Below are 56,450 nucleotides of genomic sequence, written 5' to 3'. Positions count from 1 at the left end.
TGAGCTGCCGATCGACGACTTCAGGAAACGGCATAGGCAAATACAATTCAATGCGCACTTGGGCGTCATCGATGTATTGTTCCAACTGTTCTGGCTCCGCTTCCTGAATGGGCGTTACACGGCTGCGGGTTTTAAGAAGTTGGGGCGTTAGCATAAGGATCATCCTTTTGCAATTGGGCTGCCAAAGCTTCAATCAAATCGGGTTTGTTCATCGTCGAATAACCTTTGATGCCTGCCGCCTTGGCTTGCTCCTTCAGTTCCTGAAGGGAAGGACCATCATCTTTCCCATTATCGTCAGCTACCGGTGCGGGTTCCGAATGAATTTCTTCAACCGTGAAATCCTTCTCCTGTGACAATTTTTCCGCAACCTCCGAAGAAACAAGCAAAGTTTTGCCCGGTTCGAAGCGATGGCCGTATTTGGTCACTGACGTGTTTTTGCCATTAAAGGTCACTTTCTGCATCAGAACGTCACCCCTTCCGCGATCGACACAGCGCCCGGCTCTTCGAAAATAGAATCATAGTCGGAATGAATAGCGTAGAAGCGTTTGTCCTCATAGATGGCTTCTTTACCCTCCGTCGTCTTGCGGATCTGCATGTCATAGGTGTTCACCAAAACAAAATTGTCGTGATACGTGAAAATCACGACACCTTCAGGCATGTGCGCCACTTCTTCAACGTCATAGGAGTTGATCTTTTTCACGCCGCCCAAAATTTGCAGCTGGATCGATGCGCTCGTATCCTTCTCAGCCAGTTTTTGCAGGCGTTCGGAGAAGGTGTTGGGATGCATGAAGAATTTGAACGTACCAGCAGCACGCAACCGCGTAGGAACAGCACGTTCCAGTTCGAAGAAGATCCCGACTTTTTTCTCAGCAGGCAATGTGTCCCAATCAATGAGGTTGCCCTCTGTCTTGGCTTTTTTCAACCATCCGTTGTTGATTTTCAAGAAGTCGTAATCCGGATCGGTGCTCGGTGTTGCTGTATCCCCGTTAAAACCGAGATCCTGCATGTTATCCGCGTAGTTCTTGGTCATAGCTGCCATGATGATATCCTCGGCATTTTGGCTACGAACACGTTGCGTTTGACGGATGAATTCTTCCGTAATTTCAAATGCCAGAACAACAGGAGCGACAGCATACGGTACTTGCGGAAATGTTGGCCTTGTGATTTTGCTTACCGCGTTGTTTTCCACTTTGCCGCGAAGGTTCCGGCCTGTGACCCCGATTTTATCAATCGTGCCTTTGGAACTTGTACGGGTTACTGTACGGATACCTCTCAAGAAAGAGGTGGATTCATACGCCATGGTTAAAAAGGCATCCACTTGCTGATAGTTGAGGGCTGTTTGGTCCATGGTTGTAACAGTGGTCGATTTAATGACTTGTCCGTTTGTTTTCATGTGATTAATAGTCTCCCTTCAAATTTGAACTACAGCAGACCGCCGAAGCTTACGCTACCATCCGACTTATGGATTCCCTCGTTCTGGGCACCGCCTTGCTGAGAACCGCCACGACTGTTTTTGACGATTTGCACGTCAGCTGCCAATGTATTCATTTGCTCAGTCAACGGGGCAAGCGCCTTAGCAATGGCGTCAGTCACGGCATCCGCTTGAGGATCTGCACCTTTGCCCGTATCCTGTGTTCCACCGTCAGGATCAGTGCCGCCGCCGCCTTCCTGCTTCTTCAGTTCCGTAATCTCGTTGGTAAGATCCGTCACTTGCTTGGCAATAGGCGCAACAGCTGCCTGTACGGCTTTTGCAATATCTTCTGGTTTCAAATCGTCTTCCTCCTCAGGCTCTTCTTCAGGAGCCGTCTTATTTTTAAGTTCGGTCAGCGTAGCAATGGCATCATCAATGTGCTTCATGTTCCCACTGGAAATTTTCTTGCCAGCCTTGGCAATAGCTTCAGGGGGCTGCCCCAACTCTTTTGCTATATCCTTCACGGCCAAAACTTCCTGAGCAATCGTCACAAAGTCCTGAAGGGCTTCACGGATCTTCTCAGGATCACTTTCCATATCTTCGTTGTACCAGCTGTCCCAGTTGAAGATGACACTATTGAGTGCATCCTGTGCCGCCCAAAATTCACGACGACGACGGTCGCGTTCGTATTTGTCTGCAACCGCACCTTTGGCGATTTTAGCGCCACCAGTAAAGTAAGCTTTCATGGTACGAAAAAAGCCCATGGCTTCGTCATCCGACTTGGCCGCAGGCTGCTGGTCTTGCTTTTCAATTGCTTCCGCCGTCCCTGCCATCGAGTATCCGGTGATGTCACCCTTCTGGATGCTTTTCCAGATTTCGTCGCTTGCTTTGGTAACGAGTACCCACGATCCCTTACGGATCGTCTCGCCCTCCATTTCAAAATCTACTGGGGCAATGTAGCATTCCACCACATCCCCCACGCCGGGATCGAAATCATGCTGCGTATCCATGACTGCACCTTTCGCAATCGCGAGGTTGGCCATAAATCCGTGAACAGCCTTTTCGATCTCTTCCGCAGTCATCATGTCACCATGTGAATCTTCGGCGTCCGGTTCATACACCACACCATACACCAACTTTTTGGCATCGTCCGTCTTGGCAATCAGCCGCACCTGTTTCTGAAAATCCGGCTTTTTGTCGCTTTTGGTGAGGAAAAACCTTTTTTGGTTTGCTCCCTTATCGACATAGCTGATATGCGTGATATCGACATTTGTTAATTCTCTTGGCATTTCTTTCTTCACCTCCTCTCAGGAATAATTGAATGGCAAACAGGCATGACCACAACAGCACCATACCAACGCTTCTCATATTCGATTCACCTCGCTTAATCAAGTACCAACTGCATCGTGCAGCGGCAATTTATGATTTCTTCAGGATCGCCTGCAGGATCACCGGGGTACATTAACTTGCTTTTGCCGACCTTAAATGGCTTATCCAAGTCAACCACCTGACCGTTGGCCTTACGGTGTGACTTTCGGGTCCTCGTGCCGGCAGCTGACCGCCATTTCTTGCCCTTGGCGATTTCGGATTGCTTCCAGCCTTCCAGTTTGCCGCCGTTGGCCGCTGCCGTACTCATGGTCCGTGAAATCCGCTGTGCCCGTTGCATGCTGAACGGCCCCTCTTCTCCCCCGGCTGCCTGTTCGCTGATTTCCTGTACCAGTAAAGCACGTTCTGAGGGGGTTTTTCCCTCGTCGATCGCTTTTTCAAAGCTACGGAGCAGCGTATCCGTTGAAGATTGATTCATATCGGGTACCAGGTCGCGGATCTCTTTGACAAACTCTTTGGCCGCCTTGTTCTTAGTGCTCCATACCTTTTCGGCGTCAAGTTCGATCAGTTCGGATTCTCCAGCCAATTGAAACAACGGTTCAAAGGCTTCCTGTACCGCTTGTTCAAACAGGTCGGAAAACACGTCGACTGTATGGAGGGCAATAAGAACCTTACCCAATTCACCGATATCCCCCAAGGACTCTTCGCTCAATTCAGCTATTGCCTCCTGAAGAGCTTCCCCTTGTAGCTCCAAGATCTCCATGATCCGGTCCTCACCCTGCTTGTATAACTCTTCAAGCAGCTGACGCTCCACGTATGTTAGCTCAAGGCTATCAAGGAATTCATCATCATCCGCTTTGGCGATCAGTTCCCAACAAGCTTCACACATGGACGCCCACCTCTGCTGAGCCTTTCCGAAGCAGGCGCTTCGCAATGGTTGTAACACGCTCCTGCAGGTCGTCAGCATCGTTCTCGCCTTCAGGATCAAGAACAGCAGGCTGACTGCTTGCCAATTGTGCGATCGGCGTATCAAGGTATTCCGGACTGAACTTGCCCTCATCGATCGTTGTACCAAGTACATCTTCGGCGATCGGAATCAGGTCACGGACCAGCATAATACCGCGGTCAGCAATAAAGTCCAGCATTGCCTTGCGATCTGCCGGATCAATAATGTTCGGCCCCCGAAGCACGGCACGCACACGAAAAATGCCCATGGCCGGGAATAGGCGCTTGTTGAAAATCTCGTTCATAATCCACTTGCGATAAGGTTCAAATACTTGCTCCTCTGCGAATGCCAGGGCTGCCTGAGCTGTCGCACGATTGTAGTCAGAACTTTGCCCAACCAGAATCGGCGGCAGTCGGAAAGCAGACAGGATATCCGCCTTCTTTTCCTTCCCGTACTCCAAGAAAAGGGCGTCCTGTTGAAGCAAGTCGTTCAGCTTATCCATTTGGATAGATACCTTTTCGACCTTTTCGTCCAACGGCCCGCCTGTTTCCTGCCCTTTAGCCTCAAGGTAAAGGATACCGCCTTGGGATTGAGAACCTTTAACTTTGCTCAGTAACTCCATTGATTGTTGCGTCAAGCGGCCATTTGTGACCGTTAAGATCATGGAGAGCATACGGCCATTTGAGAAATAAGATACGTTCAGTTCCTCAGCTTCCCGGGAACCCACAACACCAGGTGTATTCCCGAACCATCGAGGCTCCCCATATGCTCCATCGTTACCGATGCGTAAAGGAATGATTTGGTTACCTTCACCTTCAGTACCGAACAGCCGGAACCACACAACCGAAGTCCCCCGCTTCATTGCATACCGACGCGTATAGATCTCCTGTGAAAATTCTTCGACTTGTTTGGTTGAACTGATACGTCGTTTTCGTTTAATAGTTGCCTGTTTGCTCTCCTTGGTATAACGAACATACTTTGGGTTCATTCGGAAGATTGTCGGGAACTCGCTGCCTGTTGGCCAGGCCACCTCTATGTTGGCCATCCCGGTACTCTCCAAGTCCTCAATTAGTTGGCTCACAATCTCGTCTGGTGAATCCTCCAGATTGCACGTCTCCAAAAAACGTTCAGCACGGTTCCATTCGTCCTTGGCCGTATCGTCACTCTCACCCGGCAAATACTCCAGCGCAATGCCATGGCCAGCGATATTCCGTTTGTAAGCCTCAATGCACTGTGGGATGATGTTGCTGTTTTTAACAAGTTGTCTACATGAAGCAGGGTCATTGCCTGACTCGAAAGGCAACAGGCCATGCTGATCGTATAAGCTGTCGAATACATCGGGCAGCTGGGCACTGGACGGAATGTGCCTTCCTTCTTCCTTCGCAAACGGAACCCATGCCGCATTGCCTTCACTCAACCAAACCACCCCGCTCCCCCATTGTTATCTTCATGCTCAGAATCCTCCTGTTGCTGTTTTTTCTTGAACCACTCGAACCACTTATCAGCTACCTGGCGCACCTGCAGGGCAATGGAATAAGCCATAATCCGGTCATCGTGGCAACCGCTGTCGGCCTCGGCCTTGCCGTTCTTATCGATGAACGTCATACACTCACCGTACAGCTCAGGACAATAAATGTCGTAAAGCTGATCGCGAATGGCCTCTTTGAAATCACTAATCATTACAGGGCGGGTAGCCTTATTGGTTTCCCAACCAAGGCGGCCCTTCTTGTGAAGGAACAACAACGGGTAATGGCATGTGTTGTACAACGTATTGAGCACGGATTCCCCAGTGTTGTTGTTCTCGACGGCAAGCAATGCCGTGTTATAAAACAACCCGAGCCTGTTCAGCTTCTTCCCGTACAAATCGGTGTCCCACTTGCCATGAAGTGCTGCGCACATTTCACCCGTCCGGGCATCGATCACATAAGCAGCATCATAGTCTCCATCTTCTGTGCCTTTGGCCGTATCTGCGGCCAAGATGTACCGTTTCCCCTGATCAGGCTGCCGGTAGATGATCAGTTCTCCGGTCGATGAAGGAAAAACCCTGCCCTTAACAAAGTCAATCTCATGCCGAATGCCTTTAAGCTGGATCGCATCCCGCAATCGCTTGATGAACTTGTTATCGAAGATCCCTTCGCCAGACAACAAGAACGCGTCGTCAGGTTCTGACGGATACTCCTGATCGAATTGCCGCGGGTCTCCACCGCAATCATTTCGGATGGTATAGCGTCGCCACTGAAGCTGTTCATCATCTAAACCGTATTTGGCCTTCAGCTCCTGTTCCTCTTCGGTCAACTCGAAGCCAGGCGGTAACGGTTTGCGATAGTCCGGCATTTCAAACCACGCAAAAAAGAGCGGAAAAAAATCATTCTCGCCCTTAACGGCTGCATCCCATATTTGTTTGAACTCTTCCATGCCATTCGCTGTGGATTCGATAATCCCAATGCTTCCCGCTTCCTTGGACAATGCAGCCAAGAGAGACAGCAGATGCCGTTTCTTCTTCTTGGCTGGCCAGAATGCCACTTCGGATGCATGCAGGTAATGGATCGTATCCGAACGGGCCAGAACCCGGCTTTCTGCCGTCTGTACAGTGATCTTTGATTTCAACCCCGGATTCCTGCGGCGGTCTGCCGTCCGGATCGCCGGGTTCTCAAAGGTCAGCTTCTTGGCGTTGTTCTTCCGACTCATCGGCTGGATGATGGCCGGCACCCGCTCGTAATAAAGCTGGAACATATCAAACAGGTTACTGGAAGCATCGGAGGATTGAGCGACAATGAATGCATTCTTGGCTTCCTGCAGCGACGTGAAATAATAGATCAGGGCTTCCGTCACCGTAGAGAACCCCATCTGCCTAGCTTTCAGGATAATAATCCGGACGGGCTTTCCTGCCGCAATGTCTTCAAACACCTTCGCAGCATAACGCCGCTGGGCATCATTGAGGATCAACCGAACCATGGCCCCGGATTTGTCCTTGATCTTGAGCATAGAGAAACAAAACCGTTCGAAGTCAGAAAGGATCTCCTTCAGCTCCGCCAACTTTTCAGGCCGCTGTTGCAGCTTGCGCTTAATCCGGCGGCGGTGTTCCTTAGCAAGTGCAATTACCAATCTAGATCATCTCCATCGTCGTCTTCATCGCCTTCACCCTCTCCCTCAGTACCGCCGTGGCCTAAAGCCTTAAATTTGTCCAACTCCAAACGTTCACGAGCGATTTTCAGTTTCTCTTCCTCTTGTTGCAAGCTGGCAATCAGGTTAATCACGCGGATTTTCTTATCACGCGTCCGGATCAACCATTCCTCTTGCTTCAAGATTTTGTCCAACTTCGAGGAAATAACGGTCGTGATCTCCGTGACCTTCATGCCCTCTGTAAGGACCGGAACCTGAATCTGCTTCCCGCTCTTAGGGCTGGTGTATGGCACCATATCCTTGCGCTGAGTGAGTTCTTCCTTGATCTTGCGTTCCTCATCACTCAGCCCGGCTTCCAACATCTTGACCCGTTTCATGTGCCGGATCTCCTGCAGGGTCAACAGCCGAAGTTGTTCCTCAAGCTGGGCCATTGGCGATGTATCGATCTGATCCAGCAATTCCAATTCCTCAGCCTCGAGGGTATCCGCAAAGATGGTTTCATACCCTCCATGCTTAAGGGCCTTCTTGTTGCGGTATGGACCGCCATTGCCGCCGCTATTCCCCAAGGCGTTTTTGTTGCCAGGAGGCGCACCGCCTTTGTTGCCGACGGCGTTCTTATTCCCTTTCGGCGCTCCCCTTGATTTTGGAACGCTCCCATTCGTTCCATTTGGAGCGTTCCCTTTGGAAGTACCATCAGCGCTCCCATTCAATTCATCTTCCCACTTATCTATGGACTTCCATTTTCGGACCCGAGATTCAGGAATGAAAAGAGCGGCGGCGATGTCTTTTAGCTTCATCGTCCCGCCGCTCTGCAACCACATCTTTTTTGCCTTGTCCCGCTCGGGACTACGTTCTCTGGCCATGCTACACCATCACCACCCCCAACAAGAAAAGACGAGTCCTAAATAGACCCGTCTGTCCCTTTTATGTTCAATCCCCTTTGACTAGAACCTATACTCGATTACGGGGGACTTCGAAGCAATACAGCTCCTTCCCCTTCGCCTGCTGCTTCTGCGTAATCTCAGCCAATGCATTCGAGTGGTTAGAAGAAAGGCCTTCAAGCCGTTCCTTCAACATATGTCCTTTGTGACATCCAACTAGTTCCTGTAGGCTCTGGCTCGTGATGCCTGCTTGTGTGAAATTCGCGATAATGTTGCTTTTCATATAAATCATCCGTTCTTAGTTTAGTCCGCCCTTACTGGGGCGGCTACAAGCAATATAAGGTATGACCTCGCCTATTTAACACAATTACGTACATCACAGATCATCATCCTTCTGTAACTTGATATCCAACTCGATAAGTCGTTCCAAATCGTCGACCGTCTTCATCATTATATGTCCGGCCTGCAGGTCTTTAACCCACTGGGCGATTGCTGCTTTGACGATTTTGCGGTATTGCTCTTTAGATTCGAGGATACCCTCTGCGACTTCGAGCTCGTGTTGCAACAAAATTTCATCTTGTGTTCTCATGTAGTCCCCTCGGCTTTCCGTTATACTGGAATGCGAGATAGCGGATGTCTGCATAAATGCCGCGCGCGGCGGGCCGCTATCTCAGCCGGGGGATACCCTGGGTGATCAGGGGGACGTTCGAGCGTCTCCCTTTTTATTACCGCAAAAATCCGGTAACAGTAACGAGTCTAGGACGAACATTGAACTTCTTGGCTATTGCCGTGGCCTTGACATTCACCGCATCAATATACGGCTGGATGTTAACCATGGCCTCGTCACGGCTGACCTTCTTGGTTTTGTATAACAGCTTGTACGATTCGGCCCGTGCTTTTAGGGCGGCTATCTCTGGATTCATAGTCTTTCACTCCTCTATCTATCGTTGTTATCGAGATGATAACCGATGTGGCTACGACAATCGAGAGAGATTAAGAGATTTCTCCAAAAGCTGTCATGTCAATTTCAAGTGGGCCCAGCTCCTTCTTAATATGTTGCGGATTGCCCTTGTAAAACACTAGTACGTTCTGATGACATTTGCCTAATTTCCTTCGGCTGCTGAACTGCCTCCCTACCCGTAGAGCCACACTGCCCACGACATTAATCAAAATGGCCTCATTGTAATAGACAAAGCCCGCATCCTGAAAAGCCTGTATGGTGTCAGATACAAAGTTACGATACACGCCGCGTTGATCGCGTACATCCCCCACAACAAAACAAGCAAAGCGGTTTTCTTTCAATCTATCGGCTGCTGTCGCGATAATCTCTCGGTAAGCTGCCAGAAAGTCTATATAATCCATATTGGATATATCAGCAGGATCATCACTATAAACCTCCAAGTCGGCATAAGGCGGGCAGCTAAACAGAAAATCAGCTTCAACGTGTGCTGCCAAATGAGCTATATTACGCGAATCACCTTGTATCCATTCCGGGGAACGATCAATAGCCCCTTTTTCATAAAGGAGTTGCGCTTGCTTTCGATTCTCAGTAACCTGCTCCTGTCGTAAGTCTACGCCAGTATACGAGTAACCCAAGTATTCGGCCACTATGCCACGCACGGAACCGCCAGAAAACGGGTCTATCACCTGACCGTCCTTTGGACAGAACCAACGATACATTATCTCGCACAATACCGGGTCAAATACGCTTGTGCTACTGCCGACAGCTTCCATCGCTGCACGCATAAATTCCGATTGAGTTTCCATATCAAATAGGAGCGAATCCTTCCGCCCCTTATCGCTCTCTATTCCCATTTGTAGCCACTGCCGCTTGCGGTCTTGCCAATAGCCTTGCCGGGTATCCAGCACGCTAAATGGTGGGATGACAAATCGGTCAATCAACGGAATGGGCTCAGGCTCATCAGGTATATCCAAATCGTCTGTGTTAATTTCAAGATTCAGATTTTCAAGCTCATCATCATTGAAACCAGACAAGGAAATGTCTGCCCCGTCGGCCTGCAGCTCAACCAACAATTGTGTGAGGGCGTCCTCATCCCAATCACCCGAAACCTTGTTCAAAGCGATATTGAGAAGCCGTTCCTGCTGATCATCGAGATCCACGACCGACACTTGCAATTCAGTGTGGCCAAGCTCATTGACCATGATCTTATACCGTTGATGGCCGCCGACCATGTTGCCGGTGCGTTCATTCCAAACGACGGGTTCCACATAACCGAATTCCTCAATGCTTCGTCGAAGCTTCTCATACTCCGGATCTCCCGGCTGAAGGTCAACCCGAGGGTTGTAAGCTGCTGCATTGATCTGATCGATCGGCACGATTCTGATGTTCATGTTTATACCTCCATAAGAAATGCCATCCTTTAGTAGGATGGCATTGTTAATTCTTCAATTAGTTTTTGGTATCGTGGATAGAAACCATGTGCTTCAAGCATTATCATTCTTGGTTGACTTTGTTTAACTGCAATAAGTATTAGTTTAAGTTCGATATCTGACGTATTTATACTCACCAAATCATTTAGCATTTCTTTCTGTTCATCCTGTAAATCATACATTTGAATAAAGTTTAGTATGAAAAAAAATGTATCGAGGTAAGATTTTAAGTGTGGTGCATCTTCTTTAATTAAACCAATATCATGCTGACGTAAATTAACCATATCAGAAAAAGTTAGAACATTGTTATAACCGGATATTGTGTATTCTTCTACAGCCCTCCTACTTTGGGTTTCGATTAAATCATTAACAACACTCATCGCCATTTGAAGATTTAATAAATTTTTCTGGCCCTCCAATTGATCGGCTGAACGAGCTGTTTCTTCTCTCTGCATTTTCAGTTCTTCAGTCTGCATTTTAATAGCTTCACGTTGTAGAGATAATTCTTGTCTTTGTACTGCTATTGTATAAATGAGTCCTGCAAATGCAAAACCTGAGAACAACGCATTTACGGCCCCGAACATATCTCCAGTTATTCCACGGAAATCTTTATCAACAAATATGTATATTGCTACTCCAGAACCAGCCCACACCACAAAAATCACTAAAGCAATTAATGCAATATACTTCCTCTTCATCTGACCACTCCCAATCTATTACTGACACAACATCTTCCAGTATCAGACAATAGACGACGGTGGTCAAGAGTAATATTTGTGTTGAGTTGGTTTCACCTGTGGGCATAGCTCAAATTCGTGCGTACGCTCACTCAGCGCCTGCTCTCCGCTCTTTTCAAGGTTCACCCCTGCAAACGGACGTTCTCACTTAAACGGGCTTAAAACGTCTCACATTTGTTCGTATGAGAGCAAAAGAAAAAGCACCACGATGGGTGCCCTTCTTAACTATCCTTCATACCAGATAACTGCCACATGACTATTTGATTCTCTGTGGTATTGAATAGACTTGATGTCAGCCATAACATGTTCATGAAGCCAGTTGTTAACCAACTTCTCAAGTGAATCAATGTTTGAATGGTGAAGAATTCTGACGCTATTTTTCATGCCCTTTCACCTCCTCTAACACTATGAAAACGTGCTAGGGATATTTTACCTCCTTTGCACATTCAGGTCTACTACAGAACTGTTTTACTCCATCCCATCTACCCCATACACAACCTTTGCACTTCTCAGGCTGCTTTCTAGAGCTGGCCCGTTTCTTCTTCCGCTTTCGATTCATTGATATTCCTCCAATGCAAAAAAGCCGCTCCCGATTAAGGAACGACTTTTGCTGATATATGTACGATTATTGCTTCGGAAATTACGTTTTTCGTATAAAAAATAACAGCTTCTGCTGCTATTGTAACGCTATTTAAAGAATGGCGTCCGTACCGTCCGCAGCAAATACGCTGCGCTCTTTGCTTTAAAAGCGTACGTACTTAGTTACAAGAGAGGAAGAACAAGACCATTTTACATATGACGCAAAATTCGGGTCAAGGAACAGAAAACGGGTGAGCCCTGATCATGCAGAACAAACCCACTGTTTCCTACTGAATCCTTGCTATTCCGCATTTAGTCCAAAATGTTCTCGGCAACTACGATGAAAACAGAAAAGGAGCGAAGAGGAACGCCCCGGTCATATGCTGCATTGTGCAGTCGTGCGTTTCATTCGCGCCTTTTTCTATGCTCCTAATGTATCACGGAAAAATAGTCATGTGGGGTTCAACATGGTCTCAAGATGAGCGCAAATAAGGTTCACGTTGAGGTCAAATTTCCTGCTAAGACATCCTATATATTATAATGATAGTGGTACACCAAGAAACTAAAAAATATAGGGAGGATATAATGAAAATACTAAACGTTCATATTAAGAGTTACAAAAGCATAAAAGATACAGGCCCGATTAACTTACATAATAAAATCAATGCTTTGGCAGGGAGAAATAATACAGGTAAATCCGCCTTCATCGAAGCCATATATAAAGTTCTAGAGGGCAATCTAGATACTGGTGTAGCAAATACTTCCGAATCACTAGAAGTCATCATGGAAGTAAGCTTATCAATCGAAGAATTAAATGAATTAAATAAGAAGGTTGAGTCCCAATATATGGTGAACACTTTCCAGAAATTTAGATTTTCTTTCAAATATAGTGAGAATGCTATTGCTACAACTTTTGGTGCGCTAGAAGTCTACCATGAGAATTCATACAAACCTGTCTACATAAATGAAAATTATTCTAGTAATAATTCTCCCAGTTATGTGTTCCATTATGTAGATCGTTCAGGTAGCGTCTCCTTTTCAAACACACCTACTTTCTTAAACAATTTAATGATTTTTCTCAAGAATAAAATAGTATATATAGCTGGTTCCAGACACGTCCCTTCGACTGAAGATTCAAGTTTAAACCATTCTTTAAACATCGATGGAACTAACCTCAACGGGTTGCTCTACACTCTGCATAACAATGAGGAAGAAACCTTTGATAAAATTGTTGAAACTTTCATTCAAATTTTCCCTGATGTTACCTCTATTAGAACTCCTATTAACGGAGCGAAACAAACTTTTATTAGTGTATCCTTTGAGGGCATGGATACTCCGATTCCCTTATCACAGTGTGGAAGTGGTTATACTCACGTTCTATTACTACTATGTGTACTCTATACAAAAGAAAACAGTATAGTTCTGTTTGATGAGCCACAAGTATTCTTACATCCTTCTGCAGAGAAAGCTATATATGATTTAGTCAGTGAGAGCAGTGAACACCAATTTATATTCACTACCCACTCACCTATCTTGATTAATTATCCTGCGGAAAAACATTTAATCCATGTCAATAAGTTTAATGCAATAAGTTCTTTCACTCAACTAGATCACATTCAAGAGTTACTACAAGATATAGGTGTAAGTAACAGTGACTATGCTTTGTCTGATAAAGTAATATTTGTAGAAGGACAAACTGAGGAACATGTAATTCCGATGATCCTCTCTCATTTCGGCTTAAAACAGATCGGTTATAACTACAGAATTTTAAATATGAAGGGAACTGGTAATTATTTCAGTAGGAATTCTGCTATGCGGGAGTATAAAAGCAAACTTGACCTAGTTCTAAGTGGCATATCAGAGAGCCCAATACCTTATAAAATAATTATTGATGCAGATAATAAAACCGATGAAAAACTTCTCGCATTAAAAGAAAGTTATGGAGATAATATAATTATTTTAGAGCTCCGAGAATATGAGAATTACTTTTTAGACTGCTATGAAGAATTGTCTGAAGTTATAAATCAGGAAATTTCAGAAGCTACAAATCCAGACGAAATTAAAGCAAAAATTGAACTTATGCTAGCCGATATTACAGATATAAAGCTATTTCCTAGAGGAGCTTCAAACATAACAAAAGATGTTGTTGGAAGCGAAGTTTTAGAGCGCTTATTTAAAAATTATTCTCTTAATTACAATAAAATTGTTCATGGGATGGAACTGACTAAATTAGTATTAAACAACACTCCAGAAAAACTGGAATTCTTTAAAAACGAACTGCAAGATTTCATTAAAGGATAACAATGCAAAAAAAAGAGAAGCTGACGAGTAATCGTCAGCTTTTTTTAGAATTCAGCATCATCTTGCTCAAAAAAGCCGATAAGCTTTAACGTATTGCCGACACTCTCAATACCCTCATCAATCTTGCGTTTGATGGTGCTGTCGCTGAGTGATCGCCGGAAGAATAAGATCGTTTCTTTACGTGAATACCCTTGAATGTATCTGTAATCCACCGCCTTGCGAGCATCTTCGTCTTTAATCAGTCGTTGGGCTCGCTCGAGTTGACGTGTATAAAAATTGTAACGTTTGTAAACCCAACGTTGTTTCTCAATCAGAATTGTGGCGTTTGCCGTCTTGTCAGCATGCAGATCTGTTTGATCGATGCGGCGAGCTGCTTCACCATCGATGCCTACCTGCTGCATTTCCTGCTCGTATTCTTCGAAATCTCTCATCAAAGCAAGCATTTCTGTATATTTTTCAAGCAGGAATTTCGTACGCTGGATCTCCTGTTCATTTGCTTTAGCGAAGAGTTCCCCTTGTCCCCATGCCATCGCCATTCCCCTCATTCCCCTTTATGCTATAATGTCAAGAGGAATGAGGAAATATCAACCATCCTATCCCCCGCCTGGCCGCCAAGCTCGCGGGGGATGTTTGTTATTCCGGAATGACTTCGCTGCAGAATTCTTCCCATTCAGCTGCGCATTCTTCCATGCTCCAACCTTCCACTAAATCTTGCGGATAATCATATTTCAAAAGCAACGCTCTAAAATCCCTTTCCAACTACCATTCGCCTCCACTTCTGTAATACTTCCCACTGCCATTTAATTGCTTTGGAGCCGTAACACTCTTTGGTCCCTTGCTTGGCCGCTCAGGTGGTTTGTCAGCCCCGATCGCCTTCAGGTGCTGCTCGATCTGTTCTTTGGTCCACGTTTTCGTCTTCACGCTGCGATAATCCGTCATCAGCAGATCCTCCCCGACTCAATACGCGTCTTTAAATCGGTCAGCATCGCGTATGCTAATGCATCATGTCCGGTATAATTGTTCATTTGTCTATCGATCCACTTCATGATGCTTGATTGGCTTACAACCTTTGGTCGATTGCCGTTCTTAGTTAATGTTAGTGTTCGTGGACCACCAGATTTATTAGAGAGATACCCCTTCCGGATCAATTTCTCAACATGGTTGTGAGCCGTGGAAACCGACGCCATCATAAGATTGTCGGCAATTTCGCGAATGCTGGGGCCATACCCATTATTCTCAATGTAGAGCCTAACGAAATCATATACATCTTGCTGCCGGCGGCTGAGTGGCTTGTCCAATGTTGCTCTTGTTGTCATATCGTCGTTTCCTCCCCAATTCAGTAAGACTGAGTTACTACAAGTTATCGAACCCAAGCGAAACCCTGGTATCGATCTTCAATTAAATACGAACGCCCTTTTGGGACATAGACATTTTCCTCAATCCGCAGTGGCCCCGCAGCCGTTTGGACTTTACCTTCGGCGGCGATCTCTGCACCTGCAGCAACGACCATTTTGATCTTGCTGATCTCACATCCGCCATCGATCAGCGGGGCAAGAGCGTAATCGATCAACTGAATTACCTTTGGTGAGATGGCCATGACATCAGCTCCTTAGAATAATTGCATCTGTCCGACTTGTCCGGCCGCGACCGGGTTGATCCAAAGAACTTCGGTCCGAGTGCGTCCTGCTTCAGCTTTGACTTGCTTTGTTTCGCGTTTCCAATGTTTTAGTCGGTCATCGTACATTGGATGCGCGTAGCCACTCAACAGCACCGGACCTGGATGATTGTCCAGGACCTCGAGTAATTGCACATGTTCTTCTTCAGTCATTTCATCTGCATAGATCCGATTGCTTCTTGTCGATAAGAGATACGGTGGATCCGCATAGATCAACACATCAGGCAAACGATAACGCTTGATGAGATCAAGAGCAGGCTTGCACTCTATCTGTACGCCCTGCAATCTATCCGTCACTTGAAGAATGCGCCTTGGGACCTCCCTCCATTGTGCCGAAGCAAGTTTATTGGGGCTCTTATCTGACTGGATGTTGCTACGCCATCCGGTTCTGTCACTGGTCTTGGCCCCGATAGCTTGCCAGGTCCGAACCAAGAAACGTCGAGCCCTCTCGACCTCTTCATCAACTGGTTCGTATGATCGGTAATACTCATCGCGGCTGTAAGGCGTCCAGTACACAGCCCGTGCCAGTTCATCGGGCCGATCTCGCACAAGTGAGAATAAATTGACCACATCGCCGTTTTTATCATTTATCGTTTCAATGTTTGCTCGATCCTTGCAGAACAGCGGTGCCCCGGAGCCAAAGTATGGTTCCAAATATGTCGCGTGCGGCGGCATATTACTGATGATCCAGTTGGCCATACTCCACTTACTGCCTGGGTAATGGAGAATACGAGGTATTTTCATAACTATCTCCTTCCTAAAAAATTGCCTATTGAGTCGAATCATGTCAAAATATTGTATTAATCAAACATAAGTAGGTGATAGTTTTCATGAATCAATCGATCAGTATAGAACTAGCAAGACGAGATTCTATGTGGAAAGAATTATTAGAAACTGCAGATCCAAACAAAGTAGAGCCACAGACGTTACGAAAACTACGTTTCTTTTCAGGCCAAGCAGGTATATATCGTGACTCTAAGAACACCCAAAGGTACACTAAAGATAATGCAGGTATAGCAGTTTCCTTATTACATACTGGCAGACACTACTCTGACGAAATTTCCGAAAGCGAAATAATATATCACTATCCCGAAACCTCTAGATCCGGCTTAACGGATAGCAATGAAATTCAATCAGTTAAGAACGCCGCTATTTACAATCTTCCGATATTCGTAATTTCTGATGTCGGAAAAATGAGAAAGGTTCAAATAGGTAAAGTTGTATCCTGGGATGATGCAACCAGTACATTCTTGGTTGAATTAAACCCTCTCAATTTCTTGGCTCATCCTAATGAAATCGATCATTTAGATGACGAACCGTTCGTGCCTAAAGCTCCACGCTTGCCATCCAGAACCGCTACAGTGGGAAATAGAGCTGGCCAGCCGGCATTCAAATTTAATGTATTTAAACGATATGGCGCTTGTTGTGTAGTGTGTGATATGCGAGTCTTACCTTTACTTCAAGCAGCTCATATCATTCCAAAGAAGTCTGATGGCACTGATGACCCACGAAATGGTCTGGTATTGTGTGGAAATCATCATTTGGCTTACGATTCTGGACTATTCTCTTTTGAACCAGTGTCTACAAGGATCCACGTCTCAGCGAAAACAACCAAGGACGAAATCCAGTTAACCCGTTCAGATTTACGCCATCTCAACAAGCTTCCCCATATTGATGCTCTTCAGTGGCGCTGGAGACAATGGTCTGTTGATCAAAGGGAGGACGAGTAGTATGCCCCTTAAAAAAATATGGCGATGGGTTAGATTCATATATGCGCTCTTATTCATAATCTCAATTGTTTTCCTAATTGTATTTTTAGGACTTTTAATTTTGGGGCTGCTTATGGATCAAAAAGCACTTTTAAATGCAGCAATAATTAACTCTCTTACGCTGATAATGGCACTCATCTCTTTACCAGGTATCCTTGTTCAACTAGTTTCCCTATTAGAAATCAATGAGAAGAAAACTTTTACTGTCACCACAAAATGCCCGAACTGCCGACATCTTGTTGACTTGAAAGTAAAAGAAGATTAAATTCGAAGTTTTCATCCCCTGATCGAGCATGGCCAGGGGATGTTGCTATGTGAGGGTTTACGCTACCCCGTTTGCTGTCATTTGCTCTTTGACCTTAGCCTTGTATTTGGAGACTACACCCATCAGCTTTCCTGATGACATGCCCATATCGTTTGCAATGTCCCGCCAAGTCAGAGACGTGTCGCTCAACTTGCGTTCGATCACTGCAGGAACATCCAACGTAATCTCTGCGATCACAGGGCGATTCGCAATGATGTACTGATTGAGCTTGTCCTGCTCAGTTTGAGTACTTTTCGAATCACCTTCATTCGTATCGTTGCCGCCTTCGTTATTTCCTTCCGGATCCGTTTGGCTTTCGCCATTTGGTTGTTGTTCTCCCTGATCCTGCCCGTCGAAGTCCATTTCTGGCGCACCGTTCTTGTCACCGCCATCCTCGCGCATCCAGTCCGGTAAATCGTCCGTTGATGGTTCCCCTGCGCCTTCTTCGCTGACTTGTTGCCCTTCGCCTTCTGTTTGCTCTTGGGAGGGTTCTCCGGTTTGATCAGCGCCGTCTCCGTTCGGTTCCTGTTGATCCAATGGTGTGCCATCGGCGTCGAACAGCTCCGCTTGGTTCTCGTCCTTCTCTTCCTCGCCAGATCCTTCGATTCTGGTTACCACCCCGGATGCATCCGTTGTAACACGACCGCCACCGTTCCAAGTTTGGTACATAGGATCGTCTTCTTCTTCGAAATCAAAGGACGCTTGCGGGTCACCGAGAAGCACCTGGATTTCTTTATTCAAGCTGCCGGTCAGGAATTCAAGGTTTTGCGCTGCAACTTTACGAGGAATGGTCAGTTTCAGTTCTACATCCTCATCACCAAAAACAATTTTCTTCCCTGTTACTGCCATGAATTTTGCGTAATCTTTTGCCATGATTGTTCATCTCCTCAAAATTTTATAATTGCGAATATTCCTTGATTTTCACTTCGATGCGTGGCCGGGAGCTGTATCGCTTCTGAGCAAACACTTCGACCACTTGACTGTCGTCTTTCCAGATAACGCCTTTGAGAGCATCCTTAACACCCTTCAGGTAATTGTCTACGTCGGGCTTGCTGACTGGGCGGATCTCTCCGACCTCGGCCAACGCTGCTTTCTTTTTGCTGAAGGACTTCGGTATGGGCCGATAAATCGTAAGCATCATTCCCAAAGGTCCTTCCAGCAAAGCATCAGGCGCATGCTCGGCCGCTGCCAGTCTGACGTAATCCTTGTAGTCCTTTGACTTTTTCGGATCATACAACCGAACAAAACCGCCTTGAGTCGAAGCTCGGGGTCGTCCTTGCGCCACCGGTTCCCCGTAAACCGTAAACTTGATCATGTGCGCCGCCGTCCTTTCATGATTTGCTTGCGCCGCTGGCGCGCCGGCAGCATGTCCCGTCTGATGACAAACACCTCGGCCAACTTGCGGCCGTCATCACCGCGGACAACGTAACTCAAATGGGTTTGGTGATGCGAATCAATTAGCTTTGACATGAGGCACCTCCGGCCATCCTTTGGCAATTGTCCCAAACTCAGCAATCCCCTCACGGAGCTCAGTTTGATCAATTGTCGGAAAGACCTCCTTCAGCTCGTCCTGATCGGGTACTTGGCCCGTGCGAACGAAACGGTGCTTCATGTATTCGTAAACGGACCATCTGGTCCATGGACTGCCCATAATGTCCGTTCCTCCTTATGCAATTCGTTGAGTCTCTTTATTGAATCTCAGTTTGACCATTCCTGTCGGGCCATTCCGTTGCTTGGCCAGGTTGACCTCCATGATCCCCGGATCTGGTGTATCAGGGTGGTAATATTCGTCCCGGTAAAGCATGATGATGTCGTCAGCTACTGCCGCGATCGCCGCACTTCCTGACAAATCCGAGATGAAAGGTCGTTTGTTTTGGCGAAGATCGACCTCTTGTTTCACCTGAGAAAGCCCGATCAAAGCACAATCGCAATCCTTCGCAGCCTTACGTAGCTTCTGGCAGACTCGATGGAGCGCTGACCCGCTGTTGTCGTTCGCCATGGCATCTTCAAGCACTTCCTGCAGGTAATCGACTACGACCACGTCCAGCCCTTCTTGGCGCTTTAGCCGGCGCATTTCGGAGCAAATGTAATCCGCCGTCACTCCCCGGCTATCGTCCATGTGAATCCTTCGTACTAGGTCCATGTTCTTCGAAATCTTTTCGAGATGGCCCTCCGTGAGATTTCCCGATCGGAGGGCTTGTAGTGTCACGCCTGAAAGGTTCGAAATTGCCCTGTTGTATTTCTGCTCCTTGGACATTTCTAGGCTGAAACTCGCTACCTTGAAGCCTCTCATAGCGGCTCGAAGCTCAACTTCATTGGCGAATGCCGATTTACCGATGCTGGTTCGAGCTCCGACAACGATCAAGTTGGTTCGTTGAAACCCAAGTGTCAGTCGGTCCAGGGCATCCCATCCGGTCATAATTCCCAAGGCTCTGTTCGGGTCTTTGACCTTGAGCACAAGATCCTCGTACCAGCTGATGATGTCATCCATGCGAGTATCCTCTTGCAAAGCCTTCGGTCGAATATCCAAAGCCTTTTGCTCGAACTCGTCCAGAATCCCTTCAAAGCTGCCGGCAGATATATCTGCGAATTTGTCCTTATATTCCTCAACCAATGCCATGGCCTTACGTCGGGCATCAGCTTCAATCAGCTGCCGCACATTCTGTTCAATGTTCGCGGCCGTTACCGCTGCTTCTCTGATCTGAACTAGATAACTGACCCCACCAGCTTTTGCAATATGTTTTTCGAACACTGTCGTGATTGTCGTAACCGAAAGTTCCTTGCCTTGACGATGAAGTTCTTGAATCATCTTCATGAGATTCCGATGCGATGGTTGCGTGAAAATCGAAGGCTGGATGGTTACAGCAACCTGTGAAACAAGGGACGGATCAAGGAAGAATGCGCCTAAGATTTCAGTTTCAAGTGATTCCGTATTGAGCAAGTCGTTGTTCATCTGCCTTTCTTATCCGCTCCATGATCGGATCGTTTTCTAAACCAACATCAGCAACTTGGGCTGAAGAAGTATTCTCTTGGTTTGCTACCTGAACGGTGGGTCCTCCGCGCTTCTTGTACCCCTTCAGAATTCCGTGAACGTAGGCAAGCGTTAAAATCTTGTGCTTGGACGCTTCACGCATTGCTTTAAGCATCCATTCGCCACCATAGTCGTCATAAAGGGTTCCGAATTCTTCGGTTTCAAAAGGGGTGACCTTACCGCCTTCGGTAAAGTTTTGTTCATATGCTCGGTAGAGATATCCGAAGGAATAATCTTGGTTGCTGCCGCTGCCTTTTTTCTCTGTATCTTCCTCAGATAAATGATCTAAAGAACTACTACTGTCTTTAATATTGTTTTTAATATTGTCTTTAGAGAGCCGTTTCGCCTTACAGCGCCAAGGGTTTGAAGCACCTCGAACTTCTTGTTTTAAGAAGGGGTAACTTCTTATTTTAAGAAGTAGTGACTTCTTGTTTTGAGAAGTGAAGGTGACTTTTACTACCTTTTTCACATCCTCAAACTTCTTGTTTTGAGAAGTTGATTTCTTCTTATTTTGAGAAGTTTTCGAATCAAGATTTTTACTGATTAGCTCCCTGAATTTCTCTTCGTCCCATCCTCTGACCGGGCTGATTTGCCATTGTTCATAGTCCTTGTTCACGGAGAAAATGTTGTTCTCTTTCTCCCAAGAAATCACTTTGCAAGTGGTCAGATATTCGAGTTCTTTACGAATATTTTGTTGGCCTATACCGCAAAGTTCGAAGTCCTTGAGTCTGGGCACGAGTGCCGTTTTCTTCTGACATCCATAGGACAGGCGCCAGATAAAGAGAATGATGTCTTTCTGCCGCTTTGAGAAATCCCGACGAATGATCTCATTCCATATCTCGTTCGCCAGCTTCACAAAGCCATGTTCTGGTTGTGGATTTGCCATTCGCCGTCCCTCCTAACGGACTGATGCATGTGAATCCGAGCATGTCGCTCATCCCCTCATTTGTTGCGTTAGATTGCACGCTCCCTCATCGTCTTGTCTTTCCAGGACTTGTCTCCCAAGCAGCGAGCAGGGGTTACTTCGAAATGGCGCCTGCCTTGCATATAAGAGACAAATAAACCTGTTGACCGCTCATAATACATCCCATTCAAAACCCTTTGTTTATGTGGTTCTGGCTGCGTCTCAATGGATGTAAACAAATCAAGTTGAATCGGTTTGCTCATCGATCACGCCCCCTATCATCACGAAGGTAAATATGGGGGTACTTCGCACGAACAACTGACCAGCCTGGGTAGCCTCGTGCAAAGTAATCCCGGACCTCTCGCTTGAACCCTTCCGGATCCGAATCCATTAAGCGCCATATCCGATCACCGATCATGCTGCGTAAAAGCGGCTGACCGGTGATGGTATCCATTTGGCTCATTATTCAAATTCGACCTGTTCAGTGCCCGGTTGTTCACCGACCGGATTCTCTGTCGTGCCCTGTTCCTCTGGTTGGGATGGTGTGATGTCAATGAACGAGTCGTCTGAAGGTGTAATGTCCTTCCGAGTTGTCTCGTCCTGCGTCACAGCAGAAGCAATCTCCACACTGATCGGCAACCACTTCCACCCCGCCCGAACGACTGTTTTTTTACACATTTCCGTGTAGTCCGTGACCCAAGGGCCGTTCTTAGCAGCCTTAGAACGTGCTCTGTGGGCTTCTATTTCGCTGATAGGCATGTAGTGAATGAAATGACCGCCATCGTTGAACTTGGCGACCATATAAGCCCCGACTACCTTGCCTGAATCAGTAGGTTTTTCGTCTTTCCGTAGGAACCATGGGATGTGCTTCAGGTTCTCTTCCAGCCCGTAAGTCAACTCAATGAAATCATTTTCATAGACTTCATGCGCGGCAATAGACTGGATGTTTCCGGATCGCCGAGCCAGATCGATCATGCCCTTGTATCCGATGATGAAAGTTGCTTCCTTACCATATGGAATGATGTAACAATGGCCGATCAATCCCGGTTCCAATCCCAATTGCGCCGACTGCATAACGGCAGCCATCAAAGATGGGATTGAGCATTCGAGCAATTTCGGATTGGTCCTGATCGTTGTAAGCGCGATGCGGCTTAACCGTTCGATGTTCATATGCTTTGGCATGGCCTCAGCAATTTGTGATTCCATCCTTTTAAGGTAAGCAGCGATTGTTTGTGATGGGTTTACAGCAGGAGCGTTGTTTGTTCCCGCGGCCGCCCTCTGCTGTACCTTGTTTTCTAGTGATGTTTGTCCTCGTGCCATAACGGCCTCCTTACTTCACCAGAAATCGGCGTGCCGATGTGGTGTTCGAGTATTTTTCGTACAGATCCGGTTGCTCTTTCTTCAACCGTTTGCTGTCTATTCGGGTGGTTTCGCTCGACTTCCAGGACAACAGCGTTTCGCCGTTGTGTATGGCCAGCTCATTCTCGCCCATAATCGCTTTCAGCTCGTTCTCATACCGTTTGACTTCCTCTGCTGCAACGGCGGCATCTTCTTTTGCAGCCACCAATTTGCGAACAAGTCCTACTTGCTTGTCATCCAAGATGACTTCACTTGCCGGCGCTGATACAGGGTAAAGCTGATTTAGTAAATTCGACGAAGCTTCACTGCCATCGATCATTGGAGGGATGCCGGGCACAACATGCCGGTTCCAAAACTCGTCCTCGATTTGGATCAAGGAATCGATAATGCGGTCATTACGCTCGACCAGCTTATATTGGAACTTCTGGCCACCAATCAAAACGGCGAAATAGCCATAATTCACACCCAGAACAGCCATGTAATGCTGCAGCTGGATCGCATACTCATCAGGTACCTGGTCATCCTCCCATTCGCCCATCTTGTAGGCACTTGCCGTCTTGCATTCCAGAATCCCTAGGCCGCGGCCACCCTTGTCCATGATCAGGCGATCAACGTTGCCAAGCATGAACTTGTGTTCGGGGTGCTGATAAAGTTTATGACTGCGTTGAACCCTCAACCCGGTTTGGATTGTAAATTCACGGGCCACAACATCTTCCAACACATTGCCCCAGTAGGCAGCTTCCCCGGCTTCATCCGGTTCGATCTGACCCGTCTTATCCAAGAACACGCCGACCGGAGATTTATAGCGATTTAATCCAGCCACTGCCGATGCATCAGAACCGCCGATGCCTTTCCGGCGGATCTTCAACCATTCATCGCGGGCCATATTCTTTGTACTGGCTGCAATCATTGCCATATTCGTTCCTCCCTCAAATGAAATCGTGAATGCTCATTCCCCGATCGGCGAGCTCTTCGCGCATCGTGGGATATTCGGAACCGTGTTCTTCAACACATTCACTTTCTTGGGATTCAAGCAAATCAGACATGTACATCCTCCTTGTTTGGGAACGGCCACCATGGTATGATGACCGTGTATCCATATTTAGTTTTCAATGTTCGAGATAGCCCGTTGCCGCGGGCTATTTTTCGTTCTCAACCTCGATCTGTTCCACGGTTGCTCTTAAAACGTTCAACTCTTCTTCCATTCCCTCAGCCCGATCACGAGCTTCCTCAAGGTGAGAAATCAAGTCTCCAAGTTCCCCATCCGTGAATTCAGATAATCTACGAAGGATGTAAGGGGTATTGTTTAATGCGTCATTTGTGTCATCGTTCAAGCTGTTCAACAGATTCAGCATCTTATCAAACAATTCTTGATTGCTCATTTTCCATGTGTCCTCCCTTCATATGTATTGCGGTTACCCGCGACCATCGCCCCAAGGGGCTAGGTTTCGTCCGCTCCGCTGCGGACTCATCAGGCGGTGATTTGATCGATCGCTTCAACTGCTTGTGCCTTGTACTCCAGCGGCAACTCCCGTAAGCTAGCCGCTGCATTTTGCCAGCGAAGGAATACGGATGACCGTTCAATGCGGTAATCATCAACCCCGGCATCATCCGGTAACGCTTCGCTATTAGCCCGCAAAGCCAAGGTAGAAGCGACGTAATTGTCGATAATCTTGCGTGCCATTTGCTCCGTCATACCGTTTCCCCCTTGCGCTTTTGCTCGGGAGAGGATAAAATAAGCAGCACGAGAGACTTTAGTCGAGTTCTCAAAGTGAGTGTCCGCCGTGCCTGGCGGGCATTTTTCTTTTGTGCTTCAAACGAATCGTGCAACCCCTCCATAAATTTAAATGCCTCAATTGCTCGTTCACGTTGCCGTTCTTGCACCATTTCGGGATTTTTATGTATCAGATCGAGATTGTGACGAGCATTGGCTGCGATGAACTGTACTTCCTCTTCCAATTGATCAACCTTCATCTAATTAGCCTCCTATCAGTCTTTGGATCATGCTGATCCCGTCCATGCCATACAAAAATGTGACAATCACTTCCCTGGCTCCTGTTACTTCAGCCCAGTTCATCATCGTGTGCATGTCGGGGATCTTATGATCCTTTTCGTATTTTGAAACGCAGGCTTGTGTACGATTGAGCTTGTCTGCCAGTTGCTCTTGAGTAAGACCTGCTTTTTCGCGGCACGCCCGCATTATTGCACCGAACTTCATTTCCAACCGTGTTCACCTCCCCCCGGAATATTCCATATTGGAATGGCAATGCTAGTAACAAGGGGAGTATCATACCTTTAGAGAGCTTCCCCGGCTCCATGAATCCCCTCACTTCCCGCCAGCCGGTACAGCTCGGCGGGTTTCTTGTATCTTTTTGATTTCAGCTTGAGCTTCCCGTCTTATCGAGTTGAGCTCTCGCTTCGATATAAGGTGTGGATTCCGACATTGAATTTCGAGTGACAAAGTGTAGTCGATTGCCTGATCGATCGTCATTCTTTTAAGGCCAACGCGGGTGACGACTGCTGAAATGAAACATGCACGGGATGTTGGCTTGATCCATTTAAATCGCACCATCAGGCAATCCCTTCTTTCCGTTGGTGGTATTCAAGCGCGTTATTCTTGATCCATTCGGTGTGTTCATCGATCCAAATCATCAAAGAATGAAGTGGTATTCTCGGATGTCCGAATTCACGAATTACAGGGAAATCAGCACGATTGAGAAGTTCGGAAGCCTTTGTAGGACCGACCCTAAGGAATTCCATTAATTCATTTTTATCCATGAGTGCTGGATATTTTTTTGAGTCATCCTTTATTGAAAAATCAATCTTACTGAAAGCATCTTCAACTGCTTTTGAAATGTATTGTTGAAGTTCAGTAGGATTGAGTTCGATTTTGAACAATTCAATAACCTCCTTCACTAAGTCGCTTTGCTGTTTTAGCAAAGTTTTTGGCAAAAAAATTCCCAACGTCACATTCAAGTTGCTCTGCAAGGAGTGGTAAGTGAACAGCTCTAAACAAATACTCTCCATTTTCGTATTTCATATAGGTGGAGGCATTCTTCAGATCCAATGAATCAGCCATATCCTGCAATGTTTTACCCATTTCTTTTCTTCTTTCTTTAATGAAGAGAAGGTCGAATTCCTTTATCATTTTCTTCTCACCTCTCTCTTTGCTGTTTTAGCAAATCTTATAAATCACATATTACATTGCTAAAATAGCAAAGTCAATAATTTTATTGCTATTTTAGCAAATATATTTTTTCTAAAACAGAAAAATGATAAACTTTAATTGCTGTTTTAGAAAGAGAGGAAGTGTTATTCCTTTGTCTGTATCAGGAGAACGTATAAAAAAGTTACGTGAAGAAAAGGGCTTGAGCCAACTTGAGTTTGCAGAAAGAATCGGTATGAGCAATAGCGTTTTATCAAGAATTGAATCTGGAAAACGGCCATTAGAAGACGAGGAAATAAATCTCTTTGCTGATTTCTTTGAAGTTTCTGGAGACTACATCTTGGGACGTTCCATTTCTAAAACTCCATCTGGTGGTAGTGCATACATGGATGGTGGTAAAGGCTGGACTGAAGAGGAAAAAGAGGTTGCGAACGCAGCTATTCAAGCTTGGAGAGAAATGAAGAGAAAACAGATGGAGAAAAACAATCAATAATAACAGATGCTTCACAAATAAAATAATTCTACGGCCCTTCGAGGCTTTTTTTTAAACAGAAACCGAACAAATGTACTGCTTCATTAAGGAGATAGGTTATGCTTCCATATTATGAGCCAACAGACACAGAACTGTTGATTTGCGATTTGTATCAAGCGTTTGGCATTAATCATCCGTACGAACTGGATATCGATCTGATTGCCTCTATTTGGGGGGCAGACATCATTTATTACAATGGAAAACCAAAGTCTCACTGGGAAGATTGGGGTAGCGTTATTTTTCTAAACAAGAACACTTCACTGAAACAACGAAGATCAGACTTTTTTCATGAGCTGGCTCACATTGTGCGCCATGAGGGCAATCAGGATGATCTCCCAGAGCTCTTTGTTGACCTGCAAGAGATACAAGCCTCGAACTTCTGCTTAATCGCTTCTATGCCCTATTATCTTCTTCCCACGCCTTTGGATATGACTTGGAGTGAGTATATAGGAATTTTAGCAGAAGAGTTTAGAGTGCCTATTGAATTAGCTGCTGATCGTGCCGAGCAAATTGCTTCTAGATTGCATGAAGAATACCACACTTATCGTGAAGATGTTGAACTGATGAAAGACAAAATCAACATTGCTGTCTCTCTTTTTCGTTCAACACAAAAAAAGCAACCTTCAAATGAGACAAGACGGTTACTTAGACAATTGAATACTCAGATCAAGGGGTTTTAAGAAGCTAATTTTGATAGCAACTCCATCACCTCGTATATCTATGATGTGCGAAGGTGTTCATATATACCACTACATACTGAGGTGATTTAATTTTGGATGAACTTTATGTCTTGTTATTTTTAATAGGCATGATTGTGGCAATTACATACCTAGCCATGGCTACATTTGCTTTCAAAAAACGAAGCGGAAAAGCGAAAAAACGATATATCATGTCGGGTGTGTTCGCGATCATTTCTGTTATAGGAGTTTATGGTTTATCTCAGGATCTTCCCGATCAACAAAGTGCAGCACAAAATGCAGAAACAGTCGTTGAGGATGACCCATCTCTAATTGAAGAAAACAACAAAGCGGCAATTGCTGTTGATGATCAGTTTCAAAAAATTATAGAAGGAATAACCCCCTATGAACTCCAATCTCTATATGTTATTAGCCACTTCAAAGAAGGGAAAATTGATCACCTATCTGCATACGAGAACATTAGAGATATAAAGGACCGTTATACAGCTACCTATTTAGCTATTAATAAGGTATCCATTCCGAAAGATCTACCAGCAGATTTAATTAGTGATTTACAGAAGATTAAGTCTGGAATAGCTGCAAACTATTTCACCAGGTCAGAAGCCATGAACCATTTTCTCGACTACATTGACACTCAAAAGAGTAGTGATGTCGATAAAATGAATCTGCAGTTAGAACTTTCAATGAGCTTTGTAAAACAGCTAAACCAAAATTCCGCCATATTCTATTCCAAGGTCGGTTTACCTGAGATTCAAATTAAAGAACAGACTGCTAAAATAGATGAGATTATACAAAACTATAACGAAAGTGATAAAGAACAGAATACAAAAATTAAAACTAGTAATAGAGAAATAATATATTCATTAGACATAACACCTGAACAATTTCAAAAAAAATTCAACTCCCTACCGAGAGAAAAAGAATTCGAAAACACCACAATTGAATCGATTACTGTTGATACAACAGCTGCTACCTTTAATAGTTTTCAAGAACCCTTATCCTACAATGTTGATATTACAGGCACTGTCAACAAATCTGATGACACCATCGCTTTTATTCAAGTGGCTTTAAAGAATGAAGGAAACGATCGTGATGAGGAAATTTTTAGAAATACTATCCCTTTATTGATTTCTTCAACCGTTCCAAGTATTTCTGACAAAAGGAAGGGAGAAATTATTTCAAAGGCAGTAGATAATCTATTTAGTGATATCAGAGGAATACAAATTTTTGAAGGAGATTATCGTTTTAGTACAGAAAATACCGCATTCGCTAGCATATTTAGGATTTCTAAAGAATTAAACTAAGCCCTTCGGGGCTTTTCTTTCACTATCGAAACCGAACATACGTTTCTTAAATGGAGTTGATTAACATGGTATCGTACAAAAAGATCAAGGCGAACAATAAGCAAGGGTATAAGTGGATATGTACATTGGAAGGCCCTCCCGATCCGGTTACGGGAAAGAGGAAACAAATACCAAGAAGAGGTGATAGTCAAAAAGAAGCATTAGCTCAAGCTCAAAAAGTCTTAGATGATCTTACGTTGCATGGTGTTGATGCGAAGAAGGTGAAAAATCAAACCTTTGAGCAAGTTAAAGATGAATGGCTTGAGGACTATGCGAAAACCAAGAACGTCAAAGAACGAACTGTTGATTTGAGAAAGTTTCAAGCAAAGGTGATCCTCCAGCATTACGCAAAGGTTCCAATCACAAAGCTAACTCATAAGCATCATCAAAATATGCTAAATGATCTATTTGATAAGGGATTCTCTCAAAGTACCCTGAGAGGAGTGGATATTACGGCAAAAATGATAATGAAATATGCAGTTAAACATAAAAAAAGATCAGATAATCCATTTGTTGACACTGTGATCCCAGTCAAACTTTTGACTGTTGAGGAGATTGAAAAGGACCCTATTACTGAAAAAATATTGGAAAAACACGAATTAGCAGAGTTCCTTGCTGCAGTAAAGGAACATGGTCATCCAATGGATATGGAGATATTTCATTTACTAGCATTTAGTGGTTTGCGTTCTGGGGAATTGTGCGCATTAAAGGATACGGATTTCTTTTTCGAAACGAACGAACTCCGTGTTACAAAAACGTTGTATAGCCCTAAAAACAATAAAAAGGGATATAAGTTAACACCTCCAAAAACAAAAGGGTCGATTCGTAAATTTGATGTGATTGAGAAGGTTATGCGAGGGATTGAAAGTCACATAGAACGTATGCGTTCACAGCGGCAAATATATAAAAAAAAATTTGATGATTATCATGATAAGCATTTTGTTTTTTCCCATGTTGATGGATATCCCTTTGTCACTCAAAATATACTTAAACGAATGAAACGAATACTCAGACACACATCCATTACAAAGGATGCTACTCCACATATTTTTCGCCATACTCATGTCAGTATGTTGGCAGAAGCTGGTGTAGATTTGAAAACAATCATGGAAAGAGTTGGTCATGATGACGTTAAAACGACTCTAAAGATCTATACTCATGTTACTCGAGACATGAAGAAAAATGCTACTGAGAAAATCATGGAACATTTCTCAAGTGTTCTACAGATGTAATTTTTGCAGAGATTGTGATTTTTTCGTGATTTTAAACTTGCAATAGTCATATAAAAACCCTGTAAGCACACGGTTTAAACATTTATTTTTGCCTGTATGTATATTATCTATAGAGTAGTACCCCATCCCTGGCTGTCCTTAAACGAGCAGAAGGCATTTTTTTTGCATGAATCGACATTACGGGATTGAAGGAGGTTAAAGCGCATGATTCTCGTAGCCAATCGGCCCATCCATCTGGATCGGCAGGAATGGACGGATTTCCAATGGCACTGGCTTCAGAAGCTCCAAGACAGCCCCCACGTCTATGCTTATCAGTCCATGGAGCATCTTCACTTTGAATGGGACCTCAGATCCTCCCTTGTAGAAGCCGCAGAAGGCTTGAATGCCAGCGGCGCCAGCTTCTCCACGTTCGAAAATTCGCGATGTAATCCGATGTTTTGGAATCGTACCCGGCAAGGTGGTTTTGAGCTGAAACCAAACGTGACCCCTGCCGCCGGTATTCGGGATATTTGGCAGAATGGCCATTTGTACGGATTTGAATGCGCGACCGCTGCCGTCATCGTCCTTTATGGCGGGGTACTGGGCAGCATACGGGAGGACGCTTTCAATTCGCTATTTCACGATCTGCTCCTGTTCGACTGGCATTATGACAGCGACCTGCGGTTGACCGAAAAAAACGGCAAGCAGTTTGCTCTCCCCGGCGACGTATTATACTTCAAAAATCCCGATGTTTCTCCGGAAACGCCGGAGTGGCAAGGCGAAAATACCATCATGCTTCGAGAGGACTGGTATTATGGACATGGCATCGGCATCGCGTCGGGCCAAGACATCATTCACATTTTGAACCAGAACCGTGTTCCCGGCAGCAGAACCTCCGCCTATTTGATGGATATGATTATTTATCCGGATTTCCTGTACCTTTCGCGCTTTGCCAAAAGCAATCCGTCGAACAACGCCCAGGAGGCAACCACCCCGGTCTTGCCTGGGCAGCTGTACGTACGCGTGGGTAGAAGCCGTTATTTGAGAGTGTAGCATACGTGATGCAAGTTCATATTGAAAAAGACCCCCGGAAAGCAAAACGACTGCTTCCTCCGGGGGTTGATCCGTTATGCCTTGCACAATGCGCTCCCATTACGTTCGGGGGTCGATCTGGACGGCAACCTGCTTGCCGCTGACTTGAATGCCGGTTGCCGGGCTGCCAAACTCTGCCAATGACTTGCACAACTGCTCTGCCCATTCCTTGCCGGCGGTACCTTCCTTTCCGCCTTTCACTTGAATGACCAGTTTGACCGAATCGCCATTTTTAAGAATCCGCTCCGCCTGCGTCTGTTTTACGTCCCGGTCATGGTCCTCCATCTGCAGATTGAGCCGGATCTCTTTTACTTTGCGTTTATCCGGTGATTTCCCGGCCTTTTTCTTCTCTTGCTCAGCTTCCTGCTTAGCCGCGCCTGCTCCAATCAGCCGGCAAGGCGGGGGGCTTGTCATCAGCGACATGCAGACAAGGTCCACTTTATGCTGTTTAGCCAGTGCGAGGGCTTCCCGGGTGGATACGATGCCAAGGTCTTCTCCGTTCAGCCCGGTCAACGCCACTTCGGTTGCTTTGATTTTTTCGTTTTTGATCATGCCTGTCCAGCCTCCTTATCATTCATGAAATGAAAACAAAAGCCTGACCTGACCCTTTGAGGATCAGAGCAGGCTTACATACGCGACAGATCGCGCTTGTACCGAATCCGATTACAGGTTGTTGAATGCTTCGGTCAGCACCGGTACGATTTGCGATTTGCGGGATACAACGCCTTTCAGCAGCGCTTTACTGTCGTTCAGCGTGACATTGTATGCTTTCTCGACAGCATGGGCGGAAGCACCGTATGCCAGGGCAACAGAATCGTTGTTCAAAATATCCGTTACGACAAATACGAACAGGTCCAGCCCTTTGCTGGAAATGATCGCCTCGATCGCAGCTTGAAGCTCAGGCTGCTTCACGAGCACGTCGTTCACGTCAACCGCATTGACTTGAGCGATTTCGACTTTGGCTTGTCCCATCGAAAATTCTTTGGCATCGAGGGAGATCAGCTCGGCAATCGTTTTTTGGCTCAGGTCTGCGCCGGCTTTCAACATATCCAGGCCGTAGCTGTCCGCATCCACGCCAGCGATGGCTGCCAGTTCGCGAGCTGCTGCAACGTCCTGCTCGGTGCAAGTCGGCGATTTGAAGAGCAGGGAGTCGGAAATGATCGCGGACAACATCAGGCCGGCGATCGGCGCGCTGATTTCCACGCCGTTTTCCTTGTAAAGCTTGTTCAGGATGGTTGCGGTGCAACCGACAGGCTCTGCACGGAAATAAAGCGGCTGGCTTGTCTCGAAATTCGCGATGCGGTGATGGTCGATGACCTCAACCACGGTAACGTCCGCAATGTCGCTAACGCTTTGCTGGCGCTCGTTGTGGTCGACGAGGATTACGTTGTTCACTTCGTTGGCAGCCGTGCTAATCAAACGCGGAGCATCCACTTTGAAGAAATCAAGCGCGTATTGCGTTTCGCCATTTACTTCTCCCAGGCGCACCGCTTCGACGTTTTGTCCCAATTTTGTTTTCAGGTCGGCATAAGCGATCGCAGAACAGATCGTATCCGTATCCGGATTTTTATGTCCGAAGATTAACGCTTTTTCCATGTTCATAGCCCTCCGTCAATGATGGTTTGTCGTTATAACCATATTCTATAAGGTATCATACCTTTACTGATTATAGCGTCAATATGAGTTCATTCCAATCCCTTTACAACGAATTCAATGCAATTCATTCTCAAATGCTCATTTTCCAAAAAAAATGTTGGAGTAACCGTGCTAATTCACTGCTGTTTTTGTGACGTTGGCGATCCGATGGCGGTCCAATTGTTCGCCGCTGCACAGCGCACGTACAAGCTCTCTGCCGGATTCGGGCGTCATGTTCCCGTACCAATCTCCCTGCGGGTACACAATGGTCACGCAAGCATCATCGCACCTTCCGTTGCAGCGCGTTCGCGTGGTGTGGATGAATTCGCCGGCCTGCTGCTTCGCAATCTCGTCGCGCACGGCCTGGGTAACCTCTTCCCCGCCTTTGCGCATGCAAGAACCGCCGTTGCACAGCAATATATGATGCTGCAGATGATCCAAATTATAAATAGCCAGTCCGCCCATCCCCTTATCCTTAAAAATCGTATGTATAAGCACGCCAGAACCGCTTCTCCGAGCGTTTCCTGCAATACTGCTGAAAAATATAACTTAGCACACCGTCACGGGTTGCGCAATTCAAATCGTGTCATCTTCAACATGGTCCACGGGTTGCCTCGGTCCTGGATCTCGGGATTTATGCCTGCATGCACAAACACGTATCCCGCTGCTTCATGCATCAATGGCAGTTCGTTCCTAAAACGAAGACATGTTTCCAAATTAAAACCGGAGTCCCGTCTGGCAAGACTCCGGCCTGGTTCATCGTATTTATTCCCGCTTCGTCGGCATTATTCCTTCTTGAGGCCAAAAGCTTCGGCAATCAAGGCAAATGAGCGCAAGCGCGCTTCGAACGAATGAATGGCCGAGGCGATGATGACTTCGTCGGCTTCATGCCGTTCCGCCAGCGCTTCAATTTTCTCCTTGACTTGTTCCGGCGTGCCTATGATCGAAAAGGAGCGGCGCTGGCGAATCTGCTCCATCTCCATGGCCGTATACGGATAGCTGTGCACCGTTTCAAGCGACGGAAAGGAGCGCTGCTCCAGCCCTCGTCCAAGCCTCAGGAAAAACAGTTCATTGCTGCGCGCCAATTCGGCGGCCTCTTCTTCCGTATCCGCACAGAATGCCGCCACGGCGATCATCGAGTGGGGCTGATCTCCATGAATGGACGGTTTAAAGTGCCTCCGATAGTATTTCATGGCTTCTTCTCCGCCAGGCGTGCCGAAAAATTGGGCAAATGCATAGGACGTTCCCTGGGCAGCCGCAATTCTGGCTCCCTCGGAGCTGGAACCGAGCAGCCATACCTCAGGTACGGTTGGGACGGAGGGACCTGCCACGAGCGAAGCAAAACGGTGGTCCTCCGGCAATTGCTCATGGAAGTATCCGCCCAGATCCGCGATCTGCTGCGGGAAAAATTGTACGTTCGATGCTTTCCCTTCATTCAAAGCCCGGCTCGCAAGCGGCATGCCTCCCGGCGCGCGCCCGATGCCGAGGTCGATTCTGCCGGGGTGCAGCGCCTCCAGCAATCTGAAGTTCTCGGCCACTTTATAGGCGCTGTAATGGGGCAGCATTACCCCGCCCGATCCGACCCGGATGCGCGCCGTATGCGCGGCAACGTGCGCAATCATCACTTCCGGGCTGGAAAACGAGAGCGCTCCCCCGCCGTGATGCTCTGACATCCAGAAACGGGAATATCCGAGCTCCTCCGCATGCTTTGCAAGGGTCACCGTCTCCTGCAGCGTATCCTGTACGCTTCTTCCTTCATTAATGTGGCCGTGTTCCAATACGCTAAGCTTCATGTCGTCGATCCATCCTCTCTGTCTTTGCTCTTCCCTCCATTGTAACATTATTGATTACAGTTTCAAAATTTAAAAAAATAACGCCATCCTGCATGCATCATTTCGCAGGGTGGCGTTACTATTTAACCGAGCTCATTCCGAAATCCGATATGGAGGGAGCTATATTTACGGTGCCCGTTTCGGCAGCAGTTTTACGTACTCGTCGGACAATTTCATCAATTGAAGCACATGCTCGTAATCTGCACGATAAGGCTCCAGATCGGTTACGGGCTCATAGGTTTTGAGCGAATACGCCGTACCGTCCTCGAAGCCGGCACCCGGGATGAACAAAATCTCGTTATTGACGAACGAGCCGGTAGGCAGGTAATACCGAATCCCGAAAGCGTTGTGGTCCATATTCAGCAGATCGTGCCCAAATGCCGTGAATTTTTCTTCCGATAGCGAGACGCCCATCAGATTCATAACGGTCGGCAAAATATCAAGCTGGCCTCCCGGTTGCTCGATCACCTGACCTTTGGCCTGTTTCGGCGTATGGATCAGAAGCGGGATGTTGAACCGGCTCACGTTGCCGTCATAAGGCACGTTCAAGTTATCCTTGATCTGCTGCGTGATCTCTTCCTCGGCAGGCAGCCCGAAGTGATCGCCGTAAATCACCAATGTTGTATTGTCCCACAGACCGTTCGCCTTCAACTGCTCGATCAGTTGGCCGACGGCATAGTCGGTGTAATTGATCGCCTGCAAATAATCATGCAGCAGCGTATTGGTGATCGCAGCCGGAATCGTGATCCGGGCGCGATCTTCCGGAATTTTGAACGGCGAGTGGCTTGAAGCTGTAATAAACTGCGCATAGAACGGCTGATTAGCCGTCTGATGGGCAACCATTTTTTCGACGCCAACCCGGTACAGTTCCTCGTCGGATGCGCCAAAATCGTTAAACCGGTCATTCTCGAAGCTGGCTCTGTCGAAATAACGGTCAAAACCCAGTGCGGGATACATCTTGTTCCGGTTCCAGAACGATACGTCATTGACGTGGAACGTTTCGGACTGATAGCCTTCGCTGCTCAACAATTTCGGCAAAGACGGCAGATCGCGGTCGCTGTATCCCGCGGACATCGGAACAACCCCTGTCGGATAGATCGACGTATTGGACATGAACTCTGCGTCCGACGTGTTGCCCTGACCGATTTGCTGGAAGAAATGATTGAAATAATAGCTCTCTTTGGCCAAATCGTTCAGGACCGGCGTGAGTTCCTGGCCATCCAGAGAAGCATTGATCGGAAAGTTCTGGAACGATTCCAGCTGCAGCACGATCAGGTTACTGCCTTTGGCCTGGCCGAAATAACGCGGTTGGATCGCCTGCCCTTGTTTCGTTGGATTCTGATATCCATACCGGCTCACCAATTCGTTGACGCGAGCAATCGTATCCTGGATATTGCCATTCGCGATGGCTTCGTTTTCCTTGCTGGTCAGAATGGCCGACGAGACTTGATAATTCAAAAATCCAAGGTTCTCCGCACGCACCAGTTCATTGTCGATCGATTCGCCCTTGACGATAAACGTACCGGACAACACCATGCAGAACGCGGCGGTAACGACCACGCCCAACTTGCCCCAATATTTTTTTCGGTTGCTGCCAAACGTGAGTCCGTCGGTATTGCGGATGCCATAGCCCATGGCCGAACGGCGGCGGCGCGTCAGCAGCCAGACCGGCAGCACGAGCACGATATCCGCGAAGAACAGGAAATGTGCAGGCCGCACCAGCGGTCCAATGCTGCCGCGCACCTGTGCCACCTGTCCCAATTCGCTCAGCGCCGTATACGTCGGCACGGAACTGAAATGCACGTTATATAACGTGGCTGCGAATAATAAAAAAGAGAACAACAAGTTAAAACCGCCGTATACGACCCATTTCCACCTTTTCGGCACAATGAGATCAAGGACGCATACCAAGGCCAGCGCAGCCAGGGCGTCCGTCACCAAACCTACTCCGGACAAACCCTGGAAAAAGAAATACCGCAGAAGCGTCAGCTTCAGCAGCATCAGAACAAATAATACGGCAAATAAAAGCCGTGAAGAGTTCCGTTCGCTCTTGAATGTAAACATGGTCGCTTTCAACCCTTATCTGAAATTTTACGTTCATTTTACATAACGCATATTCCAGTATAACAGTTTCGCGACCTCTATTCCATGAAGTCGTGCTGAGACTTCCATCCAGCAAATCGATCTTCGTTTGCTACGCCGTTGTCGTTATATTACCGTTTGAATACAATCGTTTCGCGGCCTCTTCTGCCAAGGTGGTTTGGGCAGCGGCGATCCGGGTAAAGGGCAGCTGCTCCACCGGACTATTTACAACATTCGTTTCGTTCCGCCGGTCGTGATCCAGGCCCAATCCATAATACAGGTTTGATCGTTTTTCCGAGCCGGCGGTTTGGGATGCATGCTCCGGGCCATGACCAAGCCGGTATCGGCAGTGGCGCTTCTCCATACCCAGAATCTGTTCGGCGACATCATCAGCCAGTTCCGCCATAGCCTGGATTTCCTCATGATGATTCGCGAACATGAGCAAGATTTCCGGCCTGGCCCGCCAATTCTCGCGTATGATCTTTAATGCGGCGCGGAAAACCGCTTCCAGCTGCATATCCGTCCAGTCGCGGAACCATTCCTCGTCCATGGCCGGCACATTCGAAGTCCGCCCCTGTTCATCACGCTCGCTGACGCTCTCCAGGTTGGATATTTGTTGCTCGATCCACCTTCTATCCAGCAATTGTATTGCGACAGGGCAACCGTTCATCGCTTCCAATACCTGTTCCAGATCGGCCTGCAGCATCGGCAGCAACCGCCACATGCCCTGTCTGCGATCCGGTATGCCGTTCGCTTGTATCCATTTCTGCGCATATGGCCATCTCATCGGTGATCGGAGACAATCTTCGATCCGGCAAAAGGCCCCGTCGGCGCCATACTCTCTGGCCAGCCTGGCTTCGCCCGGGTGCCGGATATGCGCAAACACCGCTTGTTCCCTTATTTCATCAGCCCAACCCAGCATGATCCGCCAATTCGGATTCAGGAAAAGTGGAATATTCCCGATGGTATCGTTGCGATTACGCATTTCCGCCGTTTGAACAGAATTGACGCACCGAAGGGCTGCGTCCTTTGTCATGCTTCCCTGTTTAACCATTTCAACCAGCATTTTCACCAAAGCGTCATTGGCGTCGTCAACTCGGCTCTTTTGCAGCACATGAAGCTGACCTGATTCTACGACGAACTCGACCGCTTGCCCGGACTCGCCTCCCTGCTCCAGCTCGCTGCGCATCTCCAGCAGCATCCGGTATACGTCCGGTTTTGTCCCGCACAACTCCTCCAATGCCGTACTTGCCGATCGATCGGCGTCCGACGCCAGATAGAATCCCTGCATTTCTTTCCGTCCTGGATCCGGTTGGTTTATAAACAGCATGCCTCTGCCGCTCTGTACGTCCAGTCCGTCATAAACCATGGCTTGAATCAGAGCAGGATTTTTCCTGTTGAAAGGATCCGGAAGAGCCTGGTTCCCATCATTTGCAAAACGATCCCCTGATTCCTGCACGAAATTTTGCATCGCATGCAGCGCTTCCTCCAGCTGCACCTCCGGACTTTGGGGAAAAGGCGTTCCTCCCAGCGTTTCAATCCACGTTTTGCATCGTGCAATGCTCCGTTCCAGCTCAGCCTCATCCTGCATGACATCGCTGCCTGCTTCTTCTTCAAACCTTTTGTCCATGATGCCTCGCACCGTTCTTCCGTACTGCAGCAGCGCATTCCGGTAACATTGAAGCGCATACATTCGATGGTTTGCTGCCTGGGCCAGCCCTTCGACCGTCCTGTCGTTCAGCCCGATATGCAGGAGCGGGGCAGGCATCGTTTGGCCGTTTAGCGTCCCTCCCGATCGGACGGCAAGCAGAAGCGGATTGGCAGCATGACCAAACCTTTTACCGGAGCGCTGCTCCAGGTAACGTATGGCGTCAGCAAGTTCATCGTCCCTGTCGCAGGACGGTTGCCCCGAGTGAGCACACGCCTGCCCGAAACCAGACGCCGCCAATACGAAGCCTGCCGGAACGGGCCAACCTGCCTGCACCATGTCTGCGAGTCCCGCCGCCTTCGGGCCCATAAGCTCTTTTAACGCTGCCGTACCTTCTTCCAGCAGAATGATCCGTTTCGTCATTGCCGCTCTCCCATCTGCCATTGACATCATGGCTGTACTTTAGACAAGGTGCTTGGTAGATGATCACACCTTCTCTTATCGTATGTCGCACTCTCCGGCTCAAGGACTGTTCTTTGGCAATATTCGGTCTTTCCCTGCGCCGGCTCAAAATATGAAAAAACCTTCTGATTGGTCCCGAATGAGCTTGCGGGGATCAGAAGGATTTGCTGATATCGTTCATCGGTATTATGGGAGATCCGCCCTGCGCAGCACTCATCCCAAATATCGCAGTATATCGTCAATTTTTTTGCCATGCGAAAGGATTCCGTAATTCATCCAGGTCAAGAAATCGACCTCGTATATGCAGCCGTTTCTAACGGCTTTAAGCTGGCTCCACTCCCTGCTGTCCATGATTCCCCGCTCTTCGCCAGGGAACGTCGACTTTTCCCCGTCAAACGTCACGAAAAGATGATCAGCATTCAAACCGGGTAGTTGTTCCAGCTCAATGTTAATTCGGCGCTGCTGTCCGGCCCATTGGCTAACGCATGAATCCGGTTTAAGACCAAGATCTTGAAACATAATCGGCCCCACATACCCGTTGTTTGCACCATAAAGAGCAATGGTCGTTGCCGAAATACGCAGGAAGGCCACGGTTTGACTTTTTATTTTCCGTTGCAGTCTTGTTTTCGCTTCATATGCCTTCTCTTCGTATGTACCAATGACCTCCTGAATACGATTAGCCTTACCCAGAACATCGGCTGTTGATTTCAGGATACCGCGCCAGTCCTCTCCCTGATGTTTCAAGTAATATGTCGGTGCGAGCCGCTCCAAACGTTCCAGGTTCCAACGAACATGACCATCGTCCAACATAATGAAATCCGGTAGTTCATGTTCATCCAGCTTGGCATCCTGGCTGGTTACGTCAAATTCGGGCACATGATGCAGCTCCAGATAACCTTGTTTGCCCCATATTTGATGCGAATACTGCATCACGGGAGTGATCCCGAGCGCCAGCACGAAGTCCTCCAGAAATGGCGCAAACACGCGAACGTCCTGGCGCTGGTGTCGCCTGTACACGCCCGGAGAAACCCCCGTATATTGTTTGAAGCGGCGACTAAAGTAGTATTCATTGCTGAAACCGACGTTCTGCGCGATGTCATGCAGACGGTCATCCGTCATCTGCAGCAGCTGTTTGGACCGCTCCAGCCGAATTTCGTTCACATAGTCCAGCGGCAGTTGACCCGTCGCTTCCTTGAATTGCCGAGTATAGCTGGCGCGGTTAAGCTGAATGCTGCCGGCAAGTTCATCCACCGTCATAGGTTGGTCAAAGTGCTCGTGGATATAACGTACGGATGTCTGGATTCGCCTGCGGCTGTCCGGTTGTTCGTGGGATGATTCGTTATATTTGATCAGCATGCTGAACCAATTCTGGAACGCAAGCTGTTGTTCCCAACGTGCCATCCACGAGTCAGACGTTTGTTGCCTGCCAAGCATTTGTTCCAAAGCACGGATGCAAGAACTCCACGGACTATAATACAATTCTGTCACGGCACCGACTCCTGAACGGGAGCCCGGCGAAGGAACGAATGCCTCCGACTTGCTCGCTTGACCGGATCGTGCCAGATTCAGCTTGAAATATTGAAGCTTCTTCCTCGGTTTTCGCGACGATTCCATCGTAATCGTTATTCCTTCCGGAACCAGCAGGATTACGCCTTTTTTTAGCTTCCAAGATCGATCGGGGCAGACGGCCTCTCCCTCGCCTGCAGTAATCACAAATAACTGATGTGCATTCAGTACATCGTATTTCATGCAGAAGCCTAGTTCGTCTTGCCCGTGATCCACTTCCTGCAAATGCTCCAGTAAGCAGAGCCAAGGCTCGGGCAATCGTTGTTCCATGGTAAAACTCATATTTTCATCGCCCTCAATTGAGAATTATTATCATTTAAATGAGTGTAAACGAAAAAAGAAAGCTCTTCAACCCTCGTTGAAGAACTTTCTTTTTGATGATCCGTAATTACGGCATCATTTTTTGCAGCAAATCGTCCATTTTCATCGAGTTGGCCGTTATGGCCCCAGATTGCCAGTGTGATCTCTCCATCATGTACACATGGTTGTTTTTGACAGACGGCAGGTTTTTCCACAACTTATTGCCCAGCATCTTGAGCGCTTCCTGGTTTTCCGGCGAGTTCCAGTGCCCGTTGGAAGGGAAAATAATAATATGGTCGGCATCCAGATCTGGAATTGCTTCTTCGGAAATCACTTGTTGATATTCTTCCATATTCGCTGCCAGCGGATGCGGCTTCAATCCAAGATCGGAATAGATAAACCCGGTGTACCGGTTCTTCACGCCAAAGAGTGCCAGCCCTTTATCTTGTACATCCAGGCGTACAACCGCAACCGTCTCGTCCCCGATCGTTTCTTTCAACTTCGTTTTGGCATCTTCGATTTTATTCTCGAACTGCGCCAGCACCTCGACTCCCTTCTCGGGCTGTCCAACAACGTCCGCAATCGTCGTCAAAATCTGTTTGGAATCCTGCAGCACACGTTCCGGCAAACGGTAGGTAGGCGCCACTTTAGAGTACATCTCATATTGCTCGGCATTTACCCCTCCGTCTACGATGATCAGGTCCGGGTCATACTCCAGCAGCACTTCCAGGTTACCCGTGATGTCAAACTGGGGAACGTCCAGATTGAGGTATTCCTGGATTCCCCAATTCGGATGGTACCACTGGATCACTGGCGTAATTCCCAATGCCTTCAAGTAATCTTCCACGTAGATGCCTGCAATTCGCTGTGGCTTCGTCGGGATGGTGACCTCTCCGAACTCATCTTTTACTACCCGAGTCTCTGGCTCATTCACTGCTGCCGCTTGTGGTTCTGAAGCCGTATTTTCCGTCGTCGTGTTCTGTTCTGCCGTTGTATTCTGCTGCGCGGTTGGTTCGGCCTTTGCTCCACAACCTGCAATAACGGTCGTCAGCAGCAGCGCCAAAATCAACCACCCTTTTAATCCTTTGCCTGGTCTTGCCATGATCCCCTTCACCCCTATGTAATCTTTGTAGTATGTGACCTGAGAATGTCTCTATCATAATGATTATCATTCTCATTTGTCGCTAAGGTGAATTTTACGGCATCTCAGGCATGGTCTCAATGCACAGATGCAGCCATTTTTTTATACAAACGAGCATCCGACATGTACAGAAAGACAAGCCCCCCCCCCTTTACCTCAAAGGCAATCTGCCACTCAAATAGCTTTCCTGCAACGTGTGCACAAAGCCGTCATGCACCTCGTCCCCCGCAAGCGCCGTACAGATCAAACCGATGTCATCGCTCACGTAACCCGCCAAATCAGGATCACCTGTCAGCGAAAATACCTGTTTATACGCCATCTCCCGACCGGAACGAATATCCTCAGCTTCTGCCTCGGTGCCGCTCCCCTGCACACGCTCGAACGCCTGCATCCACTGTCCGGAGAACTCATCGTCCTCCCTCTCTGCCAAATAATCGTCCACATCCAGTTCTGCAAAGGTATGTTCCGTAATCAGTGTACCTTCTTTCAGCTTGGACAAAAAACGTTCAGCTTCTGCCTTACTCAAGGTCAACCCCTTCTTTCCCCTCTGCTTGATACATAGCGGGTATAACAAATCTCCTCATGGAAACCTTCGGATCGGCGATAAAATGCGTTTTCCCCATTTGCTCGTATTCCGTCATCACCTGTTCGAAAATGCTGGCGATCAAGCGGCAATCCGCTAATGCCTCATGCCGCTGCAAACCCGCAGTGTCGATGCCGTAGTAACTCACCAGAAAATCAGTGGAAACAACAGCATCGATCTCTGGATGAATGTAGGTAAACAATGCTTTGGTATCCAGCACCTTGTTCGTCATCATCGGCAAGCCATTCATTGCGCAATGGCGTCTTAGCATCGGCACATCATACTCATATCCTGCCTGAGTAACCAGCACTCGATCACCAACAAAATGCAAAAAGGACGAAAAAACGTCCTTATACCCGGGAGCGCCGCACATGTCCTCATTAGAAATGCAGGTCAATCGGGCGACAGCATCCGGAATGGGCTTCGTTGCCCGAACAAGGGAGGTAAACTCCGCTTGCTCCGTCAACCCCAACTCCAGATGAAGCGCTCCAAACTGAGTAATGCTTTCCGTTTCCGGGCGTATGCCCGTGCCTTCCAAATCAAAAATGCAATACTTCTGCCGCTGCAGATCCAACACCTGAAGCCCTTCAATGAAATACCGATCCTGCATAAACGTAATGTTCATGAGCTCACCCACAACCGTTCGATGCCAACCAACCGACGTTCCGCATCCATTTCCAGCTTATATATGTCCGGCATGGAGGTGCTTTCCCAAAACTCATAGCCGTAGGCGGGGTCGTAATGGTTAAGCATCAGGGTCATGATATCCCCGTGCGTGCCGATGGCCACCTTTTCTCCCGCATGCTGCTGCAAGATCCGTTCCAGCACGGCCACGGCACGCTTGCCTGCTTCCACGCTCGATTCGCCGCCCGGGAAAGCAAATTCGGGATCAAGAAACACCCTCTGCTTGGCTTCCCGAAAGTTTTCTTTCCCCAAATCCTTTTCCGACAGCTTTCGCTCCCGCAAATCTTCTTCCATCGTGATTTCGCATCCGCAATGGCCGGCCAGTACCCGCAAGGTATCCACCGCACGACGATAGGGACTGGAATAGAAGCGGCGGATTCGCTCCTGGACCAACACATCGGCAATCTTCGCCGCATCCAGCAGGCCACGTTCCGTGAGCCCGCGTTCCCGCTCTTGCCCTTCCACATAGACCGACTCCGCGTGCCGGACAAAATATAACGTTGTGTTGAATGCTTCCTTATTTGGGTTCACGACTCTGCACGCTCCTTCTTCTCGATCACGATCAAGCAGGTACTGTCCGGCAGCGAAGCAGGCATGCCCTCCTCGTCCATGAAAACAATGCGATCGCTCAGCGCTTCCGTATACCCTTTCTGCAAAAAGTGTTTCAACAGGATAATGTCTGCCTGGTCGCCAAGCGTTTCTTTGATGCAGCGTTCGTAGGCGGACGGAGTAAATATGCCGAATTGCTCCTGGATTTCATGGACGTAAGCATCCGGCCCCCAGGTATACGTATACAGAAATTCCATCGCATCATTCACGTTGAGCACCGCTTCGTTATCGGATATCCGGTCGAATGCAATGGACCTTCCCTGAAAATCGGCAGCATACCGCTCCAGCCACTGCATCCCGTCGGGCTCCATGAAACGGATGCGCCGTTTCTGCGTTTCAGGTTCCGTCATGATGCCGTCGCGAATCAGAATCCGGCCCCCCGGAGTCAGCACGTCAAAGGCGCTGCGAAGCGCTGTCGCCACCGTATTCGGGTTGAATCGTCTGCCCTCGTGTTCAATATAGGAGTAGAGCTCATGCAATATGGATGAAAAAATGACCGTATCCACCGTGCCAGGCTGCACGTATTGATCCAGCTGCAGAGCATCTCCTTTCATCACTTGCCAGCGGCGGCCTTCCCGCTGTTTCTTGCGTTCAAGCGCTTCGATCACATTGGCTGAAATATCGATGCCGATCGGCTCTACATCCGGCTTCTCCTGCTCGATCAAATCCAACAGCACGCCTCCGCCGGGCCCGATGTCCAGCACCCGCCGGCCCGCGATATAGTCCAGCAGCACTTTTTTGTAATCCCCCGAGCCGTTCATGTCGGCCAGATATGCTTCTTCGTTATGGAAACGGTCGTAAGCATCGCGCCTTAAGCCGAACAAATCAAACAGCATCAGCACGGCCCGTTCGTACAGCGGCGATTTCTCGGCTTCGATGCAGAAAGCGATCAGCTTCTCCGCAGCCGGCGAAAATTCGAACGTCACGAACGCCGTATCCGGCACGTCCTCGTATCGCTGCACGCGATGGGTCAAATGCGGATAATCTATGGCCTCCCCTGATGCCATCTGCTCCCAGGACCACTGCTCCAAATACTTTTCAATCATGCGCTTTTTGTACACATTCAGCTTTTTGGCACCTTTGTGGTCATAATACATCGTGTTCATCAGGGGTTCGAAGCTGATATGACGCACGCGTCCAGCCGTCCTGCCGCCGTCAGGCTCGTGCATTTCCAGGTCCTTCAGGGCGAGCCGGAAAATCTGCACCATTTCATTGAAGGAAAAGTGCTGCAAAGCTGCCTCCACGTACCATAACGTGCGATCCGCGAGCGGCGCCAGTTCCATCTCGACGTCCAGCGACTTTTCCAATCGTGCATAAGCCTCGTCCAGCGGTTCGCCCTGTTTGACGGAGGCGCTTCTGAGCCGGGACAGCCGTTCCTTCAAGGTCCATTCATGGCGTTCAGGCTCTTCGATGATCCAGCCGACAATACGTCGCACCTCGGATTGCACGTCCTGCCAAAGCTGTGGATCGACACCCGCAATCACGCATTCATTCAGCGCCAGCAGCAGTGTCCTGAGTTCGTCTTTGTCCACCCATCCTGCCGCAAACATTCGACGTACCGGAAGGTTCTCGGCAAACGGAATTTCCCCGCGGATGTACTGCCCGATCAAACCATGCGTCGCGATCAGCGTGCGGACCATTTCCTGCCTTGGCGACAATGCCGGGACATCGTCTCCTTGTTCATGCTGGTCTGAAGTACCCGAAGTTCCCCGGATCGTTGAATCGCCCGGAACTCCGGCGTATGTGCCCCCATCCTCATTTTCGCGCAGAACCGCAGAACCGGCGTTTGGCGCTGCGGCATACCGAACGTACAGTTGGGCGGAACCGATGTTGTGCACAAACAAATTGATGCCTTCGGACAGCCACATCCTGCGCTGCTGCAATGTTCCTGCCTTCGCCGTTTCGGACCAGGCCAGCACTTCCTCCACGATCTCGCGTACCCAAAAGGAAACGTGCAAACCGTCCAGCACCTGAAGCGTTCGCTCCACATAGTCGAGCACCGGATTATTCGTTTCGAGCTCGGCGATGGCACGGACACGCTCCAGATTGATGTTCGGCCTTTCGGCGGCCAACAATAATTGCAGCCACGACGGAGACTGTCCCGCTACAGACAGGTCCCCCGATTTCCAAGTTTGAATCGCCTTCAACGCTTTTAACACGGCATCCACCTCATTCACCTATTCCAATTCTTACATGACCATCCAGGTTCAATGGGACGCCAGACGCTCCCTCACGAAACGCAGCACATGCCTTGCTTCCCCTTCCGGCAAATTTTCGTCCAGCCGCGCAGCGGCAACGGGCAAAATCCAAGCTTCCAGCTGCTCCCATGTCATGCCGGACAAACGTAAGTAATGCTCAATATAGCCGTCCAGCAGCAGGCTGCGCGCCGTCTCGAACGCCTGATGCAGCTCTGCAGCCGCCTGTTCCGGCAGGCTGGCGCTCTTCAATATGACCCATGTCCGCGCCACATCCCCTGCCGGGTCCCCGGACATGCCTGTCATCCAGTCGATGACCCGGCAGCGCCCGCCGACCCGTTCCAGCATGACGTTGTCCGGATGAAAATCGCCGTGGCAGATTTGGCTGTGCTCCGGCAGCGCCCGAAGATCGGCCAGCACCTTTTGTTTTTCCGATTCCCCAAGCATGGGCACACGCATCATCGCCTGTTCTAAAATATGTTTTTGCCCAGGCAGGGCCCGTTCTTCATCCTTCTGCATATGCAGCCCGTAATGGCATTCCGCCATCATTCTGGCCGTCTCCTCCGCAGATAGGATCTGTCCGAGCAGCAGAGCAAGCAGCGTTTGCCCTTCGATCCGTTCAAAAACGATGCCAAGACGGTTTCCTTCTTTATGTAAGAAGCGAGCCTCGGGGATGTGCAAACCTTTGCTGCCGACCATCTCCGTGATCCGAAACTCGTGCCGCACGACAGCCTCCGGGAAATCCGCATGGTACAGCTTCATGATCTCCCCTGGCGAATATTCAAATATATCCGCGGTTCTTCCCTGCCCGATCAGCCTCAAAACGTTTCCTCCCCCATTGGATTGGGAATCAGTTGAATTCGACACCTCTTACTTTGGCAAAAACCATCGTGTCCACCAGCACGCCGTCCGGATCGCGTCCCGTTCTCCGCAAAATGCCCTCCAGCGTGTATCCGGCCCGTTCGGCGACTTTGGCGCTCTTTCGATTGCGGGCATCGCAGCGGATTTCAAGGCGATTGGCGTCCAGATGCCGAATGGCAAACTGCTCGATGCCTCTAACGGCTTCGCCCATTAATCCTTGTCCGGAACGCGACGTTCTGATCCAGTAACCGATTTCGAAGGAACGGGCTTCCCAGTTCATGCGATGCAAACCGCTGCTGCCCACGAATTCGCCGGTCTCCTTGTCCAGCAAATAAAGGACCATATCGGTGCGTTCCATAAAGTTCAGCCTGTTTTTGCGAGCGCGGATCTCGGATTGTTCGAGCGTGGGGAGCGTTCTGGCAAAAGGCAGCCATGGCGCCAACTGGTCGGCGCTTTCGTGGACGGCTTCGTTCACCATCCGGCCGTCTCCCCATTGCGAAGCACGAATGATCAGCCGCTCCGTTTCGAAACGTTCGGGAAATTCAAGCATAATCGGGTCGATTGAATGATCGGGTTGCGTCATTTGTCCTCTACTCCTTTACTTGGAAAATGGAATCGATGATGAGCGGCAGGTCATCCCTGACCGATGCCGCGCCAAACACCGATCGGGCGTGTACTCCGCGTTCGCCGAACACGTCGAGCATCAGGTCGGAGCAGCCGTTCAGCACCTTGTGATGCTCGTCATAGGATGCGGTAGCGTTAACAAACCCTTGGATTTTGACCACACGTTCCACCCTGTCCAGTGAACCGAGCACCTCCTGCACAACGGCCAGCACTTCAATGCCTGCATTCCGGGCAAATGCATATCCTTGATCCGTCGTGAACTTGTCTCCCAGCTTCCCGCGCTCGGCCGTATTCGGCCCTTTGCCCGATACGTACATCATGCCGTTCACAATAACCGCATTCGCATATTTGGCCGCCGGCGCGCTGGCCCGCGGCAATACGATTCCAAGCTGTTCCAGTCGCTGTTCAATCATCGAGATCTTCCCCTTTGCTTTGAAGCGAACGCTCCGCTTCTCCGTATTGTTTCTGCCCTCTCCGTGAACGTGTGTATCTTTTGCGGTATATATAGTCAACCTATATATTTGCTCGCTGCCGCCATTTCCCTTACGCCCCGGCTTCCGAAAAGGTTTGCGTATTGGCCGAATAAAGCAATATGTTGTCCCTATAGTGCCATCCATGCTCCGACCAATACCGCTTGCCGGTCTCGTTGTTTTCCAGCACCATCAGATGGCACTTGAATATGCCTGCCTTCTTCAGCTGCTCCAGACAATGCCTGACCAAGGTCGTCGCCACCTGATTCCCCCGGTGGGCCGTATCTACAACTACGTGATACATGTATCCGCGTCTGCCGTCATGTCCGCACAGCGCAGTACCGACCAACTGATCTTCATCGTCTACGCAAACGTGGCTGATTCCCGGATTACGTTTCAAATATGCCGCGATTCCCTCTTCCGAATCCACCTCCATGCTGATGCCGAGCCCCGGTGTCCGGGCCCATAACAGCAAAGCCTGGTCATAGTGTTCAATCGACATCGGCTTGTATGTATACATTCTGCTCTCCTGCCTTCTTTGGGTATGTTTGGTTTCAGTTCCCTAATCTTAATTTCGATGGTTGGCATGCGTCAACTGCTGGGCGTATTATAACATCTTCGGATTAATATATACATGAATCCAAACCATAAGAAAACATAATATTGTAATTTCAATCAAACTCTTTTACGATAGTAGAACACGTTTCCATTTTGACAAAAACAAGGGAGGTTTTTTCATGGGCGCACCTTTATTTCGAGATCCCATCTTTGATGGTGCAGCAGATCCCGTATTGATATGGAACCGCGCCGAACAGGCTTGGTGGATGGTATATACCAACCGCCGCGCAACGGCGGGCGGACCGAAGTTCGCCTGGGTGCACGGCACCGATCTTGGCGTTGCTTCTTCCACTGACGGCGGCAGCACCTGGACGTACCGCGGCACATTGACGGGATTGGAGCACGAATGGGGTCATAACACGTTTTGGGCACCGGAAATTTTCTGGCATGAGGGCACGTACCACATGTACGTGAGCTACATCCAAGGCGTCCCGCACGACTGGCCTGGACATAAGCGGAATATCCTGCATTATACAAGCCCCGACTTGTTGTCATGGACGTTTCACGGTACGCTGGAGCTCAGCTCGGACTACGTGATCGATGCCTGCGTCTACCCGCTGCCGGATGGCCGTTTCCGCATGTGGTACAAGGATGAAGCGAACGGTTCCCATACCTATGCCGCGGATAGCGCGGACCTGTACCATTGGAAAGTGATCGGTCCCGTCATAACAGGTCGGCCTCATGAGGGCCCGAACGTATTTCGTTTTAAGGGCAGCTATTGGATGATCGTGGACGAATGGAGGGGACAGGCCGTTTACCGATCCGACGATTTGGAACACTGGGCGTGGAACAGCCTCATTTTGGATCAGCCGGGCACCCGGGAGGATGACGGCGTCATCGGATTGCATGCCGACGTCGTTGTACAGGACGATCAGGCCTATATTTTTTATTTCACGCATCCGGATCGACGGGAAGGCGTGGATCATGCCAGCGAACCTGCACGCCGCAGCTCCATTCAGGCAGCACGGCTCGACGTCGTGGACGGGATCATGATCTGCCCGCGGAACGAAGAGCTTCGGATGAAGTTGCGGCCGGAGAACGAATCGCCGATGCGCCGATCGTAAAACAGGTTTACATTCTCGAAGAAAGCAATGAGCCTCGGAAATGCATGATGGGCAGCCATCGCTGCGTCGTTTCCGGGGCTTTTCACGCTTATGGCTGCCTTCGATCCTGCTTTGTATGCTGCTGGCGGTACTGCCTTGGCGATGCATTCACCATCCGTTTGAACATTTTGCCGAAATGGGAAAAGTTCCCGAACCCGGATCGCAAAGCGATGTCCGTAATGGGATCGTCCGTTTCCCGCAGCAAACGCTGCGCTTCCTTGATTCTCAGCAAGTTCAGATAATCGCTGAACGAAAATCCGGTTGTATGCCGAAATAATCGGCTCAAATAGTGCGGGCTTATACGGAACATGTCCGCCACTTCCGTCAGGGACTGCGATTCGCGAAAGTTTTCGTTCAAATAATGCACGACGGCCTGCGTTTTGGGATGAAGGACCGGCTCTGCATCTTCGGCATCCGCTACGGCCAGGTGCCGGTTGCGCCAGGCACAGAGCAGCAATTCCACCGCCCTGTGGCGGAGCAGCAGCTCGCTGCCCGGCTGCGGGTCCACCATCTCGTCCACGATCTCCACAGCCAATCGTTCCACCTGAGCATGGACGCGTGAAGGAAACCGCAGCACGGGCGGACTGCCGCGAAACAGCTGCATCAAACCAGCGGCCAAATCTGCGGGCACGCCCATGCCTGCGAACAGCTCCGGCTTCAGGTACAGGACCACCCGATCATGATCCGGCCTGCCGCTATCCAGCGTTTTGTGGACCACGTTGCGGTCTACCAGAACCAGGTCCCCTGCCATAACCCGGTAGGATCGATCTTTGATAAAGTAAATGCGCTCGCCCGACAACAGGTAATACAGCTCATAATGATCGTGCAGATGGTCCGCATGCATCGAAAAATAACCGATGCGCCGATCATATTCGATTGCGAGCAGCCCGGTCGGATCATGAAAGTCCGCGCGATATGGCCTGTTCACGGGCATCCCATCCTTTTTTAAAAGGTTTCCCTTGGATTATAGCAAAATCGGCGGCATTTGAAAGCGATTTCGCAATAAAGGCGGCGAAAAACGTGCTTCCTTGTTATAGGCTAGAAGCATATTCAAGGAGGCGATGACATGAGTGACAAAAAACGCTATGCATTGGTCGGTACCGGAGGTCGTGCCGAATTCTTCTACGGATCGCTGGCCCGCGATTTCCGTGAAACATCGGAGCTGGTCGCATTTTGCGATATCAACCAAACCCGGATGAACTATGCCAATCAAATGCTGCGCGACAAATACAAATATAACGAAGTGCCTACATACCGTGCCGATCAATTCGATGAAATGATCGCCAGCGAGAGACCCGACTTCGTGATCGTGACAAGCATTGACCGCACGCACCACAAATACATCATTCGCGCCATGGAACTTGGATGCGACGTCATCACCGAAAAGCCGATGACCATCGATGAGCAAAAATGTCAGGACATTCTCGACGCTACCAAACGGACCGGGCGGAACGTGCGCGTGACCTTTAACTACCGTTATGCTCCCCATCACACCAAAGTAAGGGAGCTTGTCATGAACGATGCCATCGGACGCGTCACGTCCGTGCATTTCGAATGGCTGCTGAACACTCGCCATGGCGCGGACTATTTCCGCCGCTGGCACCGCAATAAACGGAATAGCGGCGGTCTGCTCGTGCACAAATCGACGCACCATTTTGACCTTGTTAACTTCTGGATCGGTTCCCAGCCTCAAACGGTATTTGCATTCGGGGATTTGATGTTCTATGGCCGCGAAAATGCCGAGGAGCGCGGGGTAACCCAATTTTATACGCGTGCAACGGGCAGTCCGCTTGCCGAAGGCGATCCGTTCGCCCTGCATCTGGATTCGGATGCCCATCTGAAAGCGATGTATCTGGACGCCGAAGCAGAGGACGGCTATCAACGCGACCAGAGCGTATTCGGCGACGGCATCAACATCGAGGACACGATGGGCGTCCTGGTTCAATACCAGAACAAGGCTATCTTGACTTATTCCCTTGTTGCTTACCAACCTTGGGAGGGATACCGCATCGCCATCAACGGCACGAAAGGACGCATCGAAATGTCGATCGTCGAACAATCGTACGTCAATTCGCTCGGCGACAAAAACCTGGAAGGAGCGCTGATCGGCAAAACGCTGCGCGTACTGCCCATGTTCGGCGCACCCTACGAAGTGGAGGTCGAAGAACGCGAAGGCGGCCACGGCGGGGGCGATCCGGTCCTGCTTAACGACCTGTTCGGCCATCCGGAAGAAGATCCGTTCAACCGCGCGGCGAACCATATCGATGGCGCACAATCCATCTTGACCGGGATTGCAGCCAATCGGGCCATCGCCACGGGCCAGCCCGTACAGATCGGCAGCCTCGTTCGTTTCTGACAAACGCATACTGTCGTATTCAACGGCGGTCTGATATAAAGATCGGATTAGCTGCTGCCTTTACGATATCGACTCAAAAACGCTCCTTCTGAGGAAGGAGCGTTTTTGAGGTGCACCGCACCATATAAATGTCAAATCGATGCATCCTCGGACTCACCTTGGCGTTCTCCGCTCATATACTGGGTATAAACGGAAAACGGAGGAGTTCGCATGAACGTGCACCAGCTTCAAACCGGCAAAACGCTTCAGCAGCGCCTGGCCGAATTGCAGGGCCATCTCGCCGAATTGAACGCCCCCCTGTCCGGCCTTGAGCCAGGACGGATCGACCGGGTGTACCCGCGCAATTTCATCAAAGTAAACGGTCAACTCTTCGTGCCGCTAAGCCTGAATTCCATCCGGGTGTTCGGCATCCCTCGCACGCGGCGCGGCATATTCGTAGGCGTCCGTACCGCGTTCCCTACCCGAAATGCATTTCGCAATCTCCGCCTTGTCGCGGTGGGATTGAACTATATTGAATTGCAGGCCAGGGGGAAGTTCCCTTCCCGCATCCTGTTTCCGCTGAAGCAAGTCGAATCCATCTATCGGCCTGTAAGGGGAAAATGAACACAGGCTTGGATCCTTTATATCCGCAACCATGCAGTTTGGCTCGTTCAAAGCCTGAAATTAAGAAATTACAACAATGCTCGAGGCTGCCCCATCCATTTCAGACATTTGCGGCAGCCTGATGAGCATCCACTTCTTCAATTGCTTTATTCACAGTATCTTTTTAAATCCCTGTCCATACATCCTTCGCGTATCGCCCTTGCTGCTGCAGTTGTTCCAGCCATGCTTCCGCCTGCTGAGCCGTGCTGCCGGTTACGGTGGCGTAGGCTTCCTTCAATGTCGCTTCGACGTCCGGAGCCATTCGGCTGCCGTCGCCGCAAATGTACAAGTGTCCGCCTTGCTCCAGCAGCGAAACCAATCGTGATGCATCCTGCTTCATCCGATGCTGGACATAACATTTCTCCTCTCCCTGAATCCGGGAAAAAGCGGTGTGCAGCGTCACAAGCCCTTCTCGCTCAGCCTGCTCCAGCTCCTGTTTGTACAAATAATCATGCTCGGGATTGCGGCAGCCAAAGTACAGGTGTGCTTCGCCAAGCTCGGCTCCCTGTTCCTTCAAAACGCGACGAGCCTGCAAAAATCCGCGGAACGGCGCTACTCCGGTGCCCGGGCCGACCATGATGATCGGCACGCCTGCCTGCTCCGGCAGTTCAAAGCCCGACTCGGGCGTGCGCACGAACATCACGATCTCTTCGCCCGGCTGCAGCTTGGCCAAATAGTTGGAGGCAATGCCTTTGTATTCGCCCTCTCCGCTCCAGGCTGGTCCACGCACTACACTTACCGTAATGCTCGCCTGACCCGGCTGAACGCGGGGTGAACTGGAGATGGAGTAGTACCTGGCCTTCAGCGGAGGGAGCAGCTCCAGAAAACGCTCGAACGGCAGCTCGCATGCCTCGTACCGGATCAGAAAATCCAGCATGGAAACGCGTTTGCCGCGCACTTTCTCCAAATAAGCCGCTTCGTCAAGCAGTGCTTCAAGCTCTTTCTTGTGAGGCGGACAAACCGTATATGCGGCCAATTCGCGCAATTGCGCACGCGTCGCAGCCTCCTGCAATTCCACGCTGTGGGTCAGCAGGTCAAACAAATTGACCGGCTGGTTCAACGGCAGGTGAGCCGCGCTGCGCCCGGAAGCGTCCAGTACCAAATGCTCCGTGCCGTTGAAACCGTATCGGCGGAGCACACGCTCCACCAATTCGGGCGGATTATGCGGCAGTACGCCCAGATGGTCGCCTTCCTTGTAGACCGCGCCTTCCGGTAAACGAATCTCCAGATGGCGCGTGCTGCGGTCGCTCCCCGCATCGTGCAGTTCACGATTCTCCACGACCGTTGCGATATGTGCATCATAGGTTTCTGCCAGCGGGGTGACAGCCAAACCGTTGACAAATTGCACGGACAAGGAACTGCGTTCGCTCTCGGAGTTGACGTTCAGCTCCAGACCCAGCTTTTCTGCCAGTTCGGGCCATAAACGTTCATTCCAGCGATCGACCTGTTGTTCAAAATCACCGCTGGCATCGCTCTCGCCAAGCGGGGCAAGGCGCTCGGCCCCTTTTGCGGACAATAGCTCATCGATAAGGTGCGGAACGCGTTGATATGTGCTGGCCCAATTGTGGTCTCCGCATCCCATGACCGCGTAACGCACGCCGTTGAACTCTCCAGAATCCGCATGCTCCAGCCATTCGACAAACGCTTTTGCATTGCTTGGAGGCTGGCCGTTGTAGGAAGCGCTGACGATGATGACCACGCCTTCTTTCGGCAGCTTGCCGACGCGTTGATCCAGTGCGGCCACTTCACTGTGAAAGCCTTGATACCTGGCGGTATCGGCAATCTCCCGGGCAATGCCTTCCGCGGTACCCAGATTCGATCCGTACAGGACAAGCATGGGCGTGCGATGCGCATTCATCAGGTTCGGCTCTTTGTTTGCAGGCGCCATCGTCGCTGAGGCCGGTTCCTGGACGGCGATGCCAGGAGCGGCCATGACCGGCTGGCTTTCGCGCACGCGCACACGAATGGTGAAATTGTCTGGCTTGAGCGTCAACGTTTCTTTCACTTTCAACTGGTAATCGGCATGATCGATCAGTTCAAAATGTTTCAGCACCATCCCCAGTACGAGCGTGGCCTCCTGCAAAGCAAATTGCTGCCCGATGCAGGCGCGCTGGCCATTTCCGAACGGTTTGTAAGCATCATGCGGCACCTTGCTCGGGTCTTCGAACCGTTCCGGGCGGAATGCCTCCACATCTTCTCCCCACGCCTCGCGATCCCGATGCAGCTTGGGAATCAGGACGCTGACGCTGTCCCCCTTTTGCAGCGGATATTTGCCTGCGAGCACCGTATCCTGCTTCGCGTATAACGAAAAGGCGGGAGCCGTCGGCCATAACCGCAGCGCTTCGTTCAGGACCATGCGCACATATTTGAGTTCCCGGACCTGGTTATAACTCGGGAGCGGATCTTTCAGAATGCGGTCTGCCTCGGCCTGCGCTTTGGCAAGCTTGTCCGGGTTTTTCAGCAAATAATAAATGGCAAACGACAACAACCCGCTCGTCGTCTCATGTCCGGCAATCAGAAACGTAATAATCTGATAACGGATATTCTCGTCATCCAACGTTTCTCCGGTTTCGGGATCCTTGCCGCTAAGCATATGTGACAGCAGGTCATCTGCCCCCTCGACCGGCTTTGCCTTTCGCTCAGCGATGATGTGATCCACAAGCGAAAACATGGTGCGAATGTCCTGTTCGAATTGCTTCTTTTTCGCAAACATCAGTTTGTCCTGCAGCCGCAGCCGCTGAAGCGAGCTCATGGCTTCATCGAGCGAACGCACCATGCTGGTAATAAACGGATGCGGGTCCTCGCGATAAAAACTGTTGAACCGATAGTTGAACCCGCACAGGCCAATCGTATCCAGCGTCAACCGGGTCATGTCTTCCGGCACGTTGACCGTTTCGTCAGGATTGAGGCGCGACCATTTTTGCACGAGCTGCACGGCCAAATCCAGCATTTTCTGATGATACCCCTGCATGGCGCGCTGACTAAAGCTCGGCAAAAGCACGTTATGAGCTTTCTTCCAGTTCGGCTCTTCCGTCCAGCTGGTAAATAATCCGTCGCCGGCAAAAGCCCTTACCTTCTCCAAGGGTGCCCATACCCGCTTGTCAAATCTCGATTCGTCGCATACTTCGGCAACCAACTCGTGACCCGAAATGTACAGCTCGCTTCGTCCCGGCAGCTCCATGCGGAAAATGGGGCCGTATTCACCCGCCAGCTGCACAAGAGATTGAACCGGCTCTTCAAAATTCAACTGCGGCAAATTGCCCAGAGGTCCAAAGGTTTTCGGTTGAGGCACTGAATGTTGCACCATTTCTGTTCACTCCTCTTTCAAGGTAATGTTCTTCCAATACGGTACATCGATTCTGCAGACGGTTCGTTTGGTTCTGACTCTCCTCATAGTTATACCCTATTTTTTCGCAATCCGACTAATCTCATCCATTCGATGAAAGATCATGATGGCGAAAGGCTGAACCTACGATAGAACCAACTGACCATTTCGGTAAAACGGTCATTTCATCCTAAAAAAAGGAAGAGACGATCCCGCCTCTTCCTTTACCCTACCATTCCCATCATCAATCTTCAACAGGCCCATGGTCTTAGGACGATTGGAGCTAATCAATTTCCGGTTTCGTTCAGTAACCTCTCGATCATGCTTTCCATTGCTACCGGTTCGATCGGAGTTTCATAACGGGCAGCGACCCTCCCATCCCGGCCGATCAGAAACTTGGTGAAATTCCACTTGACTCCATCCCCTGCATAAATGTCAGGGTGCTTCTCCTTGAGAAAATCGTCCATCCATCGGCCCTTTTCCGTAGATAGGTCAAATCCTGCAAAAGGGGCTTGTTCAATCCATTTTTCATACAAAGGATGCATCTTTGGTCCCCTGACGTCGATTTTTCCGAGCATGGGGAACGTCACCCGGAATTCGTTCCGGCAATACTCGGCAATCTCCGCATTGCTGCCTGGTTCTTTGCCATTGAACTGATTGCACGGGAATGCCAAAATTTCCAGCCCCTGCTCCCGGTATTTGTCATAGAGCTGCTGTAAAGCAGCAAATTGGCTGGAATAACTGCATCTGCTGGCCGTGTTGACGATGAGCAGCACCTTGTGGCGAAACGAGGACAGCGTCGTCGTGCTACCGTCCATGCAAGCCACCTCGCTGGAATATAAGTCCATGAAATCAAACCTCCTCCAATGATCATGGGCTCATTGTAGTCCTTTTCTAATGATGGGAATGGTAGGGTAAAGGAAGAGGCGGGATCG

The 56,450-nt window shown here is 49.0% G+C and carries 64 protein-coding genes (1 of these 64 running past the window's edge); 11 read left to right on the top strand and 53 right to left on the bottom strand.

What is annotated here, in order from left to right; genetic code table 11:
• The 13 genes from L6H98_RS21520 to L6H98_RS21460 form a co-directional block, all read right to left on the bottom strand.
• Nucleotides 1-154, bottom strand: the start of a protein-coding gene (locus L6H98_RS21520; RefSeq protein WP_236418950.1) for a hypothetical protein. Its footprint begins 233 nt before the window's first position; only the first 154 of its 387 coding nucleotides appear in the window; the start codon lies at nt 152-154; its stop codon lies off the left edge, out of view.
• Nucleotides 132-461, bottom strand: a complete 330-nt coding sequence (locus L6H98_RS21515; RefSeq protein WP_236418947.1) for a Rho termination factor N-terminal domain-containing protein — start codon at nt 459-461, stop codon at nt 132-134. The genes L6H98_RS21520 and L6H98_RS21515 overlap by 23 nt, the downstream gene beginning before the upstream one ends.
• Nucleotides 461-1,393, bottom strand: a complete 933-nt coding sequence (locus tag L6H98_RS21510) for a phage major capsid protein (RefSeq protein ID WP_236418926.1) — start codon at nt 1,391-1,393, stop codon at nt 461-463. Before L6H98_RS21510 ends, L6H98_RS21515 begins: the two co-directional genes overlap by 1 nt.
• A gap of 29 nt (nt 1,394-1,422) precedes the next feature.
• On the bottom strand, nt 1,423-2,700 hold the full coding sequence (locus tag L6H98_RS21505) for an XkdF-like putative serine protease domain-containing protein (RefSeq protein ID WP_236418913.1): 1,278 nt from the start codon (nt 2,698-2,700) through the stop codon (nt 1,423-1,425).
• A gap of 95 nt (nt 2,701-2,795) precedes the next feature.
• Nucleotides 2,796-3,626 carry a phage minor head protein gene (locus tag L6H98_RS21500; protein WP_236418899.1) on the bottom strand — a complete coding sequence of 277 codons (831 nt, stop codon included), beginning with the start codon at nt 3,624-3,626 and terminating at the stop codon, nt 2,796-2,798.
• Nucleotides 3,619-5,109, bottom strand: a complete 1,491-nt coding sequence (locus L6H98_RS21495; RefSeq protein ID WP_236418896.1) for a phage portal protein — start codon at nt 5,107-5,109, stop codon at nt 3,619-3,621. The genes L6H98_RS21500 and L6H98_RS21495 overlap by 8 nt, the downstream gene beginning before the upstream one ends.
• On the bottom strand, nt 5,097-6,788 hold the full coding sequence (locus tag L6H98_RS21490; protein WP_236418877.1) for a DNA packaging protein: 1,692 nt from the start codon (nt 6,786-6,788) through the stop codon (nt 5,097-5,099). Before L6H98_RS21490 ends, L6H98_RS21495 begins: the two co-directional genes overlap by 13 nt.
• Nucleotides 6,782-7,669 carry a phage terminase small subunit-related protein gene (locus L6H98_RS21485; protein ID WP_236418871.1) on the bottom strand — a complete coding sequence of 296 codons (888 nt, stop codon included), beginning with the start codon at nt 7,667-7,669 and terminating at the stop codon, nt 6,782-6,784. The genes L6H98_RS21490 and L6H98_RS21485 overlap by 7 nt, the downstream gene beginning before the upstream one ends.
• A 394-nt stretch (nt 7,670-8,063) precedes the next feature.
• Nucleotides 8,064-8,276, bottom strand: a complete 213-nt coding sequence (locus L6H98_RS21480; RefSeq protein ID WP_236418856.1) for a hypothetical protein — start codon at nt 8,274-8,276, stop codon at nt 8,064-8,066.
• Between the two features lie 136 nt (nt 8,277-8,412).
• Nucleotides 8,413-8,610, bottom strand: a complete 198-nt coding sequence (locus L6H98_RS21475) for a hypothetical protein (RefSeq protein WP_236418853.1) — start codon at nt 8,608-8,610, stop codon at nt 8,413-8,415.
• A gap of 70 nt (nt 8,611-8,680) precedes the next feature.
• Complete coding sequence (locus L6H98_RS21470; protein ID WP_236418851.1) at nt 8,681-10,039, bottom strand: ParB N-terminal domain-containing protein; 1,359 nt, start codon at nt 10,037-10,039, stop codon at nt 8,681-8,683.
• A gap of 29 nt (nt 10,040-10,068) precedes the next feature.
• The gene (locus tag L6H98_RS21465) at nt 10,069-10,776 is read right to left on the bottom strand and encodes a hypothetical protein (RefSeq protein WP_236418846.1); all 708 of its coding nucleotides are present in this window, start codon (nt 10,774-10,776) and stop codon (nt 10,069-10,071) included.
• 264 nt (nt 10,777-11,040) lie between these two features.
• A complete protein-coding gene (locus L6H98_RS21460; protein ID WP_236418843.1) occupies nt 11,041-11,199 on the bottom strand; it encodes a hypothetical protein in 159 nt (52 codons plus the stop codon).
• Nucleotides 11,200-11,979: 780 nt separating this feature from the next.
• On the opposite strand from L6H98_RS21460, the gene L6H98_RS21455 reads away from it, so the two are divergent.
• A complete protein-coding gene (locus L6H98_RS21455) occupies nt 11,980-13,695 on the top strand; it encodes an ATP-binding protein (protein ID WP_236418840.1) in 1,716 nt (571 codons plus the stop codon).
• Between the two features lie 44 nt (nt 13,696-13,739).
• On the opposite strand, the gene L6H98_RS21450 is transcribed toward L6H98_RS21455, so the two are convergent.
• The 6 genes from L6H98_RS21450 to L6H98_RS21430 form a co-directional block, all read right to left on the bottom strand.
• Nucleotides 13,740-14,231: a hypothetical protein gene (locus L6H98_RS21450; RefSeq protein ID WP_236418837.1), complete on the bottom strand. Its 492-nt coding sequence runs from the start codon at nt 14,229-14,231 to the stop codon at nt 13,740-13,742.
• A gap of 97 nt (nt 14,232-14,328) precedes the next feature.
• Nucleotides 14,329-14,454, bottom strand: a complete 126-nt coding sequence (locus L6H98_RS31275) for a hypothetical protein (RefSeq protein ID WP_290371472.1) — start codon at nt 14,452-14,454, stop codon at nt 14,329-14,331.
• Nucleotides 14,455-14,634 (bottom strand): hypothetical protein, encoded by a 180-nt coding sequence (locus tag L6H98_RS21445; protein WP_236418826.1) that lies wholly within the window; start codon nt 14,632-14,634, stop codon nt 14,455-14,457. It abuts the gene before it with no gap.
• Nucleotides 14,634-15,011 carry a hypothetical protein gene (locus L6H98_RS21440; protein ID WP_236418813.1) on the bottom strand — a complete coding sequence of 126 codons (378 nt, stop codon included), beginning with the start codon at nt 15,009-15,011 and terminating at the stop codon, nt 14,634-14,636. The genes L6H98_RS21445 and L6H98_RS21440 overlap by 1 nt, the downstream gene beginning before the upstream one ends.
• 44 nt (nt 15,012-15,055) lie before the next feature.
• Nucleotides 15,056-15,292: a hypothetical protein gene (locus tag L6H98_RS21435; protein ID WP_236418796.1), complete on the bottom strand. Its 237-nt coding sequence runs from the start codon at nt 15,290-15,292 to the stop codon at nt 15,056-15,058.
• A gap of 12 nt (nt 15,293-15,304) precedes the next feature.
• Complete coding sequence (locus L6H98_RS21430; RefSeq protein WP_236418793.1) at nt 15,305-16,114, bottom strand: DNA adenine methylase; 810 nt, start codon at nt 16,112-16,114, stop codon at nt 15,305-15,307.
• A gap of 86 nt (nt 16,115-16,200) precedes the next feature.
• Between L6H98_RS21430 and L6H98_RS21425 the strand changes: the two genes are divergently transcribed.
• Both L6H98_RS21425 and L6H98_RS21420 read left to right on the top strand, forming a co-directional pair.
• Nucleotides 16,201-17,100, top strand: coding sequence for an HNH endonuclease (locus L6H98_RS21425; RefSeq protein ID WP_236418790.1), 900 nt, complete (start codon nt 16,201-16,203; stop codon nt 17,098-17,100).
• 112 nt (nt 17,101-17,212) lie between these two features.
• Entirely contained in the window at nt 17,213-17,404 is a 192-nt protein-coding gene (locus tag L6H98_RS21420) for a hypothetical protein (protein WP_236418785.1), read from the top strand.
• Nucleotides 17,405-17,461: 57 nt separating this feature from the next.
• Here L6H98_RS21420 and L6H98_RS21415 read toward each other — a convergent pair whose 3' ends face one another.
• The 15 genes from L6H98_RS21415 to L6H98_RS21345 all read right to left on the bottom strand — a co-directional run bounded on the left by L6H98_RS21415 (nt 17,462) and on the right by L6H98_RS21345 (nt 25,885).
• Entirely contained in the window at nt 17,462-18,316 is an 855-nt protein-coding gene (locus L6H98_RS21415; protein ID WP_236418782.1) for a hypothetical protein, read from the bottom strand.
• A 22-nt stretch (nt 18,317-18,338) separates the two neighbouring features.
• On the bottom strand, nt 18,339-18,758 hold the full coding sequence (locus L6H98_RS21410) for a RusA family crossover junction endodeoxyribonuclease (protein WP_236418778.1): 420 nt from the start codon (nt 18,756-18,758) through the stop codon (nt 18,339-18,341).
• Nucleotides 18,755-18,913 carry a hypothetical protein gene (locus L6H98_RS21405; protein ID WP_236418766.1) on the bottom strand — a complete coding sequence of 53 codons (159 nt, stop codon included), beginning with the start codon at nt 18,911-18,913 and terminating at the stop codon, nt 18,755-18,757. The genes L6H98_RS21410 and L6H98_RS21405 overlap by 4 nt, the downstream gene beginning before the upstream one ends.
• Complete coding sequence (locus tag L6H98_RS21400; RefSeq protein WP_236418764.1) at nt 18,897-19,094, bottom strand: hypothetical protein; 198 nt, start codon at nt 19,092-19,094, stop codon at nt 18,897-18,899. Before L6H98_RS21400 ends, L6H98_RS21405 begins: the two co-directional genes overlap by 17 nt.
• A 15-nt stretch (nt 19,095-19,109) precedes the next feature.
• The gene (locus L6H98_RS21395) at nt 19,110-20,396 is read right to left on the bottom strand and encodes a replicative DNA helicase (protein ID WP_236418762.1); all 1,287 of its coding nucleotides are present in this window, start codon (nt 20,394-20,396) and stop codon (nt 19,110-19,112) included.
• A complete protein-coding gene (locus L6H98_RS21390) occupies nt 20,362-21,360 on the bottom strand; it encodes a replication protein (protein WP_236418760.1) in 999 nt (332 codons plus the stop codon). Before L6H98_RS21390 ends, L6H98_RS21395 begins: the two co-directional genes overlap by 35 nt.
• 68 nt (nt 21,361-21,428) lie before the next feature.
• Nucleotides 21,429-21,641 carry a hypothetical protein gene (locus L6H98_RS21385; RefSeq protein WP_236418758.1) on the bottom strand — a complete coding sequence of 71 codons (213 nt, stop codon included), beginning with the start codon at nt 21,639-21,641 and terminating at the stop codon, nt 21,429-21,431.
• Nucleotides 21,642-21,840: 199 nt separating this feature from the next.
• On the bottom strand, nt 21,841-22,698 hold the full coding sequence (gene recT, locus L6H98_RS21380) for a recombination protein RecT (protein ID WP_236418756.1): 858 nt from the start codon (nt 22,696-22,698) through the stop codon (nt 21,841-21,843).
• Between the two features lie 10 nt (nt 22,699-22,708).
• The gene (locus L6H98_RS21375) at nt 22,709-23,653 is read right to left on the bottom strand and encodes a lambda-exonuclease family protein (RefSeq protein ID WP_236418754.1); all 945 of its coding nucleotides are present in this window, start codon (nt 23,651-23,653) and stop codon (nt 22,709-22,711) included.
• A gap of 223 nt (nt 23,654-23,876) precedes the next feature.
• Nucleotides 23,877-24,119 carry a hypothetical protein gene (locus tag L6H98_RS21370; protein WP_236418735.1) on the bottom strand — a complete coding sequence of 81 codons (243 nt, stop codon included), beginning with the start codon at nt 24,117-24,119 and terminating at the stop codon, nt 23,877-23,879.
• A gap of 89 nt (nt 24,120-24,208) precedes the next feature.
• Nucleotides 24,209-24,433 (bottom strand): hypothetical protein, encoded by a 225-nt coding sequence (locus L6H98_RS21365; protein WP_236418725.1) that lies wholly within the window; start codon nt 24,431-24,433, stop codon nt 24,209-24,211.
• On the bottom strand, nt 24,430-24,711 hold the full coding sequence (locus L6H98_RS21360) for a hypothetical protein (RefSeq protein WP_236418723.1): 282 nt from the start codon (nt 24,709-24,711) through the stop codon (nt 24,430-24,432). The genes L6H98_RS21365 and L6H98_RS21360 overlap by 4 nt, the downstream gene beginning before the upstream one ends.
• A 4-nt stretch (nt 24,712-24,715) precedes the next feature.
• Complete coding sequence (locus tag L6H98_RS21355; protein WP_236419630.1) at nt 24,716-24,955, bottom strand: helix-turn-helix transcriptional regulator; 240 nt, start codon at nt 24,953-24,955, stop codon at nt 24,716-24,718.
• A gap of 353 nt (nt 24,956-25,308) precedes the next feature.
• Nucleotides 25,309-25,560 (bottom strand): helix-turn-helix domain-containing protein, encoded by a 252-nt coding sequence (locus L6H98_RS21350; RefSeq protein ID WP_236419629.1) that lies wholly within the window; start codon nt 25,558-25,560, stop codon nt 25,309-25,311.
• A gap of 76 nt (nt 25,561-25,636) precedes the next feature.
• A complete protein-coding gene (locus L6H98_RS21345) occupies nt 25,637-25,885 on the bottom strand; it encodes a helix-turn-helix transcriptional regulator (protein WP_236418721.1) in 249 nt (82 codons plus the stop codon).
• Nucleotides 25,886-26,057: 172 nt separating this feature from the next.
• On the opposite strand from L6H98_RS21345, the gene L6H98_RS21340 reads away from it, so the two are divergent.
• From L6H98_RS21340 to L6H98_RS21320, 5 genes are all read left to right on the top strand, one after another.
• Nucleotides 26,058-26,396 carry a helix-turn-helix transcriptional regulator gene (locus L6H98_RS21340; protein ID WP_236418710.1) on the top strand — a complete coding sequence of 113 codons (339 nt, stop codon included), beginning with the start codon at nt 26,058-26,060 and terminating at the stop codon, nt 26,394-26,396.
• 98 nt (nt 26,397-26,494) lie between these two features.
• Nucleotides 26,495-27,115, top strand: coding sequence for an ImmA/IrrE family metallo-endopeptidase (locus L6H98_RS21335; protein ID WP_236418708.1), 621 nt, complete (start codon nt 26,495-26,497; stop codon nt 27,113-27,115).
• Between the two features lie 92 nt (nt 27,116-27,207).
• Nucleotides 27,208-28,437: a hypothetical protein gene (locus L6H98_RS21330; protein WP_236418706.1), complete on the top strand. Its 1,230-nt coding sequence runs from the start codon at nt 27,208-27,210 to the stop codon at nt 28,435-28,437.
• Between the two features lie 65 nt (nt 28,438-28,502).
• Nucleotides 28,503-29,708, top strand: coding sequence for a tyrosine-type recombinase/integrase (locus L6H98_RS21325; protein WP_236418704.1), 1,206 nt, complete (start codon nt 28,503-28,505; stop codon nt 29,706-29,708).
• Nucleotides 29,709-29,912: 204 nt separating this feature from the next.
• Nucleotides 29,913-30,740 carry a protein-glutamine gamma-glutamyltransferase gene (locus L6H98_RS21320; protein ID WP_236418702.1) on the top strand — a complete coding sequence of 276 codons (828 nt, stop codon included), beginning with the start codon at nt 29,913-29,915 and terminating at the stop codon, nt 30,738-30,740.
• 99 nt (nt 30,741-30,839) lie between these two features.
• Here the strand turns inward: L6H98_RS21320 and infC are convergent, their stop codons facing one another.
• The 16 genes from infC to L6H98_RS21240 form a co-directional block, all read right to left on the bottom strand.
• A complete protein-coding gene (infC, locus tag L6H98_RS21315; RefSeq protein WP_236418699.1) occupies nt 30,840-31,331 on the bottom strand; it encodes a translation initiation factor IF-3 in 492 nt (163 codons plus the stop codon).
• 111 nt (nt 31,332-31,442) lie between these two features.
• On the bottom strand, nt 31,443-32,375 hold the full coding sequence (locus tag L6H98_RS21310) for a manganese-dependent inorganic pyrophosphatase (RefSeq protein ID WP_236418689.1): 933 nt from the start codon (nt 32,373-32,375) through the stop codon (nt 31,443-31,445).
• A 171-nt stretch (nt 32,376-32,546) separates the two neighbouring features.
• Nucleotides 32,547-32,870: a (2Fe-2S) ferredoxin domain-containing protein gene (locus L6H98_RS21305; protein WP_236419627.1), complete on the bottom strand. Its 324-nt coding sequence runs from the start codon at nt 32,868-32,870 to the stop codon at nt 32,547-32,549.
• 329 nt (nt 32,871-33,199) lie between these two features.
• Nucleotides 33,200-34,207: an LLM class flavin-dependent oxidoreductase gene (locus L6H98_RS21300; protein ID WP_236418679.1), complete on the bottom strand. Its 1,008-nt coding sequence runs from the start codon at nt 34,205-34,207 to the stop codon at nt 33,200-33,202.
• Between the two features lie 165 nt (nt 34,208-34,372).
• The gene (locus L6H98_RS21295; RefSeq protein WP_236418677.1) at nt 34,373-36,310 is read right to left on the bottom strand and encodes an LTA synthase family protein; all 1,938 of its coding nucleotides are present in this window, start codon (nt 36,308-36,310) and stop codon (nt 34,373-34,375) included.
• A 130-nt stretch (nt 36,311-36,440) separates the two neighbouring features.
• Nucleotides 36,441-38,399, bottom strand: a complete 1,959-nt coding sequence (locus L6H98_RS21290; RefSeq protein WP_236418675.1) for a putative PEP-binding protein — start codon at nt 38,397-38,399, stop codon at nt 36,441-36,443.
• A gap of 252 nt (nt 38,400-38,651) precedes the next feature.
• Nucleotides 38,652-40,286, bottom strand: coding sequence for a helix-turn-helix domain-containing protein (locus L6H98_RS21285; protein ID WP_236418665.1), 1,635 nt, complete (start codon nt 40,284-40,286; stop codon nt 38,652-38,654).
• Between the two features lie 106 nt (nt 40,287-40,392).
• Complete coding sequence (locus tag L6H98_RS21280; protein WP_236418655.1) at nt 40,393-41,406, bottom strand: ABC transporter substrate-binding protein; 1,014 nt, start codon at nt 41,404-41,406, stop codon at nt 40,393-40,395.
• Nucleotides 41,407-41,596: 190 nt separating this feature from the next.
• Entirely contained in the window at nt 41,597-41,971 is a 375-nt protein-coding gene (locus tag L6H98_RS21275) for a hypothetical protein (protein WP_236418653.1), read from the bottom strand.
• Complete coding sequence (locus L6H98_RS21270; protein WP_236418650.1) at nt 41,964-42,653, bottom strand: 3'-5' exonuclease; 690 nt, start codon at nt 42,651-42,653, stop codon at nt 41,964-41,966. Before L6H98_RS21270 ends, L6H98_RS21275 begins: the two co-directional genes overlap by 8 nt.
• On the bottom strand, nt 42,650-43,243 hold the full coding sequence (locus L6H98_RS21265) for a histidine phosphatase family protein (protein ID WP_236418648.1): 594 nt from the start codon (nt 43,241-43,243) through the stop codon (nt 42,650-42,652). Before L6H98_RS21265 ends, L6H98_RS21270 begins: the two co-directional genes overlap by 4 nt.
• Complete coding sequence (locus L6H98_RS21260; RefSeq protein ID WP_236418646.1) at nt 43,240-45,480, bottom strand: class I SAM-dependent methyltransferase; 2,241 nt, start codon at nt 45,478-45,480, stop codon at nt 43,240-43,242. Before L6H98_RS21260 ends, L6H98_RS21265 begins: the two co-directional genes overlap by 4 nt.
• Nucleotides 45,481-45,528: 48 nt before the next feature.
• Nucleotides 45,529-46,338 (bottom strand): aminoglycoside phosphotransferase family protein, encoded by an 810-nt coding sequence (locus L6H98_RS21255; RefSeq protein ID WP_236418644.1) that lies wholly within the window; start codon nt 46,336-46,338, stop codon nt 45,529-45,531.
• 28 nt (nt 46,339-46,366) lie between these two features.
• Nucleotides 46,367-46,960: a GNAT family N-acetyltransferase gene (locus L6H98_RS21250; RefSeq protein ID WP_236418608.1), complete on the bottom strand. Its 594-nt coding sequence runs from the start codon at nt 46,958-46,960 to the stop codon at nt 46,367-46,369.
• A 7-nt stretch (nt 46,961-46,967) separates the two neighbouring features.
• A complete protein-coding gene (locus L6H98_RS21245) occupies nt 46,968-47,414 on the bottom strand; it encodes a RidA family protein (protein WP_236418598.1) in 447 nt (148 codons plus the stop codon).
• A 130-nt stretch (nt 47,415-47,544) separates the two neighbouring features.
• The gene (locus L6H98_RS21240; protein WP_236418596.1) at nt 47,545-47,991 is read right to left on the bottom strand and encodes a GNAT family N-acetyltransferase; all 447 of its coding nucleotides are present in this window, start codon (nt 47,989-47,991) and stop codon (nt 47,545-47,547) included.
• A gap of 217 nt (nt 47,992-48,208) precedes the next feature.
• Here L6H98_RS21240 and L6H98_RS21235 point away from each other — a divergent pair, with 217 nt between their 5' ends.
• Nucleotides 48,209-49,153 (top strand): glycosyl hydrolase, encoded by a 945-nt coding sequence (locus L6H98_RS21235; protein ID WP_236418568.1) that lies wholly within the window; start codon nt 48,209-48,211, stop codon nt 49,151-49,153.
• Between the two features lie 88 nt (nt 49,154-49,241).
• On the opposite strand, the gene L6H98_RS21230 is transcribed toward L6H98_RS21235, so the two are convergent.
• Nucleotides 49,242-50,120 carry an AraC family transcriptional regulator gene (locus tag L6H98_RS21230; RefSeq protein ID WP_236418557.1) on the bottom strand — a complete coding sequence of 293 codons (879 nt, stop codon included), beginning with the start codon at nt 50,118-50,120 and terminating at the stop codon, nt 49,242-49,244.
• A gap of 138 nt (nt 50,121-50,258) precedes the next feature.
• On the opposite strand from L6H98_RS21230, the gene L6H98_RS21225 reads away from it, so the two are divergent.
• A complete protein-coding gene (locus L6H98_RS21225; protein ID WP_236418555.1) occupies nt 50,259-51,548 on the top strand; it encodes a Gfo/Idh/MocA family oxidoreductase in 1,290 nt (429 codons plus the stop codon).
• Nucleotides 51,549-51,758: 210 nt separating this feature from the next.
• Nucleotides 51,759-52,151, top strand: a complete 393-nt coding sequence (locus tag L6H98_RS21220; RefSeq protein WP_236418544.1) for a hypothetical protein — start codon at nt 51,759-51,761, stop codon at nt 52,149-52,151.
• Between the two features lie 163 nt (nt 52,152-52,314).
• Here the strand turns inward: L6H98_RS21220 and L6H98_RS21215 are convergent, their stop codons facing one another.
• Both L6H98_RS21215 and L6H98_RS21210 read right to left on the bottom strand, forming a co-directional pair.
• Nucleotides 52,315-55,497 carry a bifunctional cytochrome P450/NADPH--P450 reductase gene (locus L6H98_RS21215; protein ID WP_236418542.1) on the bottom strand — a complete coding sequence of 1,061 codons (3,183 nt, stop codon included), beginning with the start codon at nt 55,495-55,497 and terminating at the stop codon, nt 52,315-52,317.
• Between the two features lie 305 nt (nt 55,498-55,802).
• Complete coding sequence (locus L6H98_RS21210; RefSeq protein WP_236418540.1) at nt 55,803-56,363, bottom strand: glutathione peroxidase; 561 nt, start codon at nt 56,361-56,363, stop codon at nt 55,803-55,805.
• Nucleotides 56,364-56,450: the final 87 nt, after the last annotated feature.

The sequence above is a fragment of the Paenibacillus sp. JJ-223 genome (assembly GCF_927798175.1).
Lineage (GTDB): Bacteria > Bacillota > Bacilli > Paenibacillales > Paenibacillaceae > Paenibacillus > Paenibacillus hubeiensis.
The sequence above is the reverse complement of the archived record's forward strand: the minus strand, read 5'-3'. Positions and strand labels throughout refer to the sequence as shown.

Excerpts from the sequence above, each read along its gene's own strand:
- L6H98_RS21515 (WP_236418947.1), bottom strand. The coding sequence starts at position 461 with ATGCAGAAAGTGACCTTTAATGGCAAAAACACGTCAGTGACCAAATAC.
- L6H98_RS21510 (WP_236418926.1), bottom strand. The coding sequence starts at position 1,393 with ATGAAAACAAACGGACAAGTCATTAAATCGACCACTGTTACAACCATG.
- L6H98_RS21505 (WP_236418913.1), bottom strand. The coding sequence starts at position 2,700 with ATGCCAAGAGAATTAACAAATGTCGATATCACGCATATCAGCTATGTC.
- L6H98_RS21500 (WP_236418899.1), bottom strand. The coding sequence starts at position 3,626 with ATGTGTGAAGCTTGTTGGGAACTGATCGCCAAAGCGGATGATGATGAA.
- L6H98_RS21485 (WP_236418871.1), bottom strand. The coding sequence starts at position 7,669 with ATGGCCAGAGAACGTAGTCCCGAGCGGGACAAGGCAAAAAAGATGTGG.
- L6H98_RS21480 (WP_236418856.1), bottom strand. The coding sequence starts at position 8,276 with ATGAGAACACAAGATGAAATTTTGTTGCAACACGAGCTCGAAGTCGCA.
- L6H98_RS21475 (WP_236418853.1), bottom strand. The coding sequence starts at position 8,610 with ATGAATCCAGAGATAGCCGCCCTAAAAGCACGGGCCGAATCGTACAAG.
- L6H98_RS21470 (WP_236418851.1), bottom strand. The coding sequence starts at position 10,039 with ATGAACATCAGAATCGTGCCGATCGATCAGATCAATGCAGCAGCTTAC.
- L6H98_RS21465 (WP_236418846.1), bottom strand. The coding sequence starts at position 10,776 with ATGAAGAGGAAGTATATTGCATTAATTGCTTTAGTGATTTTTGTGGTG.
- L6H98_RS21460 (WP_236418843.1), bottom strand. The coding sequence starts at position 11,199 with ATGAAAAATAGCGTCAGAATTCTTCACCATTCAAACATTGATTCACTT.
- L6H98_RS21455 (WP_236418840.1), top strand. The coding sequence starts at position 11,980 with ATGAAAATACTAAACGTTCATATTAAGAGTTACAAAAGCATAAAAGAT.
- L6H98_RS21450 (WP_236418837.1), bottom strand. The coding sequence starts at position 14,231 with ATGGCGATGGCATGGGGACAAGGGGAACTCTTCGCTAAAGCAAATGAA.
- L6H98_RS21445 (WP_236418826.1), bottom strand. The coding sequence starts at position 14,634 with ATGACGGATTATCGCAGCGTGAAGACGAAAACGTGGACCAAAGAACAG.
- L6H98_RS21440 (WP_236418813.1), bottom strand. The coding sequence starts at position 15,011 with ATGACAACAAGAGCAACATTGGACAAGCCACTCAGCCGCCGGCAGCAA.
- L6H98_RS21435 (WP_236418796.1), bottom strand. The coding sequence starts at position 15,292 with ATGGCCATCTCACCAAAGGTAATTCAGTTGATCGATTACGCTCTTGCC.
- L6H98_RS21430 (WP_236418793.1), bottom strand. The coding sequence starts at position 16,114 with ATGAAAATACCTCGTATTCTCCATTACCCAGGCAGTAAGTGGAGTATG.
- L6H98_RS21425 (WP_236418790.1), top strand. The coding sequence starts at position 16,201 with ATGAATCAATCGATCAGTATAGAACTAGCAAGACGAGATTCTATGTGG.
- L6H98_RS21420 (WP_236418785.1), top strand. The coding sequence starts at position 17,213 with ATGGATCAAAAAGCACTTTTAAATGCAGCAATAATTAACTCTCTTACG.
- L6H98_RS21415 (WP_236418782.1), bottom strand. The coding sequence starts at position 18,316 with ATGGCAAAAGATTACGCAAAATTCATGGCAGTAACAGGGAAGAAAATT.
- L6H98_RS21410 (WP_236418778.1), bottom strand. The coding sequence starts at position 18,758 with ATGATCAAGTTTACGGTTTACGGGGAACCGGTGGCGCAAGGACGACCC.
- L6H98_RS21405 (WP_236418766.1), bottom strand. The coding sequence starts at position 18,913 with ATGTCAAAGCTAATTGATTCGCATCACCAAACCCATTTGAGTTACGTT.
- L6H98_RS21400 (WP_236418764.1), bottom strand. The coding sequence starts at position 19,094 with ATGGGCAGTCCATGGACCAGATGGTCCGTTTACGAATACATGAAGCAC.
- L6H98_RS21395 (WP_236418762.1), bottom strand. The coding sequence starts at position 20,396 with ATGAACAACGACTTGCTCAATACGGAATCACTTGAAACTGAAATCTTA.
- L6H98_RS21390 (WP_236418760.1), bottom strand. The coding sequence starts at position 21,360 with ATGGCAAATCCACAACCAGAACATGGCTTTGTGAAGCTGGCGAACGAG.
- L6H98_RS21385 (WP_236418758.1), bottom strand. The coding sequence starts at position 21,641 with ATGAGCAAACCGATTCAACTTGATTTGTTTACATCCATTGAGACGCAG.
- recT (WP_236418756.1), bottom strand. The coding sequence starts at position 22,698 with ATGGCACGAGGACAAACATCACTAGAAAACAAGGTACAGCAGAGGGCG.
- L6H98_RS21375 (WP_236418754.1), bottom strand. The coding sequence starts at position 23,653 with ATGGCAATGATTGCAGCCAGTACAAAGAATATGGCCCGCGATGAATGG.
- L6H98_RS21370 (WP_236418735.1), bottom strand. The coding sequence starts at position 24,119 with ATGAGCAATCAAGAATTGTTTGATAAGATGCTGAATCTGTTGAACAGC.
- L6H98_RS21365 (WP_236418725.1), bottom strand. The coding sequence starts at position 24,433 with ATGACGGAGCAAATGGCACGCAAGATTATCGACAATTACGTCGCTTCT.
- L6H98_RS21360 (WP_236418723.1), bottom strand. The coding sequence starts at position 24,711 with ATGAAGGTTGATCAATTGGAAGAGGAAGTACAGTTCATCGCAGCCAAT.
- L6H98_RS21355 (WP_236419630.1), bottom strand. The coding sequence starts at position 24,955 with ATGAAGTTCGGTGCAATAATGCGGGCGTGCCGCGAAAAAGCAGGTCTT.
- L6H98_RS21345 (WP_236418721.1), bottom strand. The coding sequence starts at position 25,885 with ATGATAAAGGAATTCGACCTTCTCTTCATTAAAGAAAGAAGAAAAGAA.
- L6H98_RS21335 (WP_236418708.1), top strand. The coding sequence starts at position 26,495 with ATGCTTCCATATTATGAGCCAACAGACACAGAACTGTTGATTTGCGAT.
- L6H98_RS21325 (WP_236418704.1), top strand. The coding sequence starts at position 28,503 with ATGGTATCGTACAAAAAGATCAAGGCGAACAATAAGCAAGGGTATAAG.
- L6H98_RS21320 (WP_236418702.1), top strand. The coding sequence starts at position 29,913 with ATGATTCTCGTAGCCAATCGGCCCATCCATCTGGATCGGCAGGAATGG.
- infC (WP_236418699.1), bottom strand. The coding sequence starts at position 31,331 with ATGATCAAAAACGAAAAAATCAAAGCAACCGAAGTGGCGTTGACCGGG.
- L6H98_RS21310 (WP_236418689.1), bottom strand. The coding sequence starts at position 32,375 with ATGGAAAAAGCGTTAATCTTCGGACATAAAAATCCGGATACGGATACG.
- L6H98_RS21300 (WP_236418679.1), bottom strand. The coding sequence starts at position 34,207 with ATGAAGCTTAGCGTATTGGAACACGGCCACATTAATGAAGGAAGAAGC.
- L6H98_RS21295 (WP_236418677.1), bottom strand. The coding sequence starts at position 36,310 with ATGTTTACATTCAAGAGCGAACGGAACTCTTCACGGCTTTTATTTGCC.
- L6H98_RS21290 (WP_236418675.1), bottom strand. The coding sequence starts at position 38,399 with ATGACGAAACGGATCATTCTGCTGGAAGAAGGTACGGCAGCGTTAAAA.
- L6H98_RS21285 (WP_236418665.1), bottom strand. The coding sequence starts at position 40,286 with ATGAGTTTTACCATGGAACAACGATTGCCCGAGCCTTGGCTCTGCTTA.
- L6H98_RS21280 (WP_236418655.1), bottom strand. The coding sequence starts at position 41,406 with ATGGCAAGACCAGGCAAAGGATTAAAAGGGTGGTTGATTTTGGCGCTG.
- L6H98_RS21270 (WP_236418650.1), bottom strand. The coding sequence starts at position 42,653 with ATGAACATTACGTTTATGCAGGATCGGTATTTCATTGAAGGGCTTCAG.
- L6H98_RS21250 (WP_236418608.1), bottom strand. The coding sequence starts at position 46,960 with ATGACGCAACCCGATCATTCAATCGACCCGATTATGCTTGAATTTCCC.
- L6H98_RS21245 (WP_236418598.1), bottom strand. The coding sequence starts at position 47,414 with ATGATTGAACAGCGACTGGAACAGCTTGGAATCGTATTGCCGCGGGCC.
- L6H98_RS21240 (WP_236418596.1), bottom strand. The coding sequence starts at position 47,991 with ATGTATACATACAAGCCGATGTCGATTGAACACTATGACCAGGCTTTG.
- L6H98_RS21235 (WP_236418568.1), top strand. The coding sequence starts at position 48,209 with ATGGGCGCACCTTTATTTCGAGATCCCATCTTTGATGGTGCAGCAGAT.
- L6H98_RS21225 (WP_236418555.1), top strand. The coding sequence starts at position 50,259 with ATGAGTGACAAAAAACGCTATGCATTGGTCGGTACCGGAGGTCGTGCC.
- L6H98_RS21220 (WP_236418544.1), top strand. The coding sequence starts at position 51,759 with ATGAACGTGCACCAGCTTCAAACCGGCAAAACGCTTCAGCAGCGCCTG.
- L6H98_RS21215 (WP_236418542.1), bottom strand. The coding sequence starts at position 55,497 with ATGGTGCAACATTCAGTGCCTCAACCGAAAACCTTTGGACCTCTGGGC.
- L6H98_RS21210 (WP_236418540.1), bottom strand. The coding sequence starts at position 56,363 with ATGGACTTATATTCCAGCGAGGTGGCTTGCATGGACGGTAGCACGACG.